Source organism: Dactylosporangium sp. CA-092794, assembly GCF_050948465.1.
In the GTDB taxonomy this organism is placed as follows: Bacteria; Actinomycetota; Actinomycetes; order Mycobacteriales; family Micromonosporaceae; genus Dactylosporangium.
On record NZ_CP192044.1, the window covers coordinates 10,284,685 to 10,340,369 of the forward strand.

The following is a 55,685-nucleotide window of genomic DNA, read 5'->3' on the forward strand; positions in this document are numbered from 1 at the left end:
AGGCGAGCATCGGGAACCCGTTCTGGAACTGCCCCTGGGTCAGCGTCGCGTTGGTGAGCGCGATGCTGTTCGCGCTGGTGATGTAGTGGAGCCCCTGCTGGGCGGGGTCGAGCGCGGCCGGCAGGGAGTTGAACGCCAGGTCCTCGCAGCGGTCCAGCCAGACGGAGTCGCCGGTCATCCGGGCCAGCATCTGGTGCGAGTGCATGAACTCGACGATCCCGCAGGTCTCGAAGCCTTGGCGGGGGTCGGTGTACCCGGTGCGGCAGTTCTCGTCCCCGGCGAACCCTCCGCCGGGGAAGTTGCCGTACAGCCCCATGACCGTGGCGTAGTCGTTGTAGGTCGCCTGGGGGTACTTCGGGTCGGGGTCGAGCAGGCCGTACTGCGCGGGCTCCCGGAACCCCTGCGCGAGGTTGACGTTGTGCCAGTTCGGGATGCCGCTGGTGTAGTCGGCCGACCCCGCGTGGATCTTCCGCACCAGGTCGAGCAGCCAGCTCTCCCCGATCCGGTTGTAGAGCCAGTAGATGCTGTCGATGTTGTCGCCCCAGCGCAGCGCCGCCCAGCTGCGGTTGAACACCGCGGCCGGCTGGGCGTTCTGGAACTGGAAGTACTTGCGCATGAACGGCACGATCCGCGTGTCGCCGCTGTACTCCGCGTAGGAGCGCACCGCGTCGAGCACCGGCATGTGCGGCCAGAAGTCCGGCCCGCCCTCAAGACTGGTCCGATGCCGATCCGGCCCGAAGAACCCATCGGACCCCTGATTGGCGATGATCCCGTCAACCCATTGCTTGGCGAGGGTCAGGATGCGCGTGTTGCCGGTGACGTACCCGAGATCCCCGAACCCGCGCAGCCAGTAGGGCAGTTCCTCCCACCCGTCCTTGGTCCGATCCACCCAGCCGCAGTTGCTGTACACCAGGTAGTCCGACACGTCGGTCATCCGCCCGCACAGCCCATCGGCCTCGATGTTGAGCTGGTTGCGGATCCACCCCCGCGGCTGCACCGCCCCCGGCGGCAGCTTCAGGAACGGGGTCGCCTTGAGCGGCGCGAGATTCGGCGTGTACTGCCCGCCGCGCCCTCCGGCAGTGACCGTCTTGACGGTCCGCACCGCGGCCGCGGCCACCCCACCCACAGCGGCGGCCCCGGCAACGGCACCGCCGGCAACAACCGCTCCACGAACAACAAACGTCCTACGGTCCACGGCGCTCGGACTCCTTTGCTCCTGGCGGAGGAACATCGATGCCCGATTATGCAGAAAAACGGTCGTTCGTGAAAGAACTCGTTGGTTTTTGTTTAACTGCCCCGCGTTCCTTGTGCGCTCTCCCCCTCACTCGGCCCGACCGCCCGATACCACCGCACGCCCCCGGCACAGGTCAGCCCCACTCCCACGGCGAACGCGACGGCCACCGCCCACCGCCCCCACGCCGGCCCGGCCAACGTCCCGTACCGAAACACCCCGGAATCCCCCATCCCGATCACGACCGCCAAACAGGCCCCCGCGATGCCGAGCACGAGATCAACCTTCTTGAACAACAAGAGCACTCCAGCCGCTACCACCCCACCGCCCACCACGAGCGCCCAAACCCGCGCGAGGAGCTGCACCACCACTCCATCGGCCGGCGAGGCCGCCAGCGCGGCCGACCCGACAACCCACCAGGCTGCCGTGACTCCCCCGACGACGGCCACAACCCCCAGCACCGCCCGCCACCGCCACAGGAGCCCGACGACCACCGCCCCGAGCACGCTCCCGGCCCACCACCACCCGGTCCGCGGCACCGTGGCCGCCTCAACGCTCCCCCGCACAATCCCCGGCTCAAGCCCATCCACCAGCAACGGCACGCTCCACTCCCGCACCGGCAGCTCCCGCGCCCGCTCGTCATGCCACCGCACCACAGGCACCCCGGCAACCCGATGCCACTCCGCCGCCGCGGCGGCATCCCCTCCCACAGCACCCCCACGCAACGCCCGACTGGCAAACCAGGTAGGCGACTCCCGATTCTCGTCAACCCCATCCGCCGAAACCCGAAGAAACGGCTCCCCTTGCAGCCCAAGCACAACCACTTCGCGCCCGGACCGATTGACAAGCTCGAGCCGCGCACCCCCCTCAACGGCCCGCACCTCAACCCCCGGCACCGACACCGACCACACCCGCACGACATACGGCACGGCAACCGGCGCATCGGCCCCATGCGCCGCCGCCGGCGTCGCATACAGCAAGACACCCGCAACCCCAGCCGCGACGACCGCCCCAACCCGCAGCCCCAGCCGCCCCCACATACGCCCGCTCACAACCCCTCCCACCCGACCCGCACCACCCTCACCGATGCACAAACCGACCGAGCGTCAGCCCGAACGGCCCACACAACACCGCCGCGGCCCCGTCCAGCGTTGGCCGGGTCGATCGCGCTGGCCGAGCCATCCAACCCCGGGCCGAGGGGGACCAGACCATCCGGGCCCGAGCCGAACAGGACCAGGTCGTCCGAGACCGAGCCAAACAGGCCCGAGCCGAGGACCGCGCCGAGCAGGCCATCCGGGCCCGAGTCGAGCCGGACCGGGCCGAACAGGACCGGGGCGGGCAGAACCGGGGCGGGCAGGACCCGGGCGGGCAGGACCCGGGCGGGCAGGACCGAGCCGAGGAACGGGCCGAGTTGGTCCGGGCCGAGCCGAGCAGACGGGCCGAGCGGGACCGAGCCGAGCCGGGCCAACGGGCCGAGCGGGTCCGGGAGGAGCGGGTCCGGGCCGGGCAGGTCTGGGTCATCCGGCGCGGGCGGCGGCGATCGCGGCGACGAGGTCGGCTCGGGCCCGGGCCACGCGCGAGCGGATGGTGCCGACCGGGACGTCCTCGATCTCGGCGGCCTCGGCGTACGACACCCCGAGGACCTGCGTCAGGACGAACGCCACACGGCGCTCGGCCGGCAGGGCCGCGACCAGCGCGCTCGTGGCGTGCAGGCCCGCGTGGTCGCCCTCGCTCAGCGACGCCGGCTCGGCCACGACCCGCGCCTCCAGCCGCCGCGCGCGCACGGCCGCCCGCACCTGGTCGGCGCACGCGCGCCGGGCGATGGCCAGCACCCACGTGCGCGCCGTCGACCGCCCCGCGAACTCGGGCAGCGCACGGAACGCGCGCAGGTAGGTATCCTGCGTCACGTCGTCCGCGTGCGCCACGCCGACCAGCGCGGCGACGAACCGCCAGACCTCCGCCTGCGTGGCCCGCACGAAGGCGGCCGCAGCCCGCTCGTCGCCGGCCCGCGCGGCCAGCAGCGCCGCGGTTGCCGCATCAACCTCGCCGTCGGCCTCACCAGTCACGGCAGCGAGCCTAGCGCCCCGGGCTGACGACCTCCCTTCCACCTCACCCGGACGCGGCGATGGCGACGACACCACCGCTCACCGCGGAGGCGCGCGACTCCACCCCGCCACCGGCGCGCCCCGACCCGCGCCACCGCCGACCAGGACCCGGCCACACGACGACTCGCGGCCGAAGGACCACCGACCAGGCAACCGCCGCGAAAAAACACCAGCAAGTCGAGCACCGGCCGCGGCCGACCGGTCGGAAAGCGACGACCAGCCATACGGCGACTGGTAGACGAAAGGCGACCGACCAGGCAACCGGCGCGCAGGAACACCAGCAAGTCGAGGACCGGCGGCAGTCGACCGGCCGGGAGGAGACGGCCGGCTGGAAAGAGACGGCCGGCCACGAGGAGAGGGCGGCCCGACTGGAGAGGACCGGGCACGAGCAGGTGGCGGGCCGGCAGGAGACGGTCGCGTAGCGGTAGACGAATCCGGAACAGGCGTGGCGGCGGGGGCCGGAGTGGGTGGCGCCGCAGCGGGGACGCCACGAGGTGGGGCCGGTGGAGACGGCGGCCGGATCGGGGCTGACGAAGTGGTCGAGCGCCGGGATGTGACCGCCGCCCGCGGTTCCGCACGGTGGCTGGCGGTGTCATGGGATGTTGCCGGGGATGTCGGGCTTGGCGACGCCGCAGGTCTGGACGCTGGAATCTCCGCCGGCTGGGGGCTGCGGGGGTGCCGGGCGTCGCGCTGCGCTGCGGGCGCTGCGGCCGGGGCCCGCCGGGCGGCGCCGGCTGATAGGGGCGTTGTGGCCGGCGCCCGGTGGGCGTCTCGGTGGCGGTGGCGGGCGTCGCGCTCGGCCCAGTGAGCCGTGATCTCGGACGTGCGGGCCTCCCGGTCCAGGCGGGCGAGGCGCTCCGCGTGGCGCATCTCCAGGCCGTGGCGGCGGGCGGCGGCGAACTCGGCGCGGGTCGCCGCGCGGCGGGCGTGGCGGCGGCGGTGCTCCGCCAGCATCGCATCGAGCCGGGCCTGCCACTCCGCGGCGTCGGCCGCCGCAGAAGCCGCCGCAGCAGCCGCTGGAGAAACCGCGGACAAACCTGCCCCAAAAGCCGCAGACGAAGCCGCCACGCAAGCCGCAGACGAAGCCACGCCAGCTGCGGACAAAGGCACCACAGCAGGAGTCGTGGAGACGGAACAGGTCGAGGTTTGCGGTGTCGGGGGGCCAGGCATGGGGACAGATTAGAACAGGGGTACGACAAAAAATCAGGCTCGGCGGCGCAGGCGGACGGTGGCGATGGCCGCGGCCGCGACGGCCAGAGCGGCCAAGGTCAGCCACAGTGGAGTCAGGCTGCCGCCGGCCGAGGTTGAGGTCGATGGGGCGGTGGCGGGGATCAGGCAGGCCACCTCGGCCGGGAGGGGGGTGGCGGACGCCGTGGTGACCTGGATCAGGGCCTGGCAGTGGCCGGTCACCGGAGGGCCCAGGTCGATCGAGACGTGCCAGGAGCCGGGGGCCAGGGTGCCCGTGTACGTCTGGGTGCCGCGCTCGTCGCCCGTCTGGTGGAGTACCGCCGGAGCGATTGAAGCATCGCCCGCGGCAGCGGTCAGCGTGACCGTCGTCGGTTCGCTGATGGGGTGGCCGTCCTGCCACTGGGCGGTGATCCAGACGGAGCCGCGGCCGTCGGAACGGATGGTGACCGCGGCGCCGCCGTGTGCCGATGCGGGCGTGCCGAGCGCCAGCACGAGCACGACGGCAGCGGCGATCACTGCACCGATACGCGCCGCCACGCGGGGAACCCTACGGCAACCGCGGACACGGGACCGCTACGGCATTGCGGGAAGGGACTCCGCGCGGTCGTCGCGGACGTAGACGATCATGTCGCCGGTCTGGATGGTGGTGCCCTCGGGCTCGGCCAGGGAGAGCACCTTGCCGCGGCGGAACAGGGCGATCACCAGCTCGGTGAGCTCGCGCGGTGACGCGCCGACCTCGTCGCGGCGGGCGGAGCGCATCGCCAGGGCCATGCCCTGGCCGGGGGTGAGCAGGTCCTCGACGACCTCGATGAGCGGCGGCGCGGTGGTCGACAGGCCCAGCAGCCGGCCGGCCGTCGCCGAGGAGACGATGACGTGGTGGGCGCCGGACTGGCGCAGCAGCGGAGCGTTCTCCGCCTCGCGGGCGGCCGCGATGATCGACACCTTGCCCGAGGTCAGCTGGCGCACGGTCAGGGTGACCAGGACCGACGCGTCGTCGCTGTCGGTGGCGATGATGACCGCCTTGGCGTCCTGCACCCGGGCCTCGATCAGCACGCCGGAGCGGGTCGCCGAACCCTCGACCGCGACCAGGCCGTCGGAGGTGGCCTGGCGCAGCGCGGTGCGGTCGCTCTCGACGACCACCACCTGGGACTTTTCGAAACCGTTCTCCAGCAGGGTGCCGACGGCCGCACGGCCCTTGGTGCCGTAGCCGCAGACGATGACGTGATTCTTCACGCGCTTCCTCCACCGTCCCAATCTCAGGTTGGTGCGGTACTGGTCGGTCAGGACTTCGAGGGTGGTGCCCACCAGGATGATCAGGAACAGCACGCGGGCCGGAGTGATGACCAACACGTTCACCAGCCGGGCCGACTCCGACACCGGGGTGATGTCACCGTAGCCGGTCGTGGACAGCGTCACGACCGCGTAGTAGAAGCAGTCCAGCAGCGACAGGCCGTCGTTGTTGACGTCGCGATATCCACCTCGATCAATGAAAATGACGCCCACGATGGCGAACACCAGCCCCACGGCGAGGCCAAGGCGGGAGCTGATGGCGCGCAGCGGCCCCCGCCGTACGGCCGGAAGGTGGATCACGAAATCCACCATAAGGGTCGGGTGTGACAGTTCGCCGGGTGGGTAGACGGGGGCCTCCGGCGGACAGGAGGCTCGTCATGACCCCACATGCTCCCCGCGTGGGCGTGCTTGGCTCGTACGGCGGCTACAACCTGGGCGACGAGGCGATCCTCGCCAGCCTGCTGTCCGACCTGAGGGCCAGACGCCCCGACGCCGAGGTGCTGGTGTTCTCGCGCGACCCGCAGCACACCGCGCGCGAGCATCCGGGCGTCACCGTCACGCGCTGGGAGGGCATGGGCCGCGACCGTACCGCCGAGGCGCTGGCCCGCCTCGACCTGCTGGTCCTCGGCGGCGGCGGCATCCTCTACGACACCGAGGCGCGCCGCTACCTGCGGATCGTGCGCATGGCGCAGGAGCAGCGCGTGCCGGTGTTCACCTACGCGGTGGGCGCCGGACCGCTCACCGAGGAACTCGACTGCACGATGGTCCGCGACGTGCTCGGCGCGGCGACCGAGGTGACCGTCCGCGACGAGGAGTCACGGGTCGCGCTGGAGGAGGCCGGGCTGACCGCGCCGGTCACCGTGACCGCCGACCCGGCCCTGCTGCTGCAGCCGGAGGAGTTCGACGCCGGCATCCTGCGCGACTCGCTGCCGCCGGGGCGCCGGGTGGTCGGGATGAGCGTGCGCGAGCCGGGCCGGGCCGCGCAGCACCTGGCCGCCGACGAGTACCACCAGTTGCTCGCCCAGGTCGGGGACTTCATCGTGCACCGGCTCGACGCGGCGCTGCTGTTCGTGCCGATGGAGCGCTCCGACATCCGCCATTCCCACGCCGTGCTGTCCCGGATGACGGCCGCCGAGCACTGCCGGGTGCTGCACGGGCAGTACCGCCCGGGTCAAATCCTCGATCTGATGCGGCACCTCGACCTCGCGGTCGGCATGCGACTGCACTTCCTGATCTTTGCCGCGCTTTCGGGGGTACCGCTGCTGGCGCTGCCGTACGCCGGAAAAGTCTTCGACTTCGCCCAGCGGATCGGCGCGCCGGTGCCGCTGGGGGTGGTGCGGGAAGCGGCCGGGCCGCTGATCGCGCAGGTCGACCGGCTGTGGGACGAGCGGCCGCAGCGCCAGGAGGAGATCACCGCGCGGGTCGCCGGGCTGCGCCAGCGGGCCACCGAGACGGGCCGGCGGCTGGGCGCACAACTGGACCGCCTGGTTCCGGTCGGCGACCGCGAACCCGTGGTCTCCGCATGAGTTGGCTGGAGCGGCCGAGCGGCCTGCCTCCGGTACAACTGCCGCCACGAACCGCCGTCAACGGCGGGCGCACCGAGGTCCTCGTCGTGGGCGGCGGCCCGGCCGGCTTCGGCGCGGCGATGGGCGCGGCCGCGGCCGGCGCCGACGTGGTGCTCGCCGAGCGGTACGGCTTCCTCGGCGGCAACGCGACCGCCGCGCTGGTCATGCCGCTGATGAGCTTCCACAACGAGATCCGGCAGGCCGTGGCCGGCGAGGACAACCGGCTGTTACCGACGGACCATGGGGAGGGCGAGCCGGTCGTCGCGGGCGTGCTGTGGACGCTCCTCGATCGCCTGGTCCGCGCGCAGGGCGCCATCGCGCCGGATCTGGGCACCGGCTACACCGTGCCGTTCGACCCCGAGGTCTTCAAGCTCACCACGTACGAGCTGCTGGACGGCTCCGGCGTCCGGCTGCTGCTGCACTCGTTCGCCTCCGACCTCATCGCCCTGCCCGAGGGCGGCCAGCGCGGCGTGTTCGAGACCAAGTCCGGCCCGGTCGTGCTCGACGCCGACGTCGTGGTCGACTGCACCGGCGACGGCGACCTGGCCGCGGCGGCCGGCGCGCCCTACGAGATCGGCCGCCCCGGCGACGGGCTGACCCAGCCGATGACGCTCATGTTCCGCATGGGCAACGTCGACCGGGAGGCGTTCCTGACGTACGCGCACGAACACCCCGACCAGTGGCGCGGCGTGCACGGCCTGTGGGACCTGATCCGGGCCGCCCGCGACGCCGGCGAGCTCGAGCTGCCGCGCGAGGACATCCTGTTCTTCGCCACGCCGCACCCGGACGAGGTCTCGGTCAACTCGACCCGCATCGGCGGCCTCGGCATCAGCGTGTGGGACCTGACCCGCGCGGAGCTCACCACCCACCGCCAGCTGGAGCAGATCGCGCGGTTCTTCCAGCACCGGGTCCCGGGTTTCGCCGAGTCGTACGTCTTGCAGAGCGGCGTGCAGGTCGGCGTCCGCGAGACCCGGCGAATTCTCGGCGACTACCAGCTGACCGGCGAGGACGTGCTGAGCGCCCGCTCGTTCGACGACGTGATCGCTCGCGGCGCCTACCCGGTGGACATCCACAACCCCAACGGCCCCGGCACGATCCTGCGCCGCCTGCCACAGGGCCGCTCCTACGACATCCCGCTCCGCGCGCTGCTCCCCCGCGACGTCGACGGCCTGCTGGTCGCCGGCCGGTGCATCTCCGGCGATCACGTGGCGCACAGCTCGTACCGCATCATGCCCATCTCGATGGCGACCGGCCAAGCGGCCGGCGTCTGCGCGGCCTTGGCGGCGCGCATCGGCAAGCCACCGCGAGAGGTCCCCGCCGCACAGGTCCAGCGGGTCCTGCGGGCACAGGGCGCAAGCTTGCCGATGTGATTGCCGGTTTGGCAGCGGTACCGTGTGTGCCGCACCCTGGTGCACGTGCTGGTACACCCCTGGGACGCCCCGACCGACGACGCCGAGTGGCGGCAGTGGCTCGCCGCCCACGACTTCGGCCAGCTCATCGCCCCCGGCCGCGCCCGCGACCTGCCGGTCGTCGTCCCAACCCACTTCTCCTTCGACGGCGACACGGCCGTCTGGCTGCACCTGGCCCGCCCCAACCCGGTGTGGGCCGCCCTGGAGGAGCACCCGCGCGCCCTGCTCACGGTGATCGGCGACTACGTCTACGTCCCGTCGGACTGGAACGCCAAGCCCGGCACCGACCCCCGCGCGGGCGTGCCAACCTCCTACTATGCGTCGGTCCAGCTCTCCTGCGACGTCCGCATCGTCGACGACCCGGCCGAGAAGGCCGCGATCCTGCAGCGCCAGCTCGCCCAGTTCCAGCCCACCACGGACCGCGAGCCGATCCTGCCCGACGACCGCCAGCTGCCCGGCATCCGCGGCATCGAACTGACAGTGACCGCGGTGGCGGGCAAGTTCAAGTACGGCGGCAACCGCACCCCCGAGCACCGCCAGGACCTGGCCGCCCACCTCGCCGACCGCTCCGGCCCCCTGGACGCCGAGGCCCGCACCCACCTGCTGCGCCGCCTCCAGCCCTGACGCCCGCGCCGCCCACCGCGGCACCCTGTCTCGGCGCCCGCTCCGCCCACACCCCGCTCCGCCCACACCCCGCACCGCCCACACCCCGCACCGGCCAGCGCCACCCGGGAACCGGCACGGCCGGGCGCCATCCCCGCCGGCCCGCGCGCCCCAACACTCCGGGGCGGCCACGTCCGACCCATCGAGCGCCGCACGCCGCGCAGCACGGCGCAACGACCGGAAGTCTCCGCGATCATGCACAACCGGGCGTCGACACCAACGGTTTTTCATGATCACGGAGCGCTGATGTACACCCGTGTACCGAAAGTCTCCGGGATCATGACAAACCCGGTGTGCGGTCACCGCAGGCATCATGACGCTTCTATAGGGAAGGTGATCGGGCCCGGGGTTCGTGATCCGCTAGGTTCGATGCCGGTGATCTTGGATGACTCTTCCGTGATCTGACCACCGTGTGGTGTGTCTTTCGCATGACGTGTCGACAAGGTCACCGGCGTCGGCCCAGCTCGCTGTCCCTTGGCCTGATCAGAAGCCTGTCCGTGCTCAACCACGTGACTCATCACAGATGTGCCATGGTCAGCACCGTGTTCCCGGGCCGACGCCGTTGCAACGGCAGCGCTCATGGAAGGAACCACCGTAATGACCATGGTGACAGATCGTCGGGGCCGGCGTCGCCGGGCAGCGCCCGCCGGGCAGGGCGGCCGGGCTGTGTCCACCGCGTGGGTGGTCGGGGTCGACACGCACACCGACACCCACACCGCGACCCTGGTCGACGAGGTGAGTGCGGTCCTGGCCCAGACCGAGGTCCCGGCCACCCCGGCCGGCTACGCGCAGGTGCAGGCCTGGGCGCAGCGGCAGATCCCGGCCGGGCAGCGGATGTTCTGGGCGGTGGAGGGCACCCGTTCGCACGGGCACGGCCTGACCCGGCACCTGCAGGCCGCCGGGTACCGGGTCGTGGAGGCCGTGAAACCCGAGCCGGCCCGCCGGCGGCGGGGCAAGTCCGACCCGATGGACGCCACCCACGCCGCCCTGGCCGCGCAGGCCGTGGAGCGGGACCCCGCCGCCCGGCACGCCGAACCCCGCGCCGACGGCCGGCGGGAGGCGCTGCGGATGCTGCTGGTCACCCGCCGGCACGACTCCGACGTGCGCACCGCCACGGTCAACCTGTTCAAATCGCTGCTGCTCGGCGCCGGGCAGCTGCGCGAGACGCTGCGCGGGCTGACTACCACCCGGCAGGTCCGCGCCGTGGCGGGCCTGCCCGACGACCCGGCCGCCGACCTGGAGACCCGGGTCCGGCTGCAGGCCCTGCGCCGGGCCGCGGCCACCATCGCCGAGCTGGACCGGGCCATCGCCGCGGCCGAGAAACAGCTCGCCGGGCTGGTCAAGCAGGCCTGTCCCGGCCTGCTCGACCAGCCCGGCGTCGGCCCGGTCACCGCCGCGACCCTGCTCACCGTCTGGTCCCACCACGGCCGTATCCACAGCGAGGCCGCGTTCGCCGCGATCGGCGGGATCAGCCCCCTACCAGCCAGCTCCGGCCGGGTCGTCCGGCACCGGCTCAACCGCGGCGGTGACCGCGCCCTCAACACCGCCCTGCACACCATCGTCACCGCCCGCCGGCGGATGAAACACCCACCAACCAGCGACTACATCACCCGCCGCACCACCGAAGGCCTCTCCAACAAAGAAATCCTTCGATGCCTCAAACGCTACGCCATCCGCCAGCTCTACCGCTTCCTGGAAGCCAACGCCGTCGACGCTTGACAAAACCCTTCACAGATCACGGAGACATACATCCGCCCTTGGCGGAACGGGCCAAGGCCGGCCGGAACGGGCCGAGCCGGCCGAGCCGGCCGAGCCGAGCCGGCCGAGCCGAGCCGGCCGAGCCGAGCCGGCCGAGCCGAGCCGGCCGAGCCGAGCCGGCCGAGCCGAGCCGGCCGAGCCGAGCCGGCCGAGCCGAGCGGGCCGACGCGGGCGGGCCGACGCGGGCGGGCCGACGCGGGCGGGCCGACGCGGGAAGCGGCCGCCAAGGGCGGCCCCGGCAACAGGCCCGTCCGGGAAGCGGACGCCGTGGCCGAGCGTGCCACCGCGACCGCCGCATTCCGGGACGTGCCGGTGCTCGTCAGCGCCCTGTCCGCGACGGCCGTGGCGGCGTTCTTCCTCGACTACCTCTCGCCGTTCATCGACGCTCCGGCCGGCGCATACGGCAGCGAGGACGGCCAGATCCTGGGAGTGGGCGAATACTTCGCCTTCACGGCGCTGGTCGTCGGCGCGGTGCTGTTCGTCTGGACGCGGCTCGGGCGCCTGCCGGGTGGCATCGTCACCGCGGTCGTGGCGGCGGCCTCGGTCCCCAACGACGTATTCAACGACTTCGAGCACCTGCCGGCCCAGCTCTGGCCGCTGGCCGGCGCGGTCGTGGCCGACGCCGCCCTGCGGTGGCTGGCGGCGGCGGGCCCGCGCCTGCTGCCGGTGGCCGCCGGCGCCCTGATTCCGCTGCTCGTCTGGCTGACGCACCTCATCGGCGTCGAACTCTCCATCGGCATCATCTGGTCCCCCGAACTGCGGGGCGGCGCCGTCGTCCTGACCACCCTGGCCGGCGCCGTCGCGGGCGGTCTCTGCCTCGGCCGGCCGGACACAAGATCGACGCATGGCGCTGGGGCGGGCTAGAGTCACTGGCGTGCGGGAGCTGTTGCCGGAGTGGGTGGCGGTGGAGGTTGCCGCCGAAGACGACTACATCGCCGAGTTGCTGCCCGATGAGGCGGCCGGGCTGAGCGAGCGGGCCGTGGAGAGCCGGCGCCGGGAGTTCAAGGCCGGGCGGGCGTGTGCGCGGCGGGCGCTGGGGCGGCTCGGGGTGCACGGCCGGCCCGTCCCGACCACGCAGAGCCGGGCGCCGGCCTGGCCCGAGGGGACCACCGGCAGCATCACGCACACCGCCGGCTACTGCGCGGCGGCCGTCGGGCTGCGGGCCGAGGTGCGGGCGGTCGGGATCGACGCCGAGTCGCGGACCATCCTCCCGCACAACGTGCGGGACACGATCTGCCTGCCCGAGGAGCTGGCCTGGTGCGCGCAGCGCCCGGACGAGGACTGGTGGCCGGCCGTGCACTTCTCGGCCAAGGAGGTCGTCTACAAGCTCTGGTCGCCGATCGTCGGCACCTGGCTCGACTTCCACGATGCGCGGCTCACCCTCGACGTGGCGGCCGGCGAATTCGAGGCGCGCATCTCCCGGGACCGCCTGGCAAAATCGCCGCCCGGCACGCCCGAGGTCTTCCGGGGACGCTTCCACGTCGCACCCGCCTTGGTCCGCAGCGCCGGCTACGTGACCGCGTGACAGCGAACCTGCTGGAGCGAGCATTTGCCGAGCCAGGGCTACGGCCGCTGCCGGAGGCGGCCGTCGGGCTGTTGCGGGCTGTGGACGCGCCGCCGCGGCTCGGTGCCCATCTGCGGGCCGTGCACCACGTGGCCGTAGAGCTCGTCGACTGGATCGAGCGGGAGCTGCGCGTCGATCGGGAGCTGCGCGTCGATCGGGAGGCCGTGCTCTTCGGGGCGGCGACTCACGACATCGGCAAGGTCCGCTTCCCCGGGGAACTCTCCGGGGCCGGCACAGAGCACGAGGCGGCCGGGGAGGCCCTGCTGCGCTCCCTCGGCGTCGAGGAGCGGCTCGCGCGCTTCGCCGCGCTGCACGGGCGCTGGGAGCGGGACGGGGCGACCCTGGAGGAGCTGCTCGTCACGCTCGCCGACAAGGTCTGGAAGGGGCGGCGCGAGGCCGGCCTGGAGGAGCAGGTCGCCCAGGTCATCGCCGGGGCCACCGGGGAGCCGGTCTGGGCGGTCTTCATGCGGCTCGACGACGAGCTGACCCGCATCGCCGGGGACGCGGACGAACGGCTCGCCTTCCAGGCCCGATTCCCGGTCGGCACCTAATCCATGATCTAGAACATCCGTTCTAACCATGAGGCCACCGTACCGCACAGGTATGACAAAACCGCGTCAGGCGCGCGGGGCTCAGTCCGCGGCGATGCGTGCGGCCAGCGAGGCCAGGGCCTCGGCGGAGCGCGTGCCGGGCTCGGCGTGGAGCAGGAGTGTCTCCAGGCCCGCGGGGCTCGCCATGGTGAACTTCTCGACGAGCAGCTCCAGGTCGCCGACGCGGGGATGCCGGATCAGGATGATGTTGCCGCTGCGCGCCGCGTGCACGTCGTGGCGGGCCCACAGCTGCCGGAACCGGTCGCTCTTGAGCGACAGCTCGCCGATCAGGGCGTGCAGGCGCTCGTCGTCGGTGTCGGTGCCGATCTGGGCGCGGAGATGGGCGACGGCACCGGCCGTGGACCGTTCCCAGTCGGGGTGGTAGGCGCGGAAGGTCACGTCGACGAACAGCGACCGTAGCCGGTTGACGCCGGGCACCAGGTCCGGCGAGAGCTCGCGGGCGAGCCGGTTGGCGGCGAGCACGTCGCCGTACTTGTCGCACACGACTCCGGGCACGTTGATCGTGTTCAGCAGCAGGTCGAGGCCGGCCGGCACGGCGTCCTGAGGCCGGATGGGGTGGCGGCGGGACCGGCGGCCGGCGAGGGCCATCAGGTACGCCGTGCCTTCCGGGTCGAGCTGGAGCACCTCGGCGAGCGCGTGGATCACCTGGGCGGACGGGCTGCGGTCGCGGCCGCGTTCGAGGCGCAGGTAGTAGTCGATGCTGATGCCGGCGAGCATGGCCACTTCCTCGCGGCGCAGCCCGGGCACGCGGCGCGGGCCGTTGCCGGGTGGCAGGCCCACCTCGGCGGGTGTGACCAGCTCCCGGCGGGCCCGGAGGAAGTCACCGAGGGCGTTGTCCATGGGACAACGGTAATCCCTGGTCACCGGCGGTGGGGTGGCCCTTTTTCTCCCCGGAACAACGCGGCCTGCCGGGCGGCACCCGCCGTCGCCAGGATCGGGTCATGGCATCAACAATGACCCAGAACGTCGACGGCGAGCGTCGAATGCTGATCGACGGAAAGCTCGTCGAGGCCGGCTCCGGACGGCGGTTCCCGAACATCGACCCCGCCACCGAGGAGGTGCTCGGGTACACGGCGGACGGCACCGCGGAGGACACGGACGCGGCGATCGCCGCCGCCCGGCGTGCCTTCGACGAGACCGACTGGTCCACGAACCACGCGTTCCGGCGCCACTGCCTCGAGCAGCTCACCGAAGCGGTCACCGCGGCAATGGAGGACATCCGGCGCATCGACGTCGCCGAGATCGGGTTCCCGGTGTCCAGCCTGAAGATGACCATCGACCCGAACCTGCCGCGCTTCGGGGAGATGGCCGCGCTCGCCGGCTCCTACGACTACGAGCAGCCGCTGCCCGACGGCGCCGGCATCCTGCAGCGCGAGGCCGTGGGTGTGGTCGCGGCGGTCCTCACCTGGAACTGCGGCTTCATGCTGTGGAGCACGAAGGTACTGCCGGCGCTCGCCGCCGGTAACACCGTCGTCGTGCGCCCCGCCCCGGAGACGCCCTGGGGCTCCACCTTCATCGGGCGCCTGATCGCCGAGCGGACGGACATCCCGGCGGGCGTCGTGAACATCGTGACCTCCAGCGACCCGGCCGTCGCGGTGCAACTGACCCAGGACGCACGGGTGGACATGGTCTCGTTCACCGGGTCGACGGCGGTGGGCCGGCAGATCATGGCCCAGGCCTCCGGCACGATCAAGAAGGTGCTGCTCGAGCTCGGCGGCAAGTCCGCCAACATCGTGCTCGACGACGGCGACCTGCGCTCGGCCGTCAGCATGTCCGTCGGCCTGTCGTGTGCGGTGTCCGGCGAGGCGTGCGGCATGCTCAGCCGGCTGCTGCTGCCCCGTTCCCGGTACGAGGAGGGCATCGAGCTCGCGGCCGGCATGATAGGCGCGGTCGAGCCGGGCGACCCGTGGGACCCGGCCACCGTCCAGGGCCCGCAGATCACGGCGGCGCACCGGGACCGCGTCCTCGGCCTCATCGAACGGGCGAAGGAGGAAGGCGCGCGCCTCGTGGTGGGCGGGGGCGCCGCCGACCTCGAGCGCGGCTTCTACGTCCGGCAGACGCTCTTCGCCGACGTCGACCCGGACTCGACCATCGCCCAGCAGGAGGTCTTCGGCCCCGTGCTGGTCGTGATCCCCTACGAGGACGACGACGACGCCGTGCGCATCGCCAACAACAGCATCTTCGGGCTCTTCGGCGCCGTGTTCAGCGCGGACGAGGACCGTGCGCTGAGCGTTGCCAGGCGGATGCGGACCGGCTCGGTCATGGTGAACGGCGCGAGCGTCTTCGGCCACGCCCCGTTCGGCGGATACAAGCAGAGCGGCCTCGGGCGTGAGGTCGGCACCTGGGGATTCGAGGAGTTCCTGGAGATGAAGGGCATCGGTATCCCGTCCGCCGCGACGAAGTGATCAGGCGCGCGGTTCGTATCGCACGAGCGGCTGGGTCTCGCGCAGCAGGGTGCGCAGCGCGGCCAGGTCGGGGCCGGCGGCGCCCAGGGCACGGGCCTGGATCAGGATGTTGCCCAAAGCGCCGGCCTCGACCGGGCCGGCCAGGACCGGACGGCCGCACGCGTCGGCGGTGAGCTGGCAGAGCAGCTCGTTTCGGGCGCCGCCGCCGACCATGTGCACCACGTCGACGGTGACGCCCGCGAGCCGCTCGGCGTCCTCGACCGCCCGGAAGTAGGCCAGGGCCAGCGAGTCGAGGATGCAGCGGGTCATCGCGACCGGCGAGCCGGGGACGGGCTGGCCGGCCGCCGCGCACGCCGCGGCGATCCGGGCCGGCATATCGCCCGGCGGGAGAAAGATCGGATCGGTCGCGTCGATCACGCTGCGGCCCGCGGGCGCGGCGGCCGCCCCGGCCAGCAGCGGCGGCAGCGGAAGGTCCCACTCCCGCTGGCACTCCTGCAGCAGCCAGAGCCCCATGACGTTGCGCAGGAACCGCACCGTCCCGTCGACGCCGATCTCGTTGGTGAACCCGGCCCGGTACGACTCCTCCGTCAGCACCGGGCCGGGCAGCTCGACGCCGACCAGCGACCATGTCCCGCACGAGATGTACGCGAAGTTGCCGGCGCCGGGCACACCGGCCACGGCGGAGGCCGTGTCGTGCGACGCCACGACGGTGACCGGCGTCCCGGCCGCGACCCCGGCGGAGGGCTGCACGACCCCCGCCGGCGTCCCGGGGGAACGCAGGGGCGGGAACAGCTCGGCGGAGACCCCGGCCAGCGCCAGCATGCCGGGCGACCATGCGCCGCCCCCGGCCGCCAGCAGCCCGGTGGTGGAGGCGTTGGTGACCTCGGTGCCCGCGACGCCGGTCAGCCAGTAGGAGATCAGGTCGGGCATGAGCAGCAGCGTGCGGGCCGCGGCCAGCTGGGCCGTCCCGGCCGCCGCCACCAGCTGGAACACGGTGTTGAAGGGCTGCAGCGCGATGCCCGACGCGGCGAACACGGAGTACCCGTCGAATCGGGCGCTCACCCCGTCGGTGCGCGAGTCCCGGTAATGCACCGGGTTGCCGAGCAGCACGCCGTCGGCATCGAGCAGGCCGTAGTCCACGGCCCAGGAGTCGACGCCGATGGACGCGACGGGGCCGGCGGCGGCGAGGCCGGAGAGGATCCCGCGGTACAACGCCAAAATGTCCCAATGCAGGGTGCCCCGGATCCGCACCGGCGAATTGGCGAACCGCGCCGCCTCGGCGAACGTGATCGACCCGGGGGCCACGTCCGCGACGATCACCCGCCCGGACGAGGCCCCGAGGTCGACGGCCGCGATTCTCATCGCAGGAAGGCGGCCGCCACGCCGGCGTCCACGGGAATGTGCAGGCCGGTGGTATGCGACAGGTCGCCGCCGGTGAGGGCGAAGACGGCGTTGGCCACGTGCTCGGGCAGCACCTCGCGCTTGAGGATCGTGCGCTGCGCGTAGAAGGCGCCGAGCTCGGACTCGGGCACGCCGTAGACCGCGGCCCGCTGCGCGCCCCAGCCGGAGGCGAAGATGCCGGAGCCGCGCACGACCCCGTCGGGGTTGACGCCGTTGACCCGGATGCCGTGCCCGCCGAGCTCGGCGGCGAGCAGCCGCACCTGGTGCGCCTGATCGGCCTTGGTGGCGCCGTAGGCGACGTTGTTGGGGCCGGCGAAGACCGCGTTCTTGCTGGCGATGTAGACGATGTCGCCGCCGATGCCCTGCCGGATCATCGCCCGGGCCGCCTCGCGGGCGACGAGGAACGACCCGCGGGCCATCACGTCGTGCTGCAGGTCCCAGTCGGCGACCGTGGTCTCCAGCAGCGGCTTGGACACGGACAGGCCGGCATTGTTGACGACCAGGTCGAGCCCGCCGAAGGCGAGCACGGCGGCGTCCACGGCGGCCCGGACCTGCTCCTCGTCGGTGACGTCCACCGTCACGGGTACGGCCACGTCGGCCCCGCCGATCTCCCCGGCGACGGTCGCGGCGGAGGAGGCGTCGCGGTCGGCCACGACCACGCACGCGCCCTCGGCGGCCAGCCGGTGCGCGATGGCCCGCCCGATGCCCGAGCCGCCGCCGGTGACCAGCGCGATCCGGGTGGCCAGGGGCTTGGGCCTGGGCAGGCGCCGCAGCTTGGCCTCTTCGAGGGCCCAGTACTCGATGCGGAACTTCTCCGCCTCGTCGATCGGCGCATACGTGGACACCGACTCGGCGCCGCGCATCACGTTGATCGCGTTGACGTAGAACTCCCCCGCCACCCGCGCGGTCTGCTTGTTGGCGCCGAAGCTGAACATGCCGACGCCGGGGACGAGCACGATCGCCGGGTCGGCGCCGCGCATCGGCGGCGAGTCCGGGGCGGCGTGGCGCTGGTAGTAGGCGGCGTAGTCGGCCCGGTACGCCTCGTGCAGCTCGCGGATGCGCTCCTCGGTGCCGCCGCCCGGGTCCAGCACGAGCGGCCGGACCTTGGTGCGCAGGAAGTGGTCGGGGCACGAGGTGCCGAGCGCCGCCAGCCGGGGCAGCTCCGCCGATCCGGCAAAGCCGAGTACCACATCATCATCACGGAAATGTCCGACTTGTCGCCGGTCCGTCGACACAAGTCCGCGCAAAAGCGGCATCAAGGCCGCGGCTCGTTCGCGGCGCGCGGCCCGATCCAGCGGCGGATGCACCGTCGCCCCGAAGGGATCCGCCTTGCCACGCGCGGCCAGGAACGCGGCCGCGGTGTTGATGATCTCAAGCGAGTTGCGTTCACACTCCGTGGAGGTGGAGCCCCAGGCGGTGATGCCGTGCCCGCCCAGGATCACGCCGATGGCCTGCGGATTGGCCCGCTGCACGGCCGCGATGTCGAGCCCGAGCTGGAAGCCGGGCCGCCGCCAGGGCACCCACACCACCCGGTCGCCGAAGCACTCCTTGGTCAGCGCCGGCCCGTCCGCGGCCGTGGCCAGCGCGATCCCGGCGTCGGGGTGCAGGTGGTCGACGTGCGCCGCCTCGACCAGCCCGTGCATGGCGGTGTCGATGGACGGCGCCGCCCCGCCCCGGCCGTGCAGGCAATAGTCGAACGCGGCGACCATCTCGTCCTCGCGCTCCACGCCCGGATACACGTCGACGAGCGCCCGCAGCCGGTCCAGCCGCAGCACCGCCAGCCCCTCGGGCTTGAGGGTGCCCAGGTCGCCGCCGGACCCCTTGACCCACAGCAGCTCCACCGGGCCGCCGGTGACCGGATCCTCCGCAGTGGCCTTCGCCGAGGTGTTGCCGCCGGCGTAGTTGGTGTTGCGCGGGTCGGCGCCCAGCCGGTTGGACCGGGCGATCAGCTCGGCCGTCACGCGCCCCACCCGGCCTGCGTGCCGCCGACCCGCTCGGCGCGGATCTTCTCCAGGTAGCCGGAGCGCTTGTACGCCGCGATCGGGTCGGGGTCGAGCCCCATGTCCTCGCGCACCGAACGCAGCAGCGGCCGCACGTCGCTGTTGTAGGCGTCCATCAGGACCGCGTTGGCGCCGAGGACGTCGCCGTCGTCCTGGGCCGCCTTGAGCGCGGCGTGGTCGACGAGCAGCGCCTTCGCCGTCGCCTCCTGCACGTTGAGCACGGAACGGATCACCGCCTGGATCTTCGGTTCGATGTTGTGGCACTGGTCGAGCATGAAGGCGATGCCCTGCCCGGACAGGGCGTCGGCGAGGACGATCTCGTGCATGATGCGGAACAGCTGGAACGGGTCCGCGGCGCCGACTATGAGGTCGTCGTCGGCGTAGAAGCGGGAGTTGAAGTCGAAGCCGCCGAGTTTGCCGGCCCGCAGCAGCACCGCCACGATGAACTCGATGTTGGTGCCCGGCGCGTGGTGGCCGGTGTCGATGACGACCTGGGCCCGCTCGCCGAGGGCGATGCAGTGGGCGTAGGCGGTGCCCCAGTCCGGCACGTCGGTCATGTAGAACGCGGGCTCGAAGAGCTTGTACTCCAGCAGCATCCGCTGGTCGGGCCCGAGCCGGTCGTAGGTCTCGGCCAGGGCGGCGGCGAGCCGGTCCTGCCGGGTGCGCACGTCGTCCTGCCCGGGGTAGTTGGTGCCGTCGGAGAACCACAGCTTGAGGTCGCGCGAACCGGTGCGGTCCATGACGTCGACGCACTCGATGAGGTGCCCGATGGCCTTGCGCCGCACGCCCGGGTCGGGGTTGGTGACGCTGCCGAGCATGTAGTCGTTGTCCTGGAACACGTTGGCGTTGATGGTGCCGACCTGCACGCCCAGCTCGGACGCGTGCCGGGCGAGGTCGGCGTAGTCCTCGACGAGGTCCCACGGGATGTGCAGCGCGACCGTGGGCGCGACGCCGGTGTAGCGGTGCACGACGGCGGCGTCGGCCAGCTTCTCATACGGATCGCGGGGCACGCCCTCCTGCGGGAACACCTTGAACCGCGTGCCCGAGTTCGCATATGCCCAGGAGGCCGTCTCGATCCGCTGGTCGCGCAGCCCCGCCGCGACACGCGCCCGCGTCTGCGGCGCGAACTCAGTCATTGCAACTCTCCAAGCTGGTGCTCCAGGTTGAACACCTCGTCAAGGACGACCAGCTGCCGCCCGTTGGTGAAGAACTCCGCCATCTGCGCTTCCCAGCGCGCCGACACGTCGGTGGCGTCCATGGCGGCCTGCGCGGCCGCGAGGTCGTCGGTGAGCAGCGTGCCGACGAGCAGGCCGTCGTCGCGGAGGAAGAGGGTGTACTCGTGCCAGCCGGCGTCGCGCAGCGCGACCAGCATCTCCGGCCAGACGCGGGCGTGGCGGCGCCGGTACTCCTCCAGCAGCTCGGGCTTGACCTGCAGCGTGAAACAGACCCGGCGCACGCCATCCCTCCTTTTCGTGCGATCGTGCGAGTGGGTGCCTAGAAGTTGAACTGGTCGATGTTGTCGGCCTTGAAGGTGTACGGGTCGCCGAGCAGCACGGTGCCGTCCTTGCCGACCGTGAACTCGCCGAGCTTGCCGGCGGTGAACTTGTCGCCCTCCTTGCCGGTGATGAGGCCGGAGGCGAGCGCGGCGCCGGCGTAGGCGGCCAGGTAGCCCAGGTCGGCCGGGTTCCACAGGGCGAACGCCTTCACGGTGCCGTCCTTGACATACGCCTTCATCTGGTTGGGCGTGCCCAGGCCGGTCAGCTGCACCTTGCCCTTGTAGGTCGAGCCGGACAGGTAGCGGGCGGCGGCCGCCACGCCCACCGTGGTCGGCGAGATGATGCCCTTGAGGTTGGGGTGCTTGGCCAGCAGGCCCTGCGCCTCCTGGAACGACTTCTGGTCGTCGTCGTCGCCGTAGACGGTGTCGACGAGCTTGAGCTTGCTGTAGTCGGGCTTGGCCAGCTCGGTCTTCATCGCGTCGATCCAGGCGTTCTGGTTGGTGGCGTTGGCCGTCGCGGAGAGGATCGCGATCTCGCCGCCGTCCGGGCCGATCGCGTCGGAGATCAGCTTGATCTGGATCTTCGCGATGCCCTCGGTGCTGGCCTGGTTGATGAACAGGTCGCGGCACTCGGGCTTGGTGTCGGAGTCGTAGGTGACGACCTTCGCGCCGGCCTGGCGGGCCTCCTTGAGCGCGCCGCAGATGGCGTCCTTGTCGTTGGCCGACACGGCGATGACGTTGGCGCCCTGCTGGGAGAGCGTGTTGATGTAGCTGACCTGCGCCGACGGGCTGGCCTCGGACGGGCCGGTCTCGGAGTAGGTGCCCTTGAACTCTCCGACGGCGACCTTGCCGCCCTTGTTGTCGGAGGTGTCGAAATACGGGTTGTTGACCTGCTTGGGCAGGAAGGCGACCTTGAGGCCACTCTTGATGGTGCCGTTCCCGCCGCCACCGGCGGTGGCGTCGGAGGATCCGGTGCCGGAGTCGTCGGCGCACGCGGCGGTCGTGAACGCGAGCGCCGCGGCGACCGCGACCGCCATGAGCTGCTGAGCTCTCATTCGGGTTGAATCCTTTCAGTCAGGTGCGGGGCGGGTTGGGGGTGTCAGGTTGTGCGCGTTAAGCCAGCCGCCGGCGGCGCAGTCGTTCGCGCGCCATGCCGGCGACGTTCGGTCCGACGACCGCAGCGATCAGCAGCGAGCCGGTGATGATGGTGAGGGTGTTGGGCTGCACGGAGGCCAGCTGTAGCGCGTTGCGCAGGGTGCTCAGCAGCACCACCGCGCCGAGCACGCCGAGCAGGCTGCCCCGCCCGCCGAAGATCGACACGCCGCCCAGCAGCACCGCGGCGACGACCGCGAGCTCCAGGCCGTTGGCGTTGTCGGCGCGGGCGCTGGCATAGCGGAACGTCCAGAACACGCCGGCCAGGGCCGACATCGCCCCGGTCGTCACGAAGAGCCAGAACTTGGTGCGGGCGACGCCGATCCCGGCGAAGCGGGCCGCCTCGGCGTTGTTGCCCATGGCGTAGAGGCCGCGGCCGATCGGGGTGGCGTGCAGGACCACGCCGAAGACGACCGCGAGCGCGGCGACGACGAGAATGAACCACGGGATGGTCAGACCGGGGATCGCGCTGATCGTCCGGCTGGTCCAGGCGGCCGGGTAGTCGGAGACCGCCTTGTCGCCCAGCACCACGTAGGCCAGGCCGCGGTAGAGCGCCAGGGTGCCGATGGTGACGGCGAGCGAGGGCAGGCCGAACACGGTGACGAACAGGCCGTTGACCGCGCCGAGCACGGCGCCCAGCACCAGGCACAGCGCGATCAGCAGCGGCAGCGAGGTGACCCCGTGCGCCCACAGGTCGCCCATCACCGAGCAGGTCAGCCCCATGACGCTGGCGACGGACAGGTCGATCTCGCCGGTGATGACGACCAGGGTGAGCGGCAGGGCGACCAGCGCGACCGGGATGACCTCGAGCGTGACGAAGCGCCAGAAGCGGGGAGTGCCGACGCCGTCGATGGTGGCCGCCCCGATCACCGCCACGAGGACCAGGGCGAGCAGGACGATGACGTCCCAGGAGCCCAGTCTCCGCACGACATTCTTCACTGGTGTACCCCTCGCTGCAGGCTCTTCGTGACTCGCACCGACAGCGCCCGGTCCAGCCCGATCGCCGCCAGGATCAGCGCGCCGACCGCGGCCCGCTGCCAGAACGGGGTGACGCCGAGCACCGGCAGCGCGCTGCCGATGGTGGTGAGCAGCACCGCGCCGAGCGCCGCACCGTAGACCGAGCCGCTGCCGCCGAAGATGGCCACGCCGCCGACCACGACCGCGGCGACCACGTTGAGCTCCTGGCCGAGGCCGGCGTTGGCGTCCAGGGTGCCGAAGCGGGCCACGTAGAGCGTGCCGGCCAGCCCCGCGAGCGCACCGCAGACGGTGAACGCGGAGAACACCCGCCGGCCGACCGCGATGCCGGACAGCCGGGCGGCGGCCGGATCCGAGCCGATCGCGTAGAGCTCGCGGCCGCTGCGGTAGGACCGCAGGTAGAACCCGGCGCAGACCACGACGACCAGGGCGAACAGGGTCAGCACCGGCACGCCGAGGACGGTGTCGGTGCCCATGTGCAGGAACGACGCCGGGATGTCCTTGGCGTTGATCTGCTTGCCGGTGGCCCACTGGTAGTCGATGCCGCGGAAGACATACAGCGTGCCGAGCGTGACCACGAGCGCCGGCACCCGGGCGGCGGCGATGAGGGCGCCGTTGACCGCGCCGCACACCGCGCCGAGCGCCGCGCCCGCCACCAGCACCACCGGGATGGGGATGCCGGGGTGGTCGAGAAACAGCGTGCCGGTCAGGAACGCCGACAGGCCGAGCACGGAGCCGACGGAGAGGTCGACGTTGCGGGTGATGACGACGATCGCCTGGCCGGTGGCCAGGATCGCCAGGATCGTCGAGCCGAGCAGCAGGTCCTTGACGCTCTGCGCGGCCAGGAACCGCGGGTTGGTGATCGCGGTGGCGCCGATGAGCAGCACCAGCGCGACGAGGATGCCCAGCTCTCGCACGACGAACACGCGCTGGGCGAGCCGGGTGCCGGCGCGCTGCCGCGGCGGCGCGGGCGCGGCCTGTGCGGTGGCGGTCATCGCGCGGCCTGCCCGGTCGCGGCGAGCATGACCGACTCCTCGTCGGCCGTGGTGCGGGGGATGTCGGCGGCGAGCCGCCCCTCGTGCATGACCAGCACCCGGTCGGCCATGCCCAGCACCTCCGGCAGCTCGCTGGAGACCATCAACACGGCGACGCCTTCCTTCGCGAGGCTACTGAGCAGGCGGTGCACCTCGGCCTTGGTGCCCACGTCGATGCCGCGGGTCGGCTCGTCCACGATGAGCACCCGCGGCGCGGTCGCCAGCCACTTGGCCAGCACGACTTTCTGCTGGTTGCCGCCCGAGAGGGTGGCGACCGGGTCGGCCATGCGGGCCGCCTTGACCTGCAGCCGCTGCGCCCACTCGCGGGCGGAGCGCCGCTCGGCGCCGCCGAAGAGCAGCCCGAGCGCGGCGAGGCTCCAGCGCCGCGGCAGGGTCGCGTTGCGCTCCACCGACAGCTCCATGACCAGGCCCTGCTGGCGGCGGTCCTCGGGCACGAGCGCCAGGCCGGCCGCGATCGCCGCGGCCGCGCTGCCCTTGCGCAGCCGCTTGCCGTCGACGAGCACCTCGCCCGCGTCGTAGCGGTCGACGCCGAACACGGCCCGGATGACCTCGGAGCGCCCGGCGCCGACGAGCCCGGCCAGGGCCACGATCTCTCCGCTGTGGACGGTGAAGCTCACGTCGGCGAAGGCACCCTGGCGGGTGAGGCCGCGCACCTCCAGCCGGGCGGGGCCGATCTCGGCCTCCTCCTTCGGAAACAGCGTGCTCACCTCGCGCCCGACCATGCGCCGGACCACCTCTTCGACGGTGAGGTCGGCGGCGGCGTCGGTGGAGACCCACCGCCCGTCGCGCATGACGGTGATGCGCTGGCACAGCGCGAACACCTCGTCGAAGCGGTGCGAGATGAACAGCACCGCGGCGCCGGCGTCGCGCAGCGAGCGGGCGACGGAGAACAGCCGCTCGACCTCGACCCCGGACAGCGCCGCGGTCGGCTCGTCCATGATCAGGACCCGCGCGTCGAACGACAGCGCCTTGGCGATCTCGACCAGCTGCTGGTCGGCGATGGACAGGCCGCGGGCCGGCCGGTCCGGATCGAGGTGCACGCCGAGGCGGGCGAACAGCTCGGCGGCCCGGCGGCGCATCTCGCCGGCGTCGATGCGGCGCAGGGCGCGCAGCGGCTGGCGGCCCATGAAGATGTTCTCCGCGACGGACAGGTCGGCGAAGAGCGTGGGCTCCTGGTAGATGACCGCGATGCCGGCGGCGCGGGCGTCGGCGGGGTTGCTCAGCACCAGCGGGCGACCGTCGAGAGTGATCGTGCCGGAGTCCGGCGCGTGCGCCCCGGCGAGGATCTTCACCAGCGTGGACTTGCCGGCGCCGTTCTCCCCGACGAGCGCGTGCGCCTCGCCGGCGCGCAGCTCCAGGCGCACGTCGCGGAGCGCGGCGACGGCGCCGAAGGACTTGCTCACGCCCTCGAGAGCGAGCACTCCCGTCCTCCCTTGTGAAACGTTTCACGGGCTGGTTACAGTGACCGTAGAAGCCGACCGAGACCACGTCAAGGGTTTCGAACGCGTTACCGTTTTGATACACCGGATCGGGCGCGCCGCCGCGCCGCAGGCCTTGACACGTTTCAGGAGATCGATGTCCACCACCACCGGCATCAAGGAGGTTGCGCGCCGGGCCGGCGTCTCCATCGGCACGGTCAGCAACGTCCTCAACCGCCCCGAGCTCGTCGCCACGACCACCCGCCAGCGCGTGCTCGACGCGATCGCCGAGCTCGGCTACGTGCGCAACGACTCCGCGCGGCAGCTGCGGGCCGGGCAGAGCCGGCAGATCGCGCTGGTGGTCCTCGACGTGACCAACCCGTTCTTCACCGACGTGGTCCGCGGCGCGGAGGCCGCGGCCGAGGACCGCGGGGTGATGGTCGTGGTGTGCAACAGCGGCGAGGACGCCGGCCGCGAGCAGCGCCACCTCGACCTGCTGGAGGAGCAGCGGGTGCGCGGCGTGCTCATCACCCCGGTGGACGAGTCGCCCGGCTCCCGGCTGGAGATGCTCATCCAGCGCGGCACGCCGGTGGTCCTGGTCGACCGCGGCTCCGGCTGGCACAGCCGCTGCTCGGTCGCGGTCGACGACGTCCTCGGCGGGCGGCTCGCCGGCGAGCACCTCGTCGAGCAGGGGCACCGGGAGATCGCCTTCGTCGGCGGGCCGGACACCATCGCGCAGGTCCGCGACCGGCACGCCGGTGCGGCCGAGGCGGCGGAGCGGCGGGCCGGGCTCATGGTCGTGCCAACGCCAAACCTGACTGTCGCGTCCGGGCGGGCCGCGGCCACCGAAATCGCCTCGCGCAGCCCGGCCGAGCGCCCCACCGCGATCTTCTGCGCCAACGACCTGCTCGCCCTCGGCGTGCTGCAGGAGATGACCCAGCGCGGCATCCGGGTGCCCCAGGACATCGCCATCGTGGGCTACGACGACATCGAGTTCGCCGCGGCGGCCGCGGTCCCGCTATCCTCCGTTCGTCAACCCCGCGAACAGCTCGGCCGCACGGCGGCAGCCCTGCTGCTCGACGAGATCGAGGACGACGGCCGGCACGAGCACCGGCACGTCGTCTTCCAACCCGAGCTGATCGTCCGCGAGTCCAGCGGCCGCCCCCGCGGCCGGCGGGCCGCCGGACGGAAAGGGCAGTGACCGATGCGCGTCGCGCTGTTCGTCACGTGCCTCGCCGACGCGATGTTCCCGCAGGTCGGCCGGGCCACGGTGGAGCTGCTCGAGCGGCTGGGCCACGAGGTGGTGTTCCCCGAGGCGCAGACCTGTTGCGGGCAGATGCACATCAACACGGGGTACCAGCGGCAGGCCTTGAAACTCGTCGAGCACCACATGCGCACGTTCGAGCCCTACGAGGCGATCGTCGCACCGTCGGGCTCCTGCGTCGGCTCGGTGCGCCACCAGCACGCGGCCGTCGCCGAGCGGGCCGGCAAGCGCCAGCTCGCGGCGCGCGCCGACGAGGTGGCCGCGCGCACCTACGAGCTGTCGGAGTTCCTGGTCGACGTGCTCGGCGTGACCGACGTCGGCGCCTACTACCCGCACCGGGTGACCTACCACCCGACCTGCCACTCGCTGCGCATGCTGCGCGTCGGCGACCGCCCGCTGCGGCTGCTGCGCGCGGTGCGCGGCCTCGACCTGGCCGAGCTGCCCGACGCCGAGCAGTGCTGCGGCTTCGGCGGCACGTTCGCGCTGAAGAACGCCGACACCTCGGCCGCGATGCTCGCCGACAAGCTGCGCAACGTGCTGTCCACCTCCCCCGACGTCGTCTCGGCCGGCGACTCCTCCTGCCTGATGCACATCGGCGGCGGGCTGTCGCGGCTGTCGGTGGGCACCCGTCCGGTACACCTCGCGGAAATCCTGGCGGCGACGGCATGAGCACCTTTCTCGGCATGCCGGCGGTCGCCCCGCGCGGGGTCGGCCGGCTCCGCGGCGACGAGCCCTTCCCCGCCGCGGCCCGCACCGCCCTGGCCAACGACCAGCTGCGGCGCAACCTCGGCCACGCCACCCGCACCATCCGCGCCCGGCGCGGCGCGGTCGTCGCCGAGGTGCCCGACTGGGAGGAGCTGCGCCGGGCCGGCGAGGCGCTCAAGGCCTCGGCCATGGCCCGCCTGCCCGAGCTGCTCGTCCAGCTGGAGGAGCAGGTCACCGCCCGCGGCGGCACCGTGCACTGGGCGCGCGACGCCAACGAGGCCAATGCCATTGTCACGGATTTGGTCCGCCGCACCGGCGCCGACGAGGTCGTCAAGGTCAAGTCGATGGTGACCCAGGAGATCGGCCTCAACGAGGCGCTCGAGGCCGCCGGCATCGCCGCCTGGGAGACCGACCTGGCCGAGCTCATCGTCCAGCTCGGCCACGACCGCCCGTCGCACATCGTGGTCCCGGCGATCCACCGCAACCGCACCGAGATCCGCGACATCTTCCTGCGCGAGATGCCCGACGCGCCCGCCGACCTCACCGACGAGCCGCGCCGGCTGGCCATGGCCGCCCGCGAGCACCTGCGCCGCAAGTTCCTCTCCGCCCGGGTGGCCGTCTCCGGCGCCAACTTCGCCGTGGCCGAGACCGGCACCCTGGCCGTGGTGGAGTCCGAGGGCAACGCCCGCATGTGCCTGACCCTGCCGCAGACGCTGATCACCGTGATGGGCATCGAGAAGGTCGTGCCGGCCTGGACCGACCTCGAGGTGTTCCTGCAGCTGCTGCCGCGCTCGGCGACCGGCGAGCGGATGAACCCCTACACGTCGCTGTGGACAGGCGTCACCCCCGGCGACGGCCCGCAGGAGTTCCACCTGGTCCTGCTCGACAACGGCCGCACGGCCGTGCTCGCCGACGAGGTGGGCCGCTCCGCCCTGCACTGCATCCGGTGCGCCGCCTGCCTCAACGTCTGCCCGGTGTACGAGCGGACCGGCGGGCACGCCTACGGCTCGGTGTACCCGGGCCCGATCGGCGCCGTCCTCAGCCCCCAGCTCACCGGCGTCGAGGACAACGCGTCGCTGCCCTTCGCCTCCAGCCTGTGCGGGGCCTGCTTCGACGCCTGCCCGGTGCGCATCGACATCCCGACGCTGCTGGTCCACCTGCGCGCCAAGCACGTCGAGGAGCACGGCCCCTCCCCCGAGGCGATCTCCATGGCCGCCGTCTCCTGGGCGATGGCCGGCCCCGGCCGCTTCCGCGGCGGCGAGCGCCTCATGCGCCTCGGCCGGCTGCTGGGCCGCCGCCGCGACCGGATCTCCGCCCTGCCGCCCCCGCTGTCGGCCTGGACGGCGAGCCGCGACCTGCCCCGACCTCCCGCCCAGACCTTCCGCGAATGGTGGCGGTCCCGCAATGGCTGACGATCCCCGGTCCGTGGTGCTGGCCCGGATCCGCACCGCCCTCGGCTCCTCCCCCACCGCACCCGAGGTCCCCCGCGACTACCGCCGCGCGGACCTGTCGGTGCCGGGCGACCTCGCGCTGCTCGCCGACCGGCTGGAGGACTACAAGGCCACCGTCGTGCACACCACACCGGAGTCGCTCGCGACCGACCTGGCCAAGGCCGTCGACGGCGTCGCCCCGCTGATCGTGCCGCCCGGCCTGCCCTTCGAGGTGCCCGGCGCCACCGTCGACGACGGCACGCTGGACGCCCACGCCCTGGACGCCTTCGCCGGGGTGGTCACCGGCTGCGCCGCGGCGGTCGCGGAGACCGGCACGATCGCCCTGGACGGCTCCCCCGACCAGGGCCGGCGGGCCATCACGCTGGTGCCGGACCGGCACTACTGCGTGGTCCGCGCCGACCAGGTCGTGCAGACCGTCCCCGACCTGCTGGCCCGCCTCACCCCCACCCGCCCGCTGACCCTGGTCAGCGGCCCGTCAGCCACCAGCGACATCGAACTGAGCCGCGTCGAGGGCGTCCACGGACCACGAACGTTGGTGGTGTTCCTGGTTCGGTAGCCCGACTACTACACTGCGCTACGTTGCGATTTGTCTGCATGGTGTACGGTGGGGATTCACCGGTCACCGCACCCGCCGGCCTAGCCCGTGTAGCAGTGCATCGAGGGTCTCGTCATCGGCCCAGCCATAGATCGACAGCATTCCGTCGACCGCCACGGTGACCTCCAGCCGATCCGGGTCGGCGAGCACCGGCCTGGTCGGCCTCCTCCGAGCCACCTGGGCCGACCCCGTCAGCACCGGGCAGCCGCCCCGCCGATTCGTGGACTTCCTGACCCGGGACGTGTCCGCGCCAGTCAGATGAACCGGTCGGCCATCGTGGCTCTTCGCAGCCGCAGAACGGGGTCCGGGTCAGGCGCTGGCCTGGTTGGCGGCCCGCGCTTAGATGTGCCCATGGATCTGTCGATCGTCGGCGTGCCGGATGAGGAGCTGGTGCGGGCGGCCCGGGCCGGTGACGTGGCAGCGTTCGTCATGCTTACCGAGCGGCATCGAGCGGCCATGCGCGCCACGGCGGTCGCGCTGCTCGGCTACGTCGACGAGGTCGATGACGCGATGCAGGATGCCATGCTTCTCGCGTTCCGGCGGCTGCCGCAGTTGCGCGACCCCGCGTCGGTCGGAGCCTGGTTGAAGGCGATCATTCGCAACGTGTGCCGTGGGTGGTTGCGGCTCCAGCGGCCGGTGCCGGTGGCCGAACCCCGGTTGTTGCTGCCGTCCGCCGGGGAGCCCGGGCCGGAGGAGACGGTGGACCGCGGCGCCACCCGGGACTGGATGTGGCATGCCCTCAATGCGCTTTCCACGCCGATCCGGGAGGCGATGGTGTTGCGCTACTTCACGCGCTTCTCCTCCTACCAGCACATCGCCCAGCTGTGCGGCGTCGGGGTGGACACGGTGGGCGGCCGTTTGCGGGACGGCCGTCGTGCGCTGGCCGGCAGCCTGCGGGAATCGGCCGGGGATGCGTACGCTTCGGCCGACGCCGAGGCCGCGTGGTACCGGCGGCAGGCCGAGCACCTCGACGCGACGCTGCACGACGGAAGCCATCGCCGGGTCATCGAGGACTGGTGCCGGCCCGACATGTCGGTGGTGGTGCTCGGCGGCCTGGCCGGCGACCGCTCGACGTTGCTGTCACAGATCGAGACGACGAGTAACGCAGGCGTCGAAACCCGTCTGCACGACGCCGTCGGCAGCCGGGACGTGATCGTGTGGGAGAAGGACTTCCTCAATCCACCCGACGATCCCGAGCACTGCCCGCCCCGGACGGCGTGGCTGCTACGCCTGCGGGACGGCAAGGTCGCCCGCCTGGGCATCGCCTACGGGACCACCGCGCGCGGGTGAGACCCGGATCACTGGGTGCACGACGCAGAAAGGCCGCGCTGCCGACATCTTGTTCCGACGGTGCCCGGTCCGCGGGCACCCGAGGAGATGGGGACGTGTCGTGCCGATCAATCAGAACAATGGGCCGCGAACGCTCGTAGCAGGCGCCGCGGGTGCGGCGCTGTTCATCCTGCTGTTCCTGGTCAACGACGTGGTCAAGCCGGGCTACGACCCGGTGCGGGACGCCGTCAGCGAGGCCGAGATCGGTCGCGGCGGCTGGCTCCAGATCACCAACTTCATCGTCTCCGGGTTGCTCATCGCCGGCTCCTCGGTCGCGGTGTCGCGGGCCGTGAGCCGCTGGACCGGCCGGCTCGTGGCGCTGGTCGGGGCGGGTCTCACCCTCGCCGGAGTCTTCGTGTCCGACCCGGTGCCCACCAACCAGAACACCTGGCACGGCATCATTCACGACATCGTCGGGACGCTCAGCTCGGCCGCCTTGATCATCGCCTGTTTCACAGCCGCCCGGTGGCGCCCGACCGCCCGGTGGCGCGGCTACTGCATCCTGGTCGGCGTCGCCATGCCGGTCGTGCTCATGATCGGCGTTGCGGCCCCCGAGACACTGGGAATCTGGCAGCGCCTGACCAACCTGCTCGGCTGGACATGGCTCACGACGCTGGAACTACGGGCAGCGCGCTCTGACAAGTTGGCGCGGCCCGGCGCCGGATGGTCGACGTCGGGGAACCGGCCCGCCGGTTCGCGGACCTCCTGACAGCAGCTGCGCCAGGTCATGGCGGAAACCCGACCCTAACGGCGGCGGGGAGATCCGCGCTGTCGCTTTCTTGTACTCAACCGTGCACAGCTATCGTCAGAACGGTGAAAGCCCATCAGGAGTTGGCCGGCTTCATCTGGTCGGTCGCCGACCTGCTGCGCGGTGACTACAAACAGTCGGAGTACGGCAAGGTGATCCTCCCGCTGACCGTGCTGCGCCGCCTCGACTGCGTGATGGAGCCGACCCGCCAGGATCTGTCGTTCTCCAACACGTCGAAGCAGAGCTTCGCCACCATCGGCGCCTCCGCCCCCGACGCGGCCCGGAACCTGCGCGACTACATCAACGGCTTCTCGGCCAACGCCCGCGAAATCATCGACAAGTACGAGTTCGAGACGCAGATCGTCCGGCTCGCGAATGCCAAGCTGCTGTATCCGGTGGTGCGGCGTTTCGCCGACCTCGACCTGAGCCCGGCCCGGGTCGACAACCACCAGATGGGGTACGTCTTCGAGGAGCTGATCCGGCGGTTCTCGGAAATCTCCAACGAGACGGCCGGTGAGCACTTCACCCCGCGCGAGGTCATCCGGCTGATGGTCCACCTGCTGGTCGGCCCGGACGCCGACCGCCGCACCGGCCCGGGCGACGTCATCACCATTCTCGACCCCGCCTGCGGTACCGGCGGCATGCTCTCCGCCGCGGAGGAGCTCATCACGTCGCTCAACCCGCACGCCGACGTCAAGCTGTTCGGCCAGGAGATCAACGCGGAGTCCTACGCGATCTGCCGCTCCGACATGATGCTCAAGGGCCAGGACCCGTCGAACATCGTCTTCGGCAACTCCTTCAGCGACGACCGGCACGCGGGCCCGTTCGACTACATGCTCGCCAATCCGCCGTTCGGCGTGGAATGGAAGAAGGTCAAGGACGCCGTCGAAGCGGAGGCGAAGCTCGGCCACGCCGGCCGCTTCGGCGCCGGCCTGCCCCGCATCAACGACGGCTCCCTCCTGTTCCTGCAGCACATGCTGTCGAAGATGGAAACCCCGGAGAAGGGCGGCTCCCGCATTGCCATCGTCTTCAACGGCTCCCCGCTGTTCACCGGCGCCGCCGAATCCGGAGAATCCGGCATCCGCCGCTGGATTCTGGAGAACGACTACCTCGAAGGCGTCGTCGGCCTGCCCGACCAGTTGTTCTACAACACCGGCATCTCGACGTACTTCTGGATTCTCTCCAACCGCAAGCCGGACGCCCTCAAGGGCAAGGTCATCCTCCTCGACGCCCGCGACCAGTGGGTCAAGATGCGCAAGAGCCTCGGCGACAAGCGCAAAATGATCTCCGACGACCAGATCGCCTCCATCACCCGCCTCTACGCCGAAGCCGCCGGCACCGCCGACCGCGATCACGCCCGGGTGAAGGTCATCGACACGACGGACTTCGGCTACCGCCGCATCACCGTCGAACGCCCGCTCAAGCTCCGCTTCGAGATCACCGAAGACACCCTCGCCGCTCTGGCCGAGGCAAGGCCCCTGGCCCGCTACGACCACCGCGACGCCCTCATCGGCGCCTTCAAGCCTCTGCTCGGCACTGCCTGGGCCACAAAGTCAGAGGCGACGAGCGCCCTGCACGCCGCGGCCGCAGCCGCCGGTACCTCATGGCCCGGCACCGCGGTCGAAAAGGGCATCTGGGACGCCGTCTCGATCAGCGACCCCGGCGGCGAGGTCCAAATGGCGAAAGGCGCCGTCCTCCCGGACCCGGACCTCCGCGACTACGAAAACGTCCCTCTCACCGAAGACATCGAGGCGTACTTCACCCGCGAAGTCCGGCCCCACGTCCCGGACGCCTGGATCGAGGCGAGCAAGACGAAGGTCGGCTACGAGATTCCCTTCACCCGCCACTTCCACGTCTACAAGCCCCCGCGGCCCCTCGCCCAGATCGACGCGGAACTGCGCGAGCTCGAGTCCCAGATCCAGGCACTGCTCAACGAGGTGGTCTCGTGAGTACCCGAGCCTGGAGGGCGGCACGGCTCAAGCACATGGTGCAACGCGTCCGAAACGGCGTGTGGGGCGAAGATCCGCACGAGAACGGATCGGACGTCGCGTGTGTCAGAGCCGCCGACTTCGACCGCCAGCGCCTGCGAGTCAAAGCCGACGGCCTGCCGTTCCGGTACGTCGACGGAAATGCGCTTGCCGCGCACCGGCTCGTTCCCGGAGATCTCATCCTGGAGAAGTCGGGCGGCGGCGAACGGCAGCCGGTCGGCGCCGCCGTCCTGTTCGACCTCGACATTGCCGCGGTGTGCTCGAACTTCTGCGCCCGGCTCCGGCCGGCGAATGACATAGATCCGCGATTTCTCAACTATTCGCTGGCGGCCGCCTACTACCTCGGCATCTCCGAGCGCAGCGTCAAGCAGACGACGGGCATCCAGAACCTCGACACGGACGAGTTCCTGGCGACCCGCTGGTCCTACCCGGACGCCGGGGAGCAGCGGCGGATCGCCGACTTCCTCGACGCCGAAACGGCCCGCATCGACCGGCTGCAAGACTCCCTGCACGCGGTCCTCGCCCTCCTTACGGAACGCGACGCGGCCACCTGCGACGCGGCATTTGCCGGCTCGGCCCGGCGGGTGCAGCTCCGGCGGATCGTGACCCGCTGGATCGACTATCGGGGCGCCACGCCGACCAAGACCAGCACCGGCGTCCCACTGATCACCGCGAGAAACCTGTCCGGCGGGCGGATCGATCACGAGCGCTCCCCGGAATACATCAGCGCCGACGACTACCGGGACTGGATGCGTCGCGGCCTGCCGCGCCCCGGTGACGTGCTGCTGACCACCGAGGCCCCGCTCGGGGAAGTCGCGATCCTGCAGGACGCCGGCGTAGCGCTGGCGCAGCGCATCATCCTGATGCGGACCGGCGAGCAACTCCCCGGACAGTGGATCTACTGGTATTTCCGATCCCCACTGGGAAAGTCCGAGCTGCTCAAGCGCGCGACCGGTTCCACCGCCCTGGGCATCAAGGCCGACACCCTCAGGTCGGTGCCGATACCGACGTTCGACAACGCGCAGATGCGGCAGCGGATCGAACACATCGAGTCACGGTTCCGCGACACCGATCGCCTGCGCGTGCCGGTACGCCGGCAGCTGGACCTGCTGCGCGAACGGCGGCAGGCGCTCATCACTTCGGCGGTAACCGGGCAGTCGGACCTTTCGGGTTATCGGCGGTAGGACCAGTGCCAAGGCTCCCGGGGCGTCGTCTCGGCGAAGCCGAAGCGCCCGGCGTTGGCCCGCATCCAGGACTGTGCGCGGGCGTCGAGGTCCAGGTCGACGGCGAGTCCCCAGCCGTGGTCGCTGGTGCCGGGGCGCGCGGCGAGGCCGCCCTGGGCGTAGAGGCCCTTGCGGCGGGCGAGGTCGACCTGCTCGGCGTAGGGGCGGTACGAGTCGGTGATGCCGATGTTCACGCCGTCCTCACGGGCCGCCCGCATGAGCGCATCGAGGGCGGTGGCCGCGGGCGCCCAGAGCCGGTGCCCGGTGCCGCCCACCGGCTGCAGCGCGCTCTCCGGGATGCGGCCGTTGCCGTACCGTGCCAGCTCGACCGGCACCCCGTCGGCCGTCTTCGCGGTCGCGAGGCTGCCCTCCAGCACCTGCTGGAACGCGGGCCCGGCGCTCGGGGACGGGCGGAACGCGGCGATCCGCGCCCGGATCTCGCCGACGCGGCCGGCGATCGCGGCGACGCCCGTGACATCCACACCGGGAACCCTACCGGCCTGGGGGGAGATCTGTGGATTTTTGTCAGGTTCCTCGGGTTCCGGACGATCTGCACCGTGTGAGCGATGCGGCGGATCCGGGCGAGGGAAATGTGAAGGGCACGGTCGGCTCGCGCCGGGACCGCCGCCACCGGTAATCTCAGCGGTTTGAGGGAGCATGCAGCGGCCATGGCCGACGAGCGAGCGGACCGGCCGGGCGGCGACGCGGCCGGCGGACCGGTGGTGCTGACGTTCGCCGAGCTGGAGTTCGTGCTGCGCTCTGCCGGGGAGCGGGGTGTCGACGTCGACGGCGTGCGGCGGCGGCTCAACTTCCAGCCCGGCGTCTCCACCGATATCGTGGTCGCGGCCGGCGTGGCGTCGCTGGTCGCGCGGGAGCTGTGCCGGTTGGAGGGCAGCCGCGTCGTGCCGGGCGAGTTCGTCCAGTGCGCGATCGCGGCGCTGTCGACCCGGCACACGACCACCGAGGCGGCCGGCTGGCTCGACGAGCGGCCGGTCGTGGTGCACCTGTTCAGCGGCGTCACCGGGCGGCTCGCCGTCTACCCGGGGTCGTACGGTCTGTTCTCGGTCGAGCTCATCGACGCCGCCGAGCCGCTGTCCGGCCCGGTGCTGCGCTTCCTCGACCTGTGCACGGCCGGCGGCGCCGCGGCGACGGTGCTGGTCCGCACGCAAGCAGGCGATGGGGCGGAGGCGGGCGTGGCGGTGGCCCGCAGCGCGGCCGGCGCCTGGTTCATGTCCGACTCGTTGGAACGTCCGGACCCGGGCCGCCCGATCGGCCGCGCCGCGGTCGTGGCCCGGCTGCTGGACTTGCTCTGTTGTGATGGCGCACCGGTCGGTATCTGAATCGCGGTGGAGGGCTGATGGCGAACATCCGGGCCGGTGCGGCGACGGACGTGGGCAAGGTGCGGCGGCGCAACGAGGACAGCGCGCTCGTCGGCACCAGTGTGTTCGCGGTCGCCGACGGGATGGGCGGCCACGCGGCCGGCGACGTGGCGAGCCGGCTGGCGGTGGCGGCGCTGGAGCGCCTCGACGAGGTGGCCAACCCCGGCCCGCTCGACGTGCGCGACGAGATCGTGCAGGCCAACGCCGACATCCTGGCCGCGGCGGTGGCCGACCCGACCCAGGGCGGCATGGGCACCACGGCGGCCGGCCTGTGCCTGGGCCTGATCGAGGGCGACGAGTGCTGGATCGTCTTCAATGTCGGAGATTCCCGGGTGTACCGCTATGCCACCGGCGCTCTGGACCAGCTCACGGTCGACCACGTGGCCCCCGAGGCGGTGACCATGCGCCGCGGCGTGATCACCCGGGCACTGGGCACCGAGCCGGGCCCGCGGCCGGACCTGTGGGTGCGCACGGCGGTGCCCGGCGAGCGCTTCCTGGTCTGCTCCGACGGCCTGCCGCTGGAGGTCGGCGACGACGAGATCGCCGAGGTCCTCGGCGCGGTCGAGGATCCGGAGCGGGCGGCCGAGGAGTTGGTACGCCGAGCGGTCCAGGCCGGCGGCCGGGACAACGTCACCGTCGTCGTCGTGGACCACGTGGCCTAGCGCCAGCGCATGCCGACACCGGTGGCCGGGTAGATCTCCTCCTTCTCGCCGATCCGCACCACGAGCAAGGGCACCCCGTCGGGCAGCCCAAGCTCTTCCCGCTCCCGGGGCGTGGGCATCCGCGCTCCCACGATGCCCTCCGCCGGCACGTCGACCACTTCCGGCGGCGCGGCGTCGCCGCCGCGGGCCGGCCGCTGCTCGACCGGCCCGACCCGCACGACGTTGTCACGCCCGAGGAACAGCAACCCTTCGCGGCGCAGCAGCCGCAGCGCCTTGAGCGCCGTGTCACGCCCGGCACCATGGTCACGGGCGAGCCGGTCAGCACTGGGCACCGGCTCTCCCGGGGCAAGCGCACCGGACGCGATCCGCGCACGCAAGGCATCAGCAAGCTCGTGGTAACGGGCCACCGCGCCAATGTAGCCAAGTGGCCACACGAAAGCCAGCGCCGGCCGTCAATCCGCCACAACGCGCCGCCCCCACACAGCCGGCGCTGCACGCCCTGGAGCGTGGCGCAGCGACCAGAAGTCTCCGCGATCATGCCCCACCGACGGCCGACACCAACGGTTTTTCATGATCACGGAGCGTTGATGTACACCCGCGTACCATAAGTCTCCGGGATCATGGGAAACCCGCTGCGCGGCTGCGGCGACGCGCATGATCACGGAGACATTCGTCCGCCCGATGCCGCCTCAATCGGATATTTCGCTCGCCGGGCGAAATATCCGAAATGTGCGCCGGACCGGGCCGCGCCGGGCCCCGCGCCGGGCCCCGCGCCGGGCCCCGGGCTGCCCGAAAGACGGCGTCGATGACCGCCGTGCCCAAGCGGCGGCCGACGACGGCCAGCCCGCGGTGGCGCCAGCTGCCGCCGGAGGGACGCCCACGACGCTCAGGCCGCAGTGGCCGCCTGCGCGACGGCCAGCCCGCGGTGGCCGCCGGCTACCACCGGAGCGACGCCCACGACGGCCGGGCTGCGGTGGCCGCCGGAGCGGCCACCGCGATCAGACGCTGGGCGCCTCATCCGTCAACGCCAGCGGGCGTGACGGCGCCACGCCGAAAAAGCAGTGCGGGCGGGGGCGGTCAGGCGGTTGGGGACGGGGTGCGGCGGTAGGCGAGCACGCCGACCACCAGGCCGGCCAGGCCCAGGATCAGGCCGGCGATGCCAAGGCCGATCGCCGTGCCGTTGTTCGACGACGAGCCGGAGTCGGCGGTGAGGGCCGGGGCGGCCGAGGAGGTGGTGGACGCGGCGGTCGTGTCGGCCTTCTTCGACAGCTTCAGCACGGGGGCCGGGTGCTCGGCCTCGGCGCCGGCGGCGGGCTCGTCGATCCAGCGGACGACCTCGCCGCTGGAGTAGGTCTGCAGCGCCTTGAAGACGATCTGGTCGGTCTGCGGCAGGGGGCCCAGCGACACGTCGAACTCCTGGAACTGGCCCGGCTTGATCGCCGAGTTGGCGTCCGCGGTCCAGGTGACCTTCGAGATCGCCTCGGTGACCTCGCCGTCGTCGGTCTTGATCGGGGTGGCGAGCTTCGAGGTCTCCGTGGCCGCCGTCCAGCCCTGCACCGGCTTGACCGACACCGACGCGATCGGCTTGTCGGTCGGGATCGCCACCTCCAGCTTGGTCGTGCTGGCGTCGTCGCGCTCGTTCGGCACGCGGAACGTCACCTTCGTGTAGCCGCCCTGCACGGCCGTGTTCGGGTTGACGGTGACGTGCGCGCCCGCCATGGCGGGGAAGGCGAGCGCCGCGATGGCGGCCGCGGCGGCGGCGACACCGGCGCGGACCACGTGGGTCAGGCGCATCTGGGGGGTTCCTCTCGGGTACCGGGGAATGTGTCAGGCGGATAGTCGCCAGCTATCCCCGCGAAGTTCCCGAAACCAGCCGAAGGTCCCCCGGATCGGCGTACGCCGTGCCGATCGCCGTCACCCCGAACAGCCCGACCGCCAGCACGTGCACCGCCGTGCACCACAGGCAGATCGCGTTGAGGGTGAACAGCTCGGCGAAGACCAGGTAGAAGACGAAGAGGACGCCGACGGCGGAGAGGCCCAGCCGGAGGTACCGCAGCCACGGCAGACTCGAGCGCCACAGCGCGGGCAGCGACAGGACCAGCATCGCCACGAAATAGACCAGGCCGAGCACGGCCACCGGGATCCCGAACACCGCCGACTGCTCGGAGGTGGTCACCTTGACGCAGTTGAGTGCGCCGGTCTCCGGGCAGGCCAGGGTGCTGGACGAGGTGAAGTGTTCGATGGTGAGGTACACCGAGACGCCCAGCCCGGCAATGGCGAGCACCAGCGACGTCAGCGGTACCCAAGGCTGCACCAGCGAACGGTCGAGCTCGATCTCACTTGCCGACATTGGCGAACTCTCCCTGGAAGGCCGTCACGGCGGGGCTGGAGCACACGTCGGCGGGCTGGGCGCCGGTGAGCCTGCAGAAGAGGGCGGTGAGCGCGTTCGCGTTTCCGTTGATGGTACGGCCGAGCTGGCTGTTCGGGTCCTTGATGGCGTCGGCCACCTGGGCGTGCGTGTGGTTGGCCAGCAGCTGCGGGCTCAACGAGGCGCCGGCCTGCACGGCGCGGTTGCCGAAGTCCATGAACGGGATCGCGCCGGCGGAGTTCTGGTCGACGTACGGCGGCGCGTTGTATTTCTTCACGATCTGCTGCTGCTGATCGGTGAGCTTGTCCAGCGGCTCGTACTGGCGGTTCTTGCGCACGTTGGTGGTCTCCTCCACGCCCTGGAAGGCCAGGTACTGGCTGGTGTAGGTGGAGCCGTGGAAGGACAGCGTCGGCGTGTTGGGGTAGGTGTCGTCGGCCGCCGAGCGGCTCAGGCCGAGGCCGGAGAAGGTGCCGAACCGCGACAGCGCGACCACCACCGGCCAGCGCTGGGCGGCGCAGAACGGGCAGTACTCGGCGCCGATGTAGACGATCAGCGGCTTGCCGCCGTCGGTGAGGGCCGGCTGGCCGGTGATCACCTTCGGCGGCTCCGGGTTGCCGCCGTTGCCGACTTCGTCGAAGGTGGCCGCCGGAATCGACGTCACCGTGGCGATGACCTGCTCGGCCGCGGCGCCCGTGGGCGCGGCCGAGGGGGCCTCCCCGCCGCCGCCCGCGGCGCTGCCGACCTTGACCAGGATCATCACGACGAAGATCAGCAGGACGGCGGCAATGGCGGAATACGCCGTGCGCAACCGGCCGCGCCGGGCGTTGGCCCGCTCCTGGATCACTCGCATCCGGCGCGCGTATTCGCGCGAATCGCGTTGCCGTTTGGACACGCGGCCATCCTCCGTGGAAGTCAGTACTCCTGTTAGTCGCACGCGACGCCGGTCGGGTTCCCCGAAACGGGCGAAAGATCACCCTTCGGCGACTCATGGTAGGTGATTCGCCACGTGGCGGCCCCGGGCCGAAGGTCCCGGCGGCAAGGTCGCAGAGGACCTACAGTCAGCAGGACCATCGTCACGCACGGATGCGAAGGGGCGATTCGGACAACATGCACAGACGACACCTGCTCGCCGCCGCAGGCGGGGCCGTGGCCGGTGCGGCCGGGCTCGCCGGGACGGCCTCGGCCGGACCCGCCGCCGGGGACGCGCTGCGCCCCGGCAAGACCCGCCTCATCAGCCTGTCCCACGTCAACGACCCCGCGAAGACCAACATCTATCCCGGCGATCCCGAGTTCACGCTCGAGACCATCGCCACCATCCCGAACGAGGGGTACTACTTACAGTACGTCCGCGAGGGCGAGGCGACCGGCACGCACTGGGGCGCCCCGGGCCACTTCAACGCGGGCGAGCCCCTCGCCGACGACCTCGACCCCGAGGACCTGTTCCTGCCGGCGGTCAAGATCGACGTGCGGGACAAGTGCGCGCACAACGCCGACTACGCGCTGACCGTGAACGACGTGAAGCAGTGGGAGCAGCGGCACGGCCGGATCCCGAACGAGACCATGATCATCATGTGGACCGGCTGGGAGTACAAGTGGGGCACCCCGGCCTTCCCGAACTTCGACAGCGACGGCGTGCTGCACCAGCCCGGCTTCGCGCCCGAGACGATCCAGTGGTTCATCGACACCGGCCGCATCGGGCGCAACGGCGGCACCGGCATCGACACGTTCGGCCCGGACCTGGGCACCGACCCGAACTTCCTCGCCTCGCTGCTGATCTACCAACGGCACCGGATCAGCCTGGAGATCCTCGCCGGGCTGGCGGCCTTCCCGACCACCGGCGGATCGGTGCTCTGCGGCGGTTTCATCAACAAGCGTGGATCGGGCTCGACCGCGCTGATCTACGGCGTCATCCCGCCCGGCGTGCACGCCTGAGCGAGCACGGGCCGGTGCCTTCGGGTGCCGGCCCGATTGACGTAAGGAGTGCCGCACTCCTAGTGTCTGACGTGTGACGGTGTGAGGGAAGCTGGTGCAAGTCCAGCACGGTCGCGCCACTGTGAGCCGCTCCCGCGGCGAGTCAGGTCACTCCCCCGTCACGATGCCCCATCCACGCGAGGGACGCACGATCCCTGAAGGAGGCCCACCGATGAGCTCCATGTCCGGCGCCGAGGCGCCCCAGGCGACCACCACGCCGCTGGTCCTGCCCATCTCCCGCTCGCTGTTCTGGCTCGGCGGCACCGCGCTGCTCGCCCTGCTGGTCTACTACTTCATCGGCATCGACCAGGGCGCCGTGTCGATCTTCGGCAACGACGCGCACGTGCACGAGTTCGTCCACGACGGCCGCCACTTCCTCGGCTTCCCCTGCCACTGACCCTCCCGGTCAGCCGTCCGCCGGCCCCGGCGCCCTGCGCAGCACACAGTCGCCGCAGGTGCCGGCGCCGGGGATGCGGTAGTAGAGGCAGCAGTTGTGCCGGCGCAGGGCCTGCCCCTCGACGGTCGCCATGCCGGCCAGCGGCGGCCGGGTCAGCAGGCCCGCCACGATCGGCCAGGCGTCCGCGCCCAGCTGGCCGGCCGCCCCGCCCAGGGCCGACGCCACGTTGCCCCACAGCACGTGCGGCGAGAGCCGGAACCGGGCGCCGAACACCTCCGCCAGCGGCGCGACCAGGCCCAGGATCGCCACGTCGAACAGCTCCGCGGCGGGCCGCGGCGGCACCTCCCGGGCGGCGACGGGCAGCGGCCCGCCGGGCACCGGCCGCCACCACAGGTCCGCCGGGCCGGCCCCGCGCACCGGCCCGCCCAGCGCGTCCGACAGCGGCGGCGCGACCAGGCGCGAGGCCCAGCCGAGGAACAGCACCGAGGCGACCACCCGCTCCGGTACCGCCGCCTCGGCAAGACCGAACATCGCGGTCAATGCCTGCCGGGACACGCCGACCCGCTCCGCCACCACGTCCGGCTCCAGCAGCTGCGCGAACGGCCGCCAGCCCGAGCCGGGCTCGTAGGGCTCCCAGACGAAATACGGGTTCACGCCCGCACTGTAGAGCGTTGCCGGGCGGCCCTACCATCGAGCCGTGTTCTTCCGGCCCCGGGTGCTGCGGCTGCTGCCGCGATACCGCCGGCTCATGCGCGACGGCGCGCGGGCCAAGGCGGTCGTCGTGGAGTCCCGCGCGTGGTACGGCTCCGCCGGACCGGTCGCGCTCAACGCCCGTCTCCGGCTCGAGGTGCGCTTCCCCGACGGCGCCGGCGCGACGGTCAGCCGGGTCGTGCGCTACCGCGACCTCGGCGATCAGGACGTCGTCGGGTCCATCCTGCCGATGCGGTACGAGCCCGGCGACCGCTCCTACGTCGAGGTCGACCTGCCGGAGCTGCGCCGGTCGTACTCGGCGCGGATGGCGAAGCTCGACCGTGCCGCCGTCCGCGAGGCGAGGGCCAAGCTGCGGCGCCCGGGCAAATAGCCCGGGTTGGTTGAACCCGCAACGGCCTCGTGGTGTAGACCAGCGATGGGAGGCCGTCGAGAGGGGCTGTGCGTGACGCGCGACGAAGAGCTCATGACCGCGCTGTACACCGAACACTACGGTGTGTTGCTGGCCTTCGTCTCCCGGTACGAGCGGGACCGCCACCGCGCCGAGGACCTCGTGCAGGACACGCTCCTGCGCGCCTGGCGGCACATCGAGCGGATCGACGTCAGCCGGGACACGACCCGCGCGTACCTGCTCACCATCGCCCGCAACGTGGTGAGCAACGCCTGGCGGGCCGACCAGCGCCGGCCGAAGCTGGTCTCCGACCCCGACGCGGTCGCCGCCGCCGCCGACTCGGACAACGTCGACCAGATGGTCGAGGGCTGGCTGATCCACGCCGCGCTCGACCGCCTCTCCGCCGAGCACCGCGACGTCATCCGCTCGATGTACTACGACGGCCGCAGCGTCGCCGACACCGCCAAGCGCCTTTCGGTACCGGAGGGCACGGTCAAGTCGCGCGCGTACTACGCGGTGCGGACGCTGCGGGCGGTGTTCGAGGAGATGGGGGTCTTACGGTGACCGCCGGCCACGAGGCGCTGCGCCGGCTGCTCGGGGCCTACGTCCTGGGCGGCCTCGGCGACGCCGACCAGACCGCGGTCGACGCCCACCTGAGCACGTGCGCCGAGTGCCGGGCCGAGGCCGGGCGCCTGGCCGCCGTGCCGGAGCTGCTGCAACGCCTGCCCACCGGCCCCGCCGCCGCGCTCGAGCCGCCCTCGCGCGCCGGCCTGGACAGCTTCCTGCGCCGGGCCCGCCCCCGCCGCCTGCCGGTCATGGTCCTCTCCGCCGTCTGCGTGGTGCTCGCCGTCCTCGCCGGCGTGCTGGCGCTGCGCCCCGCCGCCCAGCCCCGCCCGCAGGCCCTCCCGCCCGCCTCCGCCTCCGCCACGGCCCAGCCCGGCACGGTGGTGCAGTTCGTCCCGGCCGGCGGCAGCGGCCTGTCCGGCCGGGCCACCCTGACCCCCCGCCAGTGGGGCGTGTCGGTCTCCCTCGAGCTCACCGGCCTGCCCGGCGACGGCCCCTTTGTCATGAAGGTCCTGGGCCGCGGCGGCCAGGCCGAGCAGGCCGCGTGCTGGGGCCGCACCAGCACGGCCCAGGCACGGGTGACCGGCGCCAGCTCCATCCAGCTCGCCAACGTCGACGCGGTGACGATCACCGACGACGACGGCCTCCTCCTCGGCGCCGCCCGCCTCTCCTAGAGCGTCGGCCAAGTATTCGTCGGATCTCTTCGGTGTGGCGCTGTTGAGGTGGCCAGCGCACGTGGTAGGCCGGGTTGGTGGGCGGTAGGCGCCTGTGTGGACCCGGGAGTGGGGTTGGTTGATGCGGCCGGGGGTGTGGCGTCCGGCGGTGGAGTTGTCGGCGGCTGAGGCGCAGATCGTTCGGCGGGTGCGGCGGGCGAAGCTGTTCGTGATGTTGCGGCAGCGTCGCCATGAGTTGTTCGACGAGCAGTTCCAGGAGGAACTGGCCGGGTTGTACGGGCCGGGGGTGAAGGGGCAGCCGCCGGTACCACCCGCGCGGTTGGCTCTGGCCACGATCCTGCAGGCGTACACCGGTGTCTCGGATGACGAGGTGATCGAGGCGCTGGTGATGGACCGGCGCTGGCAGTTGGTGCTGGACTGCCTCGACGTGCAGGAACCGCCGTTCGCGAAGGGCACGTTGCAGAATTTCCGCAACCGGCTGATCGGCGCGGACCTGGACCGGCGGTTGATCGAACGGACCGTGGAACTGGCCGCTACCCCGGCGGCGGGGCGGGCGTTGCGGGCGGCGTTGGACTCCAGCCCGTTGTGGGGAGTGGGCCGGGTCGAGGACACGTTGAACTTGATGGGACACGCCCTGCGCAAGGCCCTGGGTGTGATCGCGGTCCAGCAGGGGTGGGGGCTGGCCGAAGGAACCGCCGGGGGGATCGGGGTGCTGGCCGGGCAGGCCGGTGCGCCGGTCCTGGCCGGGTCGAGTCTGAAGGCGGCCCTGGACCTGGACTGGGACGACCCGGCCGCCCGCGACCACGCCCTGGCCACGGTGCTGGGGGCGCTGGAGGCGGTGGCCGGGTTCGTGGCCGCCCAGCCACAGCCGGCACCCGCCGCGGTGGCCGCGGTCGCGGTGGCCCGGCAGGTTCGCGACCAGGACGTGGACACCGATGCCGGCACGCTGCGTCGTGGGGTGGCCAAGGACCGGCGGATCAGCGTGGAAGACCCGGACATGCGCCACGGCCGCAAATCACGCTCCAGGCTGTTCGACGGGTACAAGCGGCACGTGCTGCGCGACCTGGACACCGGTCTGATCGCCGCGGTCGGGATCACCCCGGCCAACGTGCCCGAGGCGACGGTCACCGACGCCATCACCGCCGACCTGGCCGCCGCGGACACCACCCTGGCCGAGTTGCACATCGACCGGGCCTACCTGCCCTCCACGCTGGTCCGCGACCGCGGCGACACCCTGGCGATCTTCTGCAAGGCGTGGCGAGTCCGCAACAGCAACGGCCGCTACACCAAGACCGACTTCCGGCTGGATTTCGACCGCGGGCAGCTGACCTGCCCCAACCAGGCGACCATCCCGTTCACCCCGGGCAAGACCGTCACGTTCCCGAAGGCCACCTGCGCCGCCTGCCCGCTGCGGAGCCGGTGCACCACCAGCAGCAGCGGACGCAGCATCGCCGTCCACCCCGATGAGGCACTCCTGGCCGAACTCCGCGAGCGGCAGGCCACCCCGGCCGGGCGTGCGCAACTCCGCGAACGCGTCGCTGTCGAGCACGCCCTGGCCCACATCGGCCACTGGCAAGGACACCGCGCCCGCTACCGAGGCACCCGCAAGAACCTCTTCGACCTCCGCCGCACCGCCGTGGTCCACAACCTCCACATCATCGCCCGCCAACCCGACCAGACAGCCGCCTGATCGATTACTTGGCCGACGCTCTAGCGACACATTGTCGTGAGTAGAGATCGTTCCCGGACCAGCAATGCGACGCATTGTCCGCGGACATTGGCGGTCAGTAATGTTGCCGCACCATGGAACAAGACACGTCACCGCAGGTGCGGGAACTGGCGGCGGAGCAGGCGCGGGCCATCCGGCAGGCCGTGCTGGATTCCGGTATTCCGGTCGTCGGGCTGGCCGCGGGCGGGTTGCCCGCCGGGCGGCTCGCCGGCGTCGAGCGGTCCGACGACCAGGTCACCAACGTGCGGATCCGCTACGGCGGCACCCGGGACGGCGAGCCCCTCGCCAGCGTCGAAACGTCCCGCTGGGCCGGCACCCGGGTCGACGCCGGCCCGCTGCGCCGGATGGTCGAGCACCACATGCGGCTGCACGGCGAGCGGCTCTCCGCGGTGGAGTGGACCGAGGCCGACGCGACGATCCAGGTCGACGGGCAGCCGGTCCCCGGCCGGATCGTGCGCGCCGGGGGCCAGTGGTGGGCGGCCCGGTGTGCCCGGGACGGGATCGAGATCAGCATCGTGGCCCGCGACTGGCACCCCGACGCGATAGCGGTGACCACGCTCGACGACCTGCGGGCGCTGCTCGACGCGCCGCGGCCGGAGCGGCCCGCGGCCGGGCGGGATCGGCCCGGGCCCGAGCCGCTGCCCGAGGAGTTGCGGCGCGAGCCGTATCGGGCGCTACTGGACACGGTCCTGGCGAACCGGGCCCGGCACCAGGCGTGGCTGGCCGACGGCGGGCCGGTGCCGCAACTGCCGCGGTACTGGTCGACGCTGTGGAAAGCGGCCGTCCAGCGGCACGCGGATCTCGCCGACGTGCCGCCGGAGACGGCACGGGAGGCCGTGCAGGAGGTCGTCGACCACGTGAGCGACCTCCAGCAGCACGCGGCCTGGTTCCGCGACGACGAGCGACTGCGCGACCGGGCCATCTCCGAGACGCTGCTGTTCGCGACCGGGCTCGGCCGCGAGGTGCCAAGCCGGGCCGCGCAGGAGGCCTACACCGCCGACCGGCGGGCCCGGCGCGGCCTCGCACCGGGGCCGCTCGACCACTCCGAGGCCGAGGCTCGCTGGGGCGCCACCCAGGACTGGCTCGGCGCCTGGGCGGCCTGGTCGGCGGACCGCCGCGGCTGACGGACCGCCGCCGCAGGCCGGGCGTCGATGGCCACCCGTTGGGCGCGCCGGTCACCGGCGCCGACCCTCGAGGCGGCGCGGCCGGGGCGGGAACGGTGCGGATGTCGCACCCGCCGGGCGCAGCCTCCGATCCGCGCGGCCGGGCCGGCCGTAAGTCTCCGTGATCACGATGCCCACGGTGACCGCACCACGGGTTTGCCATGATCCCGGAGACTTCCGGTACACAGGGGTACATCGCCACTCCACGATCATGAAAAACCGTTGGTATCGATGCCGGTTGCGCATGATCACGGAGACTTCCGGTCGCTGCGCCGGTTCCCGAGCGCCGGTGCCGGGCGCGGGCGGCGCACGGCCGCGGCGGGCCGCCCCCCGACCGCACGCGGCGCGGCACGGCCGCACCGGCGCCGGTCCGAGGAGGACACGCCGAGCTCATACACCACGGCTTGGGTTGCTGGCTTTGGAACTCCTCGTTGGCGTCAGCTTGCGCCGGAGGCGGTGCGGACGTGTTTGCGGGGCTGGGTGCTCTTGGCGGGGCGGCGGCGGGGCGGGTCGGTCCAGGTGAAGCGGTCCAGGTCGCGCAGCCAGGCGTTGGGGTTGCCGTCGGAGGGGGCGCGCCAGTCGCCGCGCGGGGACAGGGAGCCGCCGGCCGAGACCTTCGGGCCGTTGGGCAGGGCCGAGCGCTTGAACTGGGCGAAGCCGAAGAACCGCTTCGCGAACACCTCCAGCCAGTGGCGGATCTGCGGCAGGTCGTACGACACCCGCTTGGCCTCCGGGAAGTTGGGCGGCCACGCGCCGGCGTCGGCGTCGCGCCAGGCGTGCCAGGCCAGGAAGGCGATCTTCGAGGGGCGCATGCCGTAGCGCAGGACGTGGAACAGCGTGAAGTCCTGCAAGGCATACGGGCCGACCTTCGACTCCGAGGACTGCAGCGCGTCGCCCGGCACCAGCTCGGGGCTGATCTCCTGGTCCAGGATCGCGGAGAGGATCTTGCCGACCTCGTCGTCGAACTGGCCGCTGCCCATCACCCAGCGGATGAGGTGCTGGATGAGCGTCTTGGGGACGCCGCCGTTGACGTTGTAGTGGCTCATGTGGTCGCCCACGCCGTAGGTCGACCAGCCCAGCGCCAGCTCCGACAGGTCGCCGGTGCCCAGCACGATGCCGCCGCGGTGGTTGGCGATGCGGAACAGGTAGTCGTACCGCAGACCGGCCTGCACGTTCTCGAACGTGACGTCGTAGACGGGCTTGCCCTCGGCGAACGGGTGGCCGAGCTCGGCGAGCATCAGCCGCGCGGTCGGGGTGATGTCCAGCTCGTGCACGCTCACGCCGAGCGCGTTCATGAGGGCGTGTGCATTGTCCCGGGTACCGCTGGAAGTGGCGAATCCCGGCATGGTGTAGGCCAGGATGTCGGAGCGCGGGCGGCCGGCCCGGTCCATGGCGCGCGCCGCGACGATGAGCGCCTGCGTGGAGTCGAGGCCGCCGGAGACGCCGATCACGATCTTGGGGTTGCCGATCGCGGCGAGGCGCTGCTGCAGGCCCGCCACCTGGATGTTGTACGCCTCGTAGCAGTCCAGGGCCAGCCGCTCGACGTCGGCCGGCACGAACGGGAAGCGCTCCACGGTGCGCCGCAGCCCCAGGTCGGTGTCGGGCGCGGCGACCGTGAAGGGAATCCGGCGGAAGTCCCGGGTGCGCGCCGCGTGCGTGCGCCGGTTGTCGTCGAACGAGTTCATCCGCTGCCGCTCCTGGCGCAGCAGGTCGAGGTCGACGTCGGCCACCGAGCGCCGGTCGCCGTCGGGGAAACGCTCGGTCTCGGCGAGCAGTACCCCATTTTCGTAAATCATGGTCTGGCCGTCCCACGACAGGTCGGTCGTGGACTCGCCCAGGCCCGCGGCGGCGTAGACGTAGGCGGCCAGGCAGCGCGACGACGCCGAGCGGCACAGCAGCCGGCGGTCCTCCGCCCGGCCGACCGTGATCGGGCTGCCGGACAGGTTGGCCAGGACCGTGGCCCCCGCGAGCGCCGCCTCGGCAGAGGGCGGAACGGGCACCCACATGTCCTCGCAGACCTCGACATGCAGTACCAAATCCGGAATATCCTCGGCGGCGAAGAGCAGATCCACCCCGAACGGCACGTCGGCGCCGCCGACCCGGATCGTCCCACCGCGCTGCTCGTCGCCGGCCGTCAACTGCCGGCGCTCGTAGAACTCACGGTAGTTGGGCAGATACGACTTCGGGGCGACGCCGAGGATCCGCCCGCGGTGCACGACGACCGCGCAGTTGTAGACGCGCCCGCGGTGGCGCAGCGGCGCCCCGAGGACGATCACCGGCAGCAGGTCGGCCGATCCGGCCACGACCTGGGCGAGCGCGTCCTCGACCCCGTCGAGGACGGCGTCCTGCAGCAGCAGGTCCTCGATGCTGTACCCGCTCAGGCCCAGCTCCGGGAAGATGGCCAGGACCGCACCTTCGCGCGCGCACTCGCGCGCCTGGCGCAGCACGGCCTCGGCGTTGGCGGGCGGGTCGGCGATGGCGGTGCGCCCGGTGCAGGCTGCCACCCGGGCGAACCCGTGTGCGTAGATCGAGCGGTAGTTCACCTGCTAATCATGGCAACCCTGGGCCGCCGGTGGCTGAGACCGCCGTCACGGCCTCTGCCACCGGCCGCCACCGGGCGGTCAGCGAAGGACCGGGCCGCGCTCGATGCAGCAGGTCAGGTGGCCGAGGTACGGCTTGAATTCGTCGTTCGGGTCGACAATGGACCCGGTGGAGTCCACGGCCTTGCGCGAGATCGAGAGGCAGGCGGTGCCGGCCGGCAGCTGCACGGACAGCCGCTCCCCGGAGTCGAGCGCGAACAGCCCCTCCTTGCCGCCGAGCGGCTGGAAGGTCTTGTCGCCCTTGGAGAACCAGACCCGCAGCGCGTAGCGCGTGCCGTAGGTGTCGTTGCAGACGTTGATCCACGCCTGCCGCGGGTCCGCCGCGCCGGCTTCCACCGGCGGGATGCTGAGGCTGGTCGTGTCGGGCTGGATCTGGATCGGTCCGATCGAAGCACCCATGTCGTCGTCATCCTCCCCGCCCGCCGTGGCGGACGCACCGATCGTCGCCCACGGCTGCGTACCGTCGGCCCTGCTGTCGCCGACCACGCTGAGGTGGCCGTGGGTGAAGTGCTTGTCGCCGTTCTTGGGGTTGTACGGCCGCCAGGTCCACGGGTCGAATCCCTTGACCGCGTAGCTGGAGAACATCTGCCCGTTAGAAATGCCGTACTTCACCCGCGCGTCGTGCGAGCGGCGGATGTCGTCGAGCACCTTGTGCGCGTCGAGCCCGAGATCGGGCCGATTGGGAAAGTCGGCTGCGGTGACGATGTCGTTGCCCCAGCCGGGAAAATCGTGCGGCGTGTGGTCCGAGGTCGGATCGTGCGCCGCGTCCCCGATCAGCCCCCACTCATCGGCCCCGGTCGCGGGCGGCGCCGCCCGCGGCGCCCCGGCCTTGAGTTGTTGCTGGAGGACCAGCAGCGATCGTGCGGCTCTCCATGCCATCGCTACCTCCCGATGTAGGTACCGATGCGACCCTAGCCGCCCCGGCCCGCCGCGCCACTCGAACCGAGGTCCACCGGTCGGCTACGAATCCCTGAACGGAGGGCGGTATCGTGCCGCGCGGTTTCCGTATTGGTCCGCTTCGGAGGTACAGATGCCCGACGATTGGTCCGCCGCCCTCACCGACGCGTTCGCCATCCTGCTCGGGCGCCCGCTGGAGGAATTCGCCCCGGACGCGACGTACGCCGTCTACTACAGCTGCAGCGACCTGGCGATCGACCTGTTCAAGGCCGGCTTCGACGTCGCGCCACTGGCCCGCGGCGAGATCGTCGCCCCGCCCTTCACGGCCATCCCGATCCTCGGCACGCTGCTGGAGGGCTGGGACCTCATCGCCCCGCACTGGAGCATCGACCTGGGCCGCTCGTTCTTCCGCGCCGGCGACCCCGGCGACGGCGCCGCGATCGGCCTGCCCGAACTCGACGCCGGACTGCCGGGCAGTGACCTCGGCCACATCCTCACCGAGCGCGGCCTTTCCGCCGGCGATATCCGCGACGCCTATCCGGAGATCGATTTCCGGGTACACACGGATGGCACGCTGTTCGACGCGATGCGGACGATCACCGGGACGATGCTCGGCCCGGATCGCCTGTTTCCGCTCTCCCCCGACTGGGGCGTCGAGCCGAGCTGGGAGGAGCGCCTCGCCGCCGTCGCCCACCCCGAGCTCAAGGCCCACCTCCGCCACCTCTGCCGCACGGAGGACAGCGCCCGCAGCGACGGCGCGCTGTACCTCGGCAGCACCGATCCCGGCTTCGAGCCGCCCCGCCCGGTGATCGCGGCCTGGCAGTTCGGCGAGGCCCAATCCTGGTCAGCGGTGGTTCAACTGCCGTAGCCCTTGATGCCGTCGTAGGCGGCCGCGATGAGCGCCAATCCCCGATTGTCGGCCGCGGGTTCGCGCATCTGATTCGTCACGTGCGCCACCGCCATCCGGCGATTCGCCCTGATTGTCACCCGCTTTGCCACCCCATCGGCCGGCCCGGTCACGATCATCGGGATCTCCGCCCGCCGGGACGTCCGCGGTCCAGCATCGTGGCTGCCCGGCGCGTCGCAGCCGGCCGGCCCTACACTCGCCAAGTGGATTCGACCGATGCACTGGTGGAACGCAGCGGCAGCCTGAAACGCCAGCTCCTGGACTTCGCCCGGAAGCCGCGCTTTGACAAGCAGTTCCGTCAGGAGGTCCGCAAGCGGTTCGGCAAGCTCGTCGTCATTGAGGATGAGGAGAAGCTGTACGCCTTCTACGACTGGTTCATCCAGGAATTCCGGCTGCACGACGGACGCACCCTCATCGACTGCTACCTGGAGACCCAGCGGAACCTGTCTGATGCCGAGCGCGCCTTTCTGCTCGGCTGGCGCAGGGTACGCCACGGAGCGTTCGAGGTGATCGGACGCGATGGCCATACACTGCTCGCCGAGAACCTGATCGACGAGATGCCGTACCGGATCCGGGCCAACGTCGGGCCCCGGGTGTTCGACCAGATGCCGACCGGGTCGTTCATCTCTGCACGGGTGGTGCCGGTCAACGACGAGTGGCTCATCAGCGGTCCGGTGCAGACATTTCCCGCCACCGCCCGCGCCGAGATCCTCCACGCCGCCGCACAGGTCGCCGCGTCCTGCCCGGAGCTGGTCTTCCACAACCCGGACAAGGTCACGGCCGGCTGGCAGCAGCAACGCGACCAGCGGGCCGCGTTCGTGCGGCACTTCGGCACGGATGAGATCACCGTGTCCGTCGACGAAATGCCGACGGTCATGGCTGGTTTCTGGCAGTCGTATACCGACGGCGCCAGCACGGGCCCTGACATGGACACCGATTGGCTGCACTTCTCCGCCGAGACGGTCGGTATCATCTTCGACGAGTCCGCGGGCATGGGCATGTACGCCGACTACGCGCTCGCCCAGGAAGCGTTCGACAATCCCGGCCTCATGCGCAGGCGGCGCTACAAGGAAACGATCAAGTCCTACCTCGACGACGACAGCGTCGACCCGACCCCGCTCCAACGGCTCGCCGCCCGCCACCCCGACACCGTGAACCAGGTCTTCCGGGCAGCCCTCGGCAAACCCGCATTCCGCTGGGAGACCGACGGCGAGCGGCTGCTCCGCGAGCACAAGAGCTCGTGGTACGCACGCCCGCCGTTTCCTCGGGTTACCGTGCTCAGCGACCGCCTCGCCGCCGCGCTCCACCGAAAAGATTGACCAGAGCCGTTTGCGTTGTTCGGCTGGGACCTGACGGCTCCGCGAGCCCGTCACGCCCGGTTCCTGCGCCCGAGGAGCGCCACGGCAAAGTTGACGGACCCGGCGATGACGAAGAACAGGCCCAGGTAGCCGAACTTCGAGCGATCCTCGTCGGGCAGGTCCCGCGCATCGATCTTCAGGCGTTGCCCCTCGATGTCAATGTGGATGGGCCTGCCCCGGTACATCGTCACCCGCACCGGACTGCCCGCCAATTCGGGATAGTCGTGTTTGAACGGCACGGTATCCATAATCAAGTGATGTCCGCCGACGTCCACCTGCGTCTGGCTTATGGTGAGACTGATGAGCGTGCCGTCGAGCTCGATCCGGCACTTCTCCGGCGTGAACACCTGGCTCTGCGCACATTGGGGGGCGGTGCTCATCCGGCGGTCTTCGACGCCACTGCGCCACGCCGCCAACAGAAAGATCCCGCCGGCGAGCCAGGCCAGTGCCATCACCGCGAACAAGCCGCGAATCGAAAGAGGCTTCTTCCGAGCTCTCATCAACCCATCATCAGTCATCGACACAACGCTTCCGCCGCCCGACGGTGTCGAGACAGGACGGAAGGGCCACCGCCCGCGCGGCATCTCACACCCCCTGCAGCGCCGAGGCTATGCACCGGACGTTCGGCTTGTCCGCGGGGGCGACTACGGCCCGTAGACCCCTGAACAGACCAAGGGCCAAATCCATGACCGCCGAAGATCGCCGCAGTCAGAGTCGGCGGATCACGAGTCCCGGCTTGATGTCTGCGGCGGCAGAGAGGTGTGCGATGTCTTCTGGATCGCTGGTGAAGACGATCGCGCCGTGGGCCAGCGCGATCGTGACCACGACGGCATCGACGAGGTCACTGGCGCCGGCCTTGCCGCACAGGATGCCGGCCGCCTTCGCGAGTTCGAGTCCGACCGGCACGATCTCGCAGCTGTGCAGGAATTTGCCGAGCTGGACCTGACGGCGGGGATCGCGCCACGCCTGTCCCACCACGACGGCGGGGATGAGCAGCCGTCGCCCCTCTTCGATCGCCAGGTGATGGATTGCCCACATCCGCCGGTTGTTGTCGTCGATCGCGATCAGCGCACCGGCGTCGTAGACATACGGAATGCTCACGTGGCCGCCGACCCGTATCCGCTGAACGACTCGGCATCGGCCGTAGCCATCTCCGCCCTGGCCGCGGCGAGCTCTTCGGCCGTGAACGCCCCGTGCTCGTCCTGCCAGTCGCTGACCAGCCGGCGCCCCGCCCGCCGCCGCAACTCCCACTCCGCCGCATTGGCCACGAGCCGCGACAGCGCGACGCCGTCCTCGCGGGCCGCCGTCCCAAGTGCCTCCACGAGCTCCTCAGGGAGGGTAACCGTCACCTTCTTCGTCGCCATACAATTACCATACCATGGTATGGCCAGCGCATGAGACCGATGGCCCCGCACCAGTAATAGCCACAACACCAACCAGATTCGAGCAAGGTTGACCCATGGGTGAGCGCCTGCAACCCGTGACGCAAGCATGCCACCCGCAGAGGGACGCCGTGGTTGGCGCGACTTTGTGACCGCTTAGCCGTCCGCTGCGGCCCTGTCCTCCCCCCTCGGAGATGACTGGAGCAGGGGGCGAGGCCGCTAGCCTTCTGCTGCTAACGCAATACCGGCCCTCAATTCGGCACACCACAGCACACTGGGGCAGCAATGCGGGTTGTATAGCCAATAGCCAACTCCGGCGGGCCGCAATAGCGACAGCCGAAGCGCCGGAGCTTTGGTCCGGATTATCCGGAAACCGCTGACAATACGGCGAATCCTGCAATCCCATTCGTCACGGATCTAATATTGCCGCTGAACGATCACTTGACCTACGCTCTGCGGGCATTTGACTTCAGCGAACGGGGGTTCATCGTGGTCATGTCCAATTTCGGGCGAAATATCCGCGCGAACATCGTCCTTGTATTCACGGTCCTGGCCAGCCTGCTGGTGGTGGCCGTTTCGGCGCCAGCTTCGGCGTCGGCGGCACCGCGGTGCGTCTCCGAGCAGCCCGATGCCCGGGCCGCGGCGAAGTCCTGCGGGGGCCGAGCCGAGGCGCTGGCCGGACGCGGCGTCGGCACCAGGGCGCTACCCGCGCCGGTGGTGACCTCGACGGCCTCGGGATCGGCGCCCGTGTACACCGGCTGCGATCCGGGCAACATCGGCGCCTGCACCGCGCAAGGAGGCCCGGGCGTGGCGGGTGGCTTCAAGTTCAGCGAGCCCGCCGGGCCCGCGGGGCGGCACGTCGTCAAGTATGTCTACGGCTGGGACGCGCCGTCGGCCAGCGTGACCGTGCCGGCGGGGGCCGCCACGCCGACCATCATGCTGACCCCGCCGCACTACGGCATCAACAAGCTGACCGTTTACAGTGTCGACCGCACCGGGCGCTCCAGCCCGACCACCGTCTACAACATCCTGGTCGGTGCTCCGTCGGCGCAGCTGGCGCACTGGCCGCTGGACAGCATCAACAGCCATGGCTTCACCGACCAGGTTTCCGGATCGCCGCTGACCACGTCCGGCGTGACCTGGACGGCCGACGCGCGGTACATCGGTGCCCAGGCGGCGACGTTCACCGGCTCCGGTGAGGCCAGCCAGCCGGTACCCGCCCTGGACACCTCCGGGTCGTTCAGCATCGCGGTGTGGGTGCGGATGGCACCGGCCTGGTGCACGAGCGGCAACTACACCGTCATGTCGATGGACGCGAGCGATGTGGCCGCCAGCAACCACGTCAGCGCGTTCACGCTCAACCTCGACTGCCAGCACATGCTGTGGGGATTCCAGGTAGCCGACCGGAATATCCCGACGCCGGCCTACTTCGGTGTGTCGACGGCCAGCGGTACCGCCGTGCCGGGCCGATGGACGCTCCTGGTTGGCGCGTACGACGAGGCGCAGAACCAGATCAGCATGTGGATGGATGGTTCTCTGGTCGGCACCACCACCCCTTCGGCGGCGTGGGTGTCGTCGCACGGTGCTGGCTGGCGCGCGACGGGGCCCGTCGTCCTGGGCCGCAACCGCTGGAACGACGGCGACGGTGGCCGCTTCCACGGTGAGATCGCGGACGCCCGCGTCTGGAACCGGGTCCTGGTCAGCGACGACATCAACGGCACCGACGCCAACCCGGCCGCCGGCGTCCCGGCCCAAGCCGGCCTCACCCGGCCGCTGGAGGTCGGCTCGTGGCGGTTCCCCGACGGCGAGTGCTACTGCGACAACACCCCGGACGGCTCCGTGTTCAGCCGCAGGGCGACGCTGGTGCCGAACTGGACCCTCGACCCCGCCTGGAGCGGCGACCCGCTCACGACTCCGGCGTGGTTCACCGACGACTCCCACGACGGC

56 protein-coding genes and 1 riboswitch (2 of these 57 only partly in view) are annotated in these 55,685 nt (G+C 71.5%); of the genes, 28 read left to right on the top strand and 28 right to left on the bottom strand.

Annotation, left to right across the window (positions count from 1 at the left end; genetic code table 11):
- The 6 genes from ACQPXD_RS44165 to ACQPXD_RS44190 all read right to left on the bottom strand — a co-directional run.
- Positions 1–1,102, bottom strand: the start of a protein-coding gene (locus ACQPXD_RS44165) for an RICIN domain-containing protein (RefSeq protein WP_432829052.1). The gene continues 1,697 nt to the left of window position 1, outside the view; 1,102 of the gene's 2,799 nt are visible here — the first part of the coding sequence; the start codon lies at positions 1,100–1,102; the stop codon falls past the left edge of the window.
- 185 nt (positions 1,103–1,287) lie between these two features.
- Entirely contained in the window at positions 1,288–2,283 is a 996-nt protein-coding gene (locus tag ACQPXD_RS44170; protein WP_432829054.1) for a hypothetical protein, read from the bottom strand.
- Positions 2,280–2,699: a hypothetical protein gene (locus ACQPXD_RS44175; RefSeq protein ID WP_432829056.1), complete on the bottom strand. Its 420-nt coding sequence runs from the start codon at positions 2,697–2,699 to the stop codon at positions 2,280–2,282. The genes ACQPXD_RS44170 and ACQPXD_RS44175 overlap by 4 nt, the downstream gene beginning before the upstream one ends.
- A gap of 49 nt (positions 2,700–2,748) precedes the next feature.
- Positions 2,749–3,297, bottom strand: coding sequence for a sigma-70 family RNA polymerase sigma factor (locus ACQPXD_RS44180; RefSeq protein ID WP_432829058.1), 549 nt, complete (start codon positions 3,295–3,297; stop codon positions 2,749–2,751).
- A gap of 1,242 nt (positions 3,298–4,539) precedes the next feature.
- A complete protein-coding gene (locus ACQPXD_RS44185; protein ID WP_432829060.1) occupies positions 4,540–5,061 on the bottom strand; it encodes a hypothetical protein in 522 nt (173 codons plus the stop codon).
- A gap of 36 nt (positions 5,062–5,097) precedes the next feature.
- Positions 5,098–6,114, bottom strand: a complete 1,017-nt coding sequence (locus tag ACQPXD_RS44190; RefSeq protein WP_432829061.1) for a potassium channel family protein — start codon at positions 6,112–6,114, stop codon at positions 5,098–5,100.
- A gap of 77 nt (positions 6,115–6,191) precedes the next feature.
- Here ACQPXD_RS44190 and ACQPXD_RS44195 point away from each other — a divergent pair, with 77 nt between their 5' ends.
- The 7 genes from ACQPXD_RS44195 (at position 6,192) to ACQPXD_RS44225 (ending at position 13,324) form a co-directional block, all read left to right on the top strand.
- Positions 6,192–7,340, top strand: a complete 1,149-nt coding sequence (locus ACQPXD_RS44195) for a polysaccharide pyruvyl transferase family protein (protein WP_432829063.1) — start codon at positions 6,192–6,194, stop codon at positions 7,338–7,340.
- On the top strand, positions 7,337–8,749 hold the full coding sequence (locus tag ACQPXD_RS44200) for an FAD-dependent oxidoreductase (protein ID WP_432829065.1): 1,413 nt from the start codon (positions 7,337–7,339) through the stop codon (positions 8,747–8,749). The genes ACQPXD_RS44195 and ACQPXD_RS44200 overlap by 4 nt, the downstream gene beginning before the upstream one ends.
- Before the next feature lie 45 nt (positions 8,750–8,794).
- Positions 8,795–9,412 (top strand): FMN-binding negative transcriptional regulator, encoded by a 618-nt coding sequence (locus ACQPXD_RS44205; protein WP_432829067.1) that lies wholly within the window; start codon positions 8,795–8,797, stop codon positions 9,410–9,412.
- A 705-nt stretch (positions 9,413–10,117) separates the two neighbouring features.
- Positions 10,118–11,170, top strand: coding sequence for an IS110 family transposase (locus ACQPXD_RS44210; RefSeq protein ID WP_432824726.1), 1,053 nt, complete (start codon positions 10,118–10,120; stop codon positions 11,168–11,170).
- Positions 11,171–11,476: 306 nt separating this feature from the next.
- Positions 11,477–12,073 carry a hypothetical protein gene (locus ACQPXD_RS44215; RefSeq protein ID WP_432829069.1) on the top strand — a complete coding sequence of 199 codons (597 nt, stop codon included), beginning with the start codon at positions 11,477–11,479 and terminating at the stop codon, positions 12,071–12,073.
- Positions 12,074–12,083: 10 nt separating this feature from the next.
- A complete protein-coding gene (locus ACQPXD_RS44220; protein WP_432829071.1) occupies positions 12,084–12,734 on the top strand; it encodes a 4'-phosphopantetheinyl transferase family protein in 651 nt (216 codons plus the stop codon).
- Positions 12,731–13,324 (top strand): HD domain-containing protein, encoded by a 594-nt coding sequence (locus ACQPXD_RS44225; protein ID WP_432829073.1) that lies wholly within the window; start codon positions 12,731–12,733, stop codon positions 13,322–13,324. Before ACQPXD_RS44220 ends, ACQPXD_RS44225 begins: the two co-directional genes overlap by 4 nt.
- An 81-nt stretch (positions 13,325–13,405) precedes the next feature.
- Here ACQPXD_RS44225 and ACQPXD_RS44230 read toward each other — a convergent pair whose 3' ends face one another.
- Positions 13,406–14,224: a helix-turn-helix domain-containing protein gene (locus ACQPXD_RS44230; protein ID WP_432829075.1), complete on the bottom strand. Its 819-nt coding sequence runs from the start codon at positions 14,222–14,224 to the stop codon at positions 13,406–13,408.
- Between the two features lie 101 nt (positions 14,225–14,325).
- On the opposite strand from ACQPXD_RS44230, the gene ACQPXD_RS44235 reads away from it, so the two are divergent.
- Positions 14,326–15,789 (top strand): aldehyde dehydrogenase family protein, encoded by a 1,464-nt coding sequence (locus ACQPXD_RS44235; RefSeq protein WP_432829077.1) that lies wholly within the window; start codon positions 14,326–14,328, stop codon positions 15,787–15,789.
- Here the strand turns inward: ACQPXD_RS44235 and ACQPXD_RS44240 are convergent, their stop codons facing one another.
- Genes ACQPXD_RS44240 through ACQPXD_RS44275 form a run of 8 tightly spaced genes read right to left on the bottom strand, consistent with a single transcriptional unit; the run spans position 15,790 to position 25,288 of the window.
- A complete protein-coding gene (locus ACQPXD_RS44240; protein ID WP_432829079.1) occupies positions 15,790–17,151 on the bottom strand; it encodes a rhamnulokinase in 1,362 nt (453 codons plus the stop codon). It lies immediately after the preceding gene.
- Positions 17,148–19,151, bottom strand: a complete 2,004-nt coding sequence (locus tag ACQPXD_RS44245; RefSeq protein ID WP_432829081.1) for a bifunctional aldolase/short-chain dehydrogenase — start codon at positions 19,149–19,151, stop codon at positions 17,148–17,150. The genes ACQPXD_RS44240 and ACQPXD_RS44245 overlap by 4 nt, the downstream gene beginning before the upstream one ends.
- Positions 19,148–20,326 carry an L-rhamnose isomerase gene (rhaI, locus tag ACQPXD_RS44250; protein WP_432829083.1) on the bottom strand — a complete coding sequence of 393 codons (1,179 nt, stop codon included), beginning with the start codon at positions 20,324–20,326 and terminating at the stop codon, positions 19,148–19,150. Before rhaI ends, ACQPXD_RS44245 begins: the two co-directional genes overlap by 4 nt.
- Positions 20,323–20,646 (bottom strand): L-rhamnose mutarotase, encoded by a 324-nt coding sequence (locus tag ACQPXD_RS44255; protein ID WP_432829085.1) that lies wholly within the window; start codon positions 20,644–20,646, stop codon positions 20,323–20,325. Before ACQPXD_RS44255 ends, rhaI begins: the two co-directional genes overlap by 4 nt.
- A gap of 38 nt (positions 20,647–20,684) precedes the next feature.
- The gene (gene rhaS, locus ACQPXD_RS44260; RefSeq protein ID WP_432829087.1) at positions 20,685–21,740 is read right to left on the bottom strand and encodes a rhamnose ABC transporter substrate-binding protein; all 1,056 of its coding nucleotides are present in this window, start codon (positions 21,738–21,740) and stop codon (positions 20,685–20,687) included.
- Positions 21,741–21,798: 58 nt separating this feature from the next.
- Positions 21,799–22,764: an ABC transporter permease gene (locus ACQPXD_RS44265; RefSeq protein WP_432829089.1), complete on the bottom strand. Its 966-nt coding sequence runs from the start codon at positions 22,762–22,764 to the stop codon at positions 21,799–21,801.
- 8 nt (positions 22,765–22,772) lie between these two features.
- A complete protein-coding gene (locus ACQPXD_RS44270) occupies positions 22,773–23,807 on the bottom strand; it encodes an ABC transporter permease (protein WP_432829091.1) in 1,035 nt (344 codons plus the stop codon).
- Entirely contained in the window at positions 23,804–25,288 is a 1,485-nt protein-coding gene (locus tag ACQPXD_RS44275) for a sugar ABC transporter ATP-binding protein (protein ID WP_432829093.1), read from the bottom strand. The genes ACQPXD_RS44270 and ACQPXD_RS44275 overlap by 4 nt, the downstream gene beginning before the upstream one ends.
- A 154-nt stretch (positions 25,289–25,442) precedes the next feature.
- Between ACQPXD_RS44275 and ACQPXD_RS44280 the strand changes: the two genes are divergently transcribed.
- Genes ACQPXD_RS44280 through ACQPXD_RS44295 form a run of 4 tightly spaced genes read left to right on the top strand, consistent with a single transcriptional unit; the run spans position 25,443 to position 29,261 of the window.
- Positions 25,443–26,486 carry a LacI family DNA-binding transcriptional regulator gene (locus tag ACQPXD_RS44280; protein WP_432829095.1) on the top strand — a complete coding sequence of 348 codons (1,044 nt, stop codon included), beginning with the start codon at positions 25,443–25,445 and terminating at the stop codon, positions 26,484–26,486.
- Positions 26,487–26,489: 3 nt separating this feature from the next.
- Positions 26,490–27,218 (top strand): (Fe-S)-binding protein, encoded by a 729-nt coding sequence (locus ACQPXD_RS44285; protein WP_432829097.1) that lies wholly within the window; start codon positions 26,490–26,492, stop codon positions 27,216–27,218.
- Positions 27,215–28,666 (top strand): LutB/LldF family L-lactate oxidation iron-sulfur protein, encoded by a 1,452-nt coding sequence (locus ACQPXD_RS44290; RefSeq protein WP_432829099.1) that lies wholly within the window; start codon positions 27,215–27,217, stop codon positions 28,664–28,666. Before ACQPXD_RS44285 ends, ACQPXD_RS44290 begins: the two co-directional genes overlap by 4 nt.
- Entirely contained in the window at positions 28,659–29,261 is a 603-nt protein-coding gene (locus ACQPXD_RS44295) for a LutC/YkgG family protein (RefSeq protein WP_432829101.1), read from the top strand. Before ACQPXD_RS44290 ends, ACQPXD_RS44295 begins: the two co-directional genes overlap by 8 nt.
- A gap of 63 nt (positions 29,262–29,324) precedes the next feature.
- Here the strand turns inward: ACQPXD_RS44295 and ACQPXD_RS44300 are convergent, their stop codons facing one another.
- On the bottom strand, positions 29,325–29,450 hold the full coding sequence (locus tag ACQPXD_RS44300) for a hypothetical protein (protein ID WP_432829103.1): 126 nt from the start codon (positions 29,448–29,450) through the stop codon (positions 29,325–29,327).
- A gap of 201 nt (positions 29,451–29,651) precedes the next feature.
- Here ACQPXD_RS44300 and ACQPXD_RS44305 point away from each other — a divergent pair, with 201 nt between their 5' ends.
- From ACQPXD_RS44305 to ACQPXD_RS44320, 4 genes are all read left to right on the top strand, one after another.
- On the top strand, positions 29,652–30,590 hold the full coding sequence (locus ACQPXD_RS44305) for an RNA polymerase sigma factor (protein WP_432829105.1): 939 nt from the start codon (positions 29,652–29,654) through the stop codon (positions 30,588–30,590).
- Positions 30,591–30,690: 100 nt separating this feature from the next.
- The gene (locus ACQPXD_RS44310) at positions 30,691–31,338 is read left to right on the top strand and encodes a DUF998 domain-containing protein (protein ID WP_432829107.1); all 648 of its coding nucleotides are present in this window, start codon (positions 30,691–30,693) and stop codon (positions 31,336–31,338) included.
- 104 nt (positions 31,339–31,442) lie between these two features.
- The gene (locus ACQPXD_RS44315) at positions 31,443–33,326 is read left to right on the top strand and encodes a type I restriction-modification system subunit M (protein WP_432829109.1); all 1,884 of its coding nucleotides are present in this window, start codon (positions 31,443–31,445) and stop codon (positions 33,324–33,326) included.
- Entirely contained in the window at positions 33,323–34,549 is a 1,227-nt protein-coding gene (locus tag ACQPXD_RS44320) for a restriction endonuclease subunit S (RefSeq protein ID WP_432829111.1), read from the top strand. The genes ACQPXD_RS44315 and ACQPXD_RS44320 overlap by 4 nt, the downstream gene beginning before the upstream one ends.
- Here ACQPXD_RS44320 and ACQPXD_RS44325 read toward each other — a convergent pair.
- Positions 34,537–35,070, bottom strand: a complete 534-nt coding sequence (locus ACQPXD_RS44325) for a M15 family metallopeptidase (RefSeq protein WP_432829113.1) — start codon at positions 35,068–35,070, stop codon at positions 34,537–34,539. The two genes, ACQPXD_RS44320 and ACQPXD_RS44325, sit on opposite strands and share 13 nt — an antisense overlap.
- A 186-nt stretch (positions 35,071–35,256) precedes the next feature.
- Between ACQPXD_RS44325 and ACQPXD_RS44330 the strand changes: the two genes are divergently transcribed.
- Both ACQPXD_RS44330 and ACQPXD_RS44335 read left to right on the top strand, forming a co-directional pair.
- Positions 35,257–35,928, top strand: coding sequence for a hypothetical protein (locus ACQPXD_RS44330; protein WP_432829115.1), 672 nt, complete (start codon positions 35,257–35,259; stop codon positions 35,926–35,928).
- A gap of 17 nt (positions 35,929–35,945) precedes the next feature.
- Positions 35,946–36,629: a PP2C family protein-serine/threonine phosphatase gene (locus ACQPXD_RS44335; protein WP_432829117.1), complete on the top strand. Its 684-nt coding sequence runs from the start codon at positions 35,946–35,948 to the stop codon at positions 36,627–36,629.
- Here the strand turns inward: ACQPXD_RS44335 and ACQPXD_RS44340 are convergent.
- The 4 genes from ACQPXD_RS44340 to ACQPXD_RS44355 all read right to left on the bottom strand — a co-directional run bounded on the left by ACQPXD_RS44340 (position 36,626) and on the right by ACQPXD_RS44355 (position 39,847).
- On the bottom strand, positions 36,626–37,063 hold the full coding sequence (locus tag ACQPXD_RS44340; protein WP_432829119.1) for a GntR family transcriptional regulator: 438 nt from the start codon (positions 37,061–37,063) through the stop codon (positions 36,626–36,628). The genes ACQPXD_RS44335 and ACQPXD_RS44340 overlap by 4 nt on opposite strands.
- A 643-nt stretch (positions 37,064–37,706) precedes the next feature.
- Positions 37,707–38,423, bottom strand: coding sequence for a YcnI family protein (locus tag ACQPXD_RS44345; protein ID WP_432829121.1), 717 nt, complete (start codon positions 38,421–38,423; stop codon positions 37,707–37,709).
- Between the two features lie 52 nt (positions 38,424–38,475).
- Positions 38,476–38,979 carry a vitamin K epoxide reductase family protein gene (locus ACQPXD_RS44350; protein WP_432829123.1) on the bottom strand — a complete coding sequence of 168 codons (504 nt, stop codon included), beginning with the start codon at positions 38,977–38,979 and terminating at the stop codon, positions 38,476–38,478.
- Positions 38,966–39,847 (bottom strand): DUF929 family protein, encoded by an 882-nt coding sequence (locus tag ACQPXD_RS44355; RefSeq protein WP_432829125.1) that lies wholly within the window; start codon positions 39,845–39,847, stop codon positions 38,966–38,968. The genes ACQPXD_RS44350 and ACQPXD_RS44355 overlap by 14 nt, the downstream gene beginning before the upstream one ends.
- 257 nt (positions 39,848–40,104) lie before the next feature.
- Here ACQPXD_RS44355 and ACQPXD_RS44360 point away from each other — a divergent pair, with 257 nt between their 5' ends.
- Both ACQPXD_RS44360 and ACQPXD_RS44365 read left to right on the top strand, forming a co-directional pair.
- A complete protein-coding gene (locus tag ACQPXD_RS44360; protein WP_432829127.1) occupies positions 40,105–40,929 on the top strand; it encodes a cyclase family protein in 825 nt (274 codons plus the stop codon).
- Positions 40,930–41,002: 73 nt separating this feature from the next.
- Positions 41,003–41,091, top strand: a riboswitch (adenosylcobalamin (AdoCbl) riboswitch).
- A 49-nt stretch (positions 41,092–41,140) separates the two neighbouring features.
- The gene (locus ACQPXD_RS44365; RefSeq protein WP_432829129.1) at positions 41,141–41,365 is read left to right on the top strand and encodes a CbtB domain-containing protein; all 225 of its coding nucleotides are present in this window, start codon (positions 41,141–41,143) and stop codon (positions 41,363–41,365) included.
- A gap of 9 nt (positions 41,366–41,374) precedes the next feature.
- Here ACQPXD_RS44365 and ACQPXD_RS44370 read toward each other — a convergent pair whose 3' ends face one another.
- Positions 41,375–42,019 carry a (2Fe-2S)-binding protein gene (locus tag ACQPXD_RS44370; RefSeq protein WP_432829130.1) on the bottom strand — a complete coding sequence of 215 codons (645 nt, stop codon included), beginning with the start codon at positions 42,017–42,019 and terminating at the stop codon, positions 41,375–41,377.
- Positions 42,020–42,062: 43 nt separating this feature from the next.
- Here ACQPXD_RS44370 and ACQPXD_RS44375 point away from each other — a divergent pair, with 43 nt between their 5' ends.
- The 5 genes from ACQPXD_RS44375 (at position 42,063) to ACQPXD_RS44395 (ending at position 46,555) form a co-directional block, all read left to right on the top strand.
- The gene (locus ACQPXD_RS44375; protein WP_432829131.1) at positions 42,063–42,446 is read left to right on the top strand and encodes a hypothetical protein; all 384 of its coding nucleotides are present in this window, start codon (positions 42,063–42,065) and stop codon (positions 42,444–42,446) included.
- Positions 42,447–42,518: 72 nt separating this feature from the next.
- A complete protein-coding gene (locus tag ACQPXD_RS44380) occupies positions 42,519–43,028 on the top strand; it encodes a sigma-70 family RNA polymerase sigma factor (protein ID WP_432829133.1) in 510 nt (169 codons plus the stop codon).
- Positions 43,025–43,702 (top strand): zf-HC2 domain-containing protein, encoded by a 678-nt coding sequence (locus tag ACQPXD_RS44385; RefSeq protein ID WP_432829135.1) that lies wholly within the window; start codon positions 43,025–43,027, stop codon positions 43,700–43,702. Before ACQPXD_RS44380 ends, ACQPXD_RS44385 begins: the two co-directional genes overlap by 4 nt.
- A 121-nt stretch (positions 43,703–43,823) precedes the next feature.
- On the top strand, positions 43,824–45,392 hold the full coding sequence (locus ACQPXD_RS44390; RefSeq protein ID WP_432824780.1) for an IS1182 family transposase: 1,569 nt from the start codon (positions 43,824–43,826) through the stop codon (positions 45,390–45,392).
- A 113-nt stretch (positions 45,393–45,505) separates the two neighbouring features.
- The gene (locus tag ACQPXD_RS44395) at positions 45,506–46,555 is read left to right on the top strand and encodes a hypothetical protein (RefSeq protein ID WP_432829137.1); all 1,050 of its coding nucleotides are present in this window, start codon (positions 45,506–45,508) and stop codon (positions 46,553–46,555) included.
- A 476-nt stretch (positions 46,556–47,031) separates the two neighbouring features.
- Here ACQPXD_RS44395 and ACQPXD_RS44400 read toward each other — a convergent pair whose 3' ends face one another.
- Positions 47,032–49,137 carry an NAD(+) synthase gene (locus tag ACQPXD_RS44400; RefSeq protein WP_432829139.1) on the bottom strand — a complete coding sequence of 702 codons (2,106 nt, stop codon included), beginning with the start codon at positions 49,135–49,137 and terminating at the stop codon, positions 47,032–47,034.
- A 78-nt stretch (positions 49,138–49,215) separates the two neighbouring features.
- Positions 49,216–50,073 carry a hypothetical protein gene (locus tag ACQPXD_RS44405; RefSeq protein ID WP_432829141.1) on the bottom strand — a complete coding sequence of 286 codons (858 nt, stop codon included), beginning with the start codon at positions 50,071–50,073 and terminating at the stop codon, positions 49,216–49,218.
- Between the two features lie 151 nt (positions 50,074–50,224).
- On the opposite strand from ACQPXD_RS44405, the gene ACQPXD_RS44410 reads away from it, so the two are divergent.
- Complete coding sequence (locus ACQPXD_RS44410) at positions 50,225–50,959, top strand: hypothetical protein (protein WP_432829143.1); 735 nt, start codon at positions 50,225–50,227, stop codon at positions 50,957–50,959.
- On the opposite strand, the gene ACQPXD_RS44415 is transcribed toward ACQPXD_RS44410, so the two are convergent.
- Complete coding sequence (locus ACQPXD_RS44415) at positions 50,947–51,117, bottom strand: hypothetical protein (protein ID WP_432829145.1); 171 nt, start codon at positions 51,115–51,117, stop codon at positions 50,947–50,949. The two genes, ACQPXD_RS44410 and ACQPXD_RS44415, sit on opposite strands and share 13 nt — an antisense overlap.
- Positions 51,118–51,201: 84 nt before the next feature.
- On the opposite strand from ACQPXD_RS44415, the gene ACQPXD_RS44420 reads away from it, so the two are divergent.
- Positions 51,202–52,317 (top strand): hypothetical protein, encoded by a 1,116-nt coding sequence (locus ACQPXD_RS44420; protein WP_432829147.1) that lies wholly within the window; start codon positions 51,202–51,204, stop codon positions 52,315–52,317.
- A gap of 50 nt (positions 52,318–52,367) precedes the next feature.
- Here the strand turns inward: ACQPXD_RS44420 and ACQPXD_RS44425 are convergent, their stop codons facing one another.
- From ACQPXD_RS44425 to ACQPXD_RS44435, 3 genes are all read right to left on the bottom strand, one after another.
- On the bottom strand, positions 52,368–52,874 hold the full coding sequence (locus ACQPXD_RS44425; RefSeq protein ID WP_432829149.1) for a hypothetical protein: 507 nt from the start codon (positions 52,872–52,874) through the stop codon (positions 52,368–52,370).
- 190 nt (positions 52,875–53,064) lie between these two features.
- On the bottom strand, positions 53,065–53,457 hold the full coding sequence (locus ACQPXD_RS44430; RefSeq protein WP_432829151.1) for a PIN domain-containing protein: 393 nt from the start codon (positions 53,455–53,457) through the stop codon (positions 53,065–53,067).
- Positions 53,454–53,720, bottom strand: a complete 267-nt coding sequence (locus ACQPXD_RS44435) for a ribbon-helix-helix domain-containing protein (protein ID WP_432829153.1) — start codon at positions 53,718–53,720, stop codon at positions 53,454–53,456. The genes ACQPXD_RS44430 and ACQPXD_RS44435 overlap by 4 nt, the downstream gene beginning before the upstream one ends.
- A gap of 513 nt (positions 53,721–54,233) precedes the next feature.
- Here ACQPXD_RS44435 and ACQPXD_RS44440 point away from each other — a divergent pair.
- Positions 54,234–55,685 carry the 5' portion of a LamG-like jellyroll fold domain-containing protein gene (locus ACQPXD_RS44440; RefSeq protein WP_432829155.1) on the top strand. The gene runs 540 nt beyond the window's last position, so only the first 1,452 of its 1,992 coding nucleotides appear in the window; it begins with the start codon at positions 54,234–54,236; the stop codon falls past the right edge of the window.

What these genes read in the sequence shown, in the direction of transcription:
- ACQPXD_RS44395 (WP_432829137.1), top strand. Translation starts at nt 45,506, where the DNA reads ATGGAACAAGACACGTCACCGCAGGTGCGGGAACTGGCGGCGGAGCAG.
- ACQPXD_RS44435 (WP_432829153.1), bottom strand. Translation starts at nt 53,720, where the DNA reads ATGGCGACGAAGAAGGTGACGGTTACCCTCCCTGAGGAGCTCGTGGAG.
- ACQPXD_RS44365 (WP_432829129.1), top strand. Translation starts at nt 41,141, where the DNA reads ATGAGCTCCATGTCCGGCGCCGAGGCGCCCCAGGCGACCACCACGCCG.
- ACQPXD_RS44200 (WP_432829065.1), top strand. Translation starts at nt 7,337, where the DNA reads ATGAGTTGGCTGGAGCGGCCGAGCGGCCTGCCTCCGGTACAACTGCCG.
- ACQPXD_RS44195 (WP_432829063.1), top strand. Translation starts at nt 6,192, where the DNA reads ATGACCCCACATGCTCCCCGCGTGGGCGTGCTTGGCTCGTACGGCGGC.
- ACQPXD_RS44360 (WP_432829127.1), top strand. Translation starts at nt 40,105, where the DNA reads ATGCACAGACGACACCTGCTCGCCGCCGCAGGCGGGGCCGTGGCCGGT.
- ACQPXD_RS44410 (WP_432829143.1), top strand. Translation starts at nt 50,225, where the DNA reads ATGCCCGACGATTGGTCCGCCGCCCTCACCGACGCGTTCGCCATCCTG.
- ACQPXD_RS44405 (WP_432829141.1), bottom strand. Translation starts at nt 50,073, where the DNA reads ATGGCATGGAGAGCCGCACGATCGCTGCTGGTCCTCCAGCAACAACTC.
- ACQPXD_RS44425 (WP_432829149.1), bottom strand. Translation starts at nt 52,874, where the DNA reads ATGACTGATGATGGGTTGATGAGAGCTCGGAAGAAGCCTCTTTCGATT.
- ACQPXD_RS44295 (WP_432829101.1), top strand. Translation starts at nt 28,659, where the DNA reads ATGGCTGACGATCCCCGGTCCGTGGTGCTGGCCCGGATCCGCACCGCC.
- ACQPXD_RS44335 (WP_432829117.1), top strand. Translation starts at nt 35,946, where the DNA reads ATGGCGAACATCCGGGCCGGTGCGGCGACGGACGTGGGCAAGGTGCGG.
- rhaI (WP_432829083.1), bottom strand. Translation starts at nt 20,326, where the DNA reads ATGACTGAGTTCGCGCCGCAGACGCGGGCGCGTGTCGCGGCGGGGCTG.
- ACQPXD_RS44290 (WP_432829099.1), top strand. Translation starts at nt 27,215, where the DNA reads ATGAGCACCTTTCTCGGCATGCCGGCGGTCGCCCCGCGCGGGGTCGGC.
- ACQPXD_RS44240 (WP_432829079.1), bottom strand. Translation starts at nt 17,151, where the DNA reads ATGAGAATCGCGGCCGTCGACCTCGGGGCCTCGTCCGGGCGGGTGATC.
- ACQPXD_RS44415 (WP_432829145.1), bottom strand. Translation starts at nt 51,117, where the DNA reads ATGATCGTGACCGGGCCGGCCGATGGGGTGGCAAAGCGGGTGACAATC.
- ACQPXD_RS44390 (WP_432824780.1), top strand. Translation starts at nt 43,824, where the DNA reads ATGCGGCCGGGGGTGTGGCGTCCGGCGGTGGAGTTGTCGGCGGCTGAG.
- ACQPXD_RS44305 (WP_432829105.1), top strand. Translation starts at nt 29,652, where the DNA reads ATGGATCTGTCGATCGTCGGCGTGCCGGATGAGGAGCTGGTGCGGGCG.
- ACQPXD_RS44350 (WP_432829123.1), bottom strand. Translation starts at nt 38,979, where the DNA reads ATGTCGGCAAGTGAGATCGAGCTCGACCGTTCGCTGGTGCAGCCTTGG.
- ACQPXD_RS44355 (WP_432829125.1), bottom strand. Translation starts at nt 39,847, where the DNA reads ATGCGAGTGATCCAGGAGCGGGCCAACGCCCGGCGCGGCCGGTTGCGC.
- ACQPXD_RS44330 (WP_432829115.1), top strand. Translation starts at nt 35,257, where the DNA reads ATGGCCGACGAGCGAGCGGACCGGCCGGGCGGCGACGCGGCCGGCGGA.
- ACQPXD_RS44235 (WP_432829077.1), top strand. Translation starts at nt 14,326, where the DNA reads ATGGCATCAACAATGACCCAGAACGTCGACGGCGAGCGTCGAATGCTG.
- ACQPXD_RS44270 (WP_432829091.1), bottom strand. Translation starts at nt 23,807, where the DNA reads ATGACCGCCACCGCACAGGCCGCGCCCGCGCCGCCGCGGCAGCGCGCC.
- rhaS (WP_432829087.1), bottom strand. Translation starts at nt 21,740, where the DNA reads ATGAGAGCTCAGCAGCTCATGGCGGTCGCGGTCGCCGCGGCGCTCGCG.
- ACQPXD_RS44285 (WP_432829097.1), top strand. Translation starts at nt 26,490, where the DNA reads ATGCGCGTCGCGCTGTTCGTCACGTGCCTCGCCGACGCGATGTTCCCG.
- ACQPXD_RS44345 (WP_432829121.1), bottom strand. Translation starts at nt 38,423, where the DNA reads ATGCGCCTGACCCACGTGGTCCGCGCCGGTGTCGCCGCCGCCGCGGCC.
- ACQPXD_RS44230 (WP_432829075.1), bottom strand. Translation starts at nt 14,224, where the DNA reads ATGGACAACGCCCTCGGTGACTTCCTCCGGGCCCGCCGGGAGCTGGTC.
- ACQPXD_RS44280 (WP_432829095.1), top strand. Translation starts at nt 25,443, where the DNA reads ATGTCCACCACCACCGGCATCAAGGAGGTTGCGCGCCGGGCCGGCGTC.